At 59.0% G+C, this 57,671-nt stretch carries 47 protein-coding genes (2 of these 47 running past the window's edge); 28 read left to right on the top strand and 19 right to left on the bottom strand.

Annotated elements, in window-relative coordinates:
* The 3 genes from acnA to H8F21_RS09510 all read left to right on the top strand — a co-directional run.
* Window positions 1–1,811: the 3' portion of an aconitate hydratase AcnA gene (acnA, locus tag H8F21_RS09520; RefSeq protein WP_203584268.1), read on the top strand. Its footprint begins 931 nt before the window's first position; only the last 1,811 of its 2,742 coding nucleotides appear in the window; its start codon lies beyond the left edge, outside the window; it ends in the stop codon at window positions 1,809–1,811.
* Between the two features lie 151 nt (window positions 1,812–1,962).
* Window positions 1,963–2,739 carry a CPBP family intramembrane glutamic endopeptidase gene (locus H8F21_RS09515; RefSeq protein WP_203584267.1) on the top strand — a complete coding sequence of 259 codons (777 nt, stop codon included), beginning with the start codon at window positions 1,963–1,965 and terminating at the stop codon, window positions 2,737–2,739.
* A 93-nt stretch (window positions 2,740–2,832) separates the two neighbouring features.
* Complete coding sequence (locus H8F21_RS09510) at window positions 2,833–4,398, top strand: methyl-accepting chemotaxis protein (RefSeq protein ID WP_203476779.1); 1,566 nt, start codon at window positions 2,833–2,835, stop codon at window positions 4,396–4,398.
* A 40-nt stretch (window positions 4,399–4,438) separates the two neighbouring features.
* Here the strand turns inward: H8F21_RS09510 and H8F21_RS09505 are convergent, their stop codons facing one another.
* The 4 genes from H8F21_RS09505 to H8F21_RS09490 form a co-directional block, all read right to left on the bottom strand.
* Window positions 4,439–5,326, bottom strand: coding sequence for a pseudouridine synthase (locus tag H8F21_RS09505; protein ID WP_203476781.1), 888 nt, complete (start codon window positions 5,324–5,326; stop codon window positions 4,439–4,441).
* A gap of 50 nt (window positions 5,327–5,376) precedes the next feature.
* Window positions 5,377–5,688: a transcriptional regulator gene (locus H8F21_RS09500; protein ID WP_136475282.1), complete on the bottom strand. Its 312-nt coding sequence runs from the start codon at window positions 5,686–5,688 to the stop codon at window positions 5,377–5,379.
* Window positions 5,689–5,775: 87 nt separating this feature from the next.
* Entirely contained in the window at window positions 5,776–6,207 is a 432-nt protein-coding gene (locus H8F21_RS09495; RefSeq protein ID WP_203476783.1) for a D-Ala-D-Ala carboxypeptidase family metallohydrolase, read from the bottom strand.
* Between the two features lie 94 nt (window positions 6,208–6,301).
* The gene (locus H8F21_RS09490; RefSeq protein WP_203476785.1) at window positions 6,302–6,538 is read right to left on the bottom strand and encodes a glutaredoxin family protein; all 237 of its coding nucleotides are present in this window, start codon (window positions 6,536–6,538) and stop codon (window positions 6,302–6,304) included.
* A gap of 176 nt (window positions 6,539–6,714) precedes the next feature.
* On the opposite strand from H8F21_RS09490, the gene H8F21_RS09485 reads away from it, so the two are divergent.
* Window positions 6,715–8,673 carry a monovalent cation:proton antiporter-2 (CPA2) family protein gene (locus H8F21_RS09485; RefSeq protein ID WP_203476787.1) on the top strand — a complete coding sequence of 653 codons (1,959 nt, stop codon included), beginning with the start codon at window positions 6,715–6,717 and terminating at the stop codon, window positions 8,671–8,673.
* Here H8F21_RS09485 and H8F21_RS09480 read toward each other — a convergent pair whose 3' ends face one another.
* A complete protein-coding gene (locus H8F21_RS09480; RefSeq protein WP_203584266.1) occupies window positions 8,674–9,882 on the bottom strand; it encodes an ammonium transporter in 1,209 nt (402 codons plus the stop codon).
* A gap of 300 nt (window positions 9,883–10,182) precedes the next feature.
* On the opposite strand from H8F21_RS09480, the gene H8F21_RS09475 reads away from it, so the two are divergent.
* From H8F21_RS09475 to H8F21_RS09465, 3 genes are read left to right on the top strand one after another with little or no spacing between them, the layout of a single operon-like run.
* Window positions 10,183–10,497, top strand: a complete 315-nt coding sequence (locus H8F21_RS09475) for an ElaB/YgaM/YqjD family protein (protein WP_203476789.1) — start codon at window positions 10,183–10,185, stop codon at window positions 10,495–10,497.
* A gap of 8 nt (window positions 10,498–10,505) precedes the next feature.
* Complete coding sequence (locus H8F21_RS09470; protein ID WP_136475276.1) at window positions 10,506–10,883, top strand: phage holin family protein; 378 nt, start codon at window positions 10,506–10,508, stop codon at window positions 10,881–10,883.
* Entirely contained in the window at window positions 10,880–11,212 is a 333-nt protein-coding gene (locus tag H8F21_RS09465) for a hypothetical protein (protein WP_203476791.1), read from the top strand. Before H8F21_RS09470 ends, H8F21_RS09465 begins: the two co-directional genes overlap by 4 nt.
* Here the strand turns inward: H8F21_RS09465 and H8F21_RS29540 are convergent.
* Entirely contained in the window at window positions 11,175–11,852 is a 678-nt protein-coding gene (locus H8F21_RS29540) for a hypothetical protein (protein ID WP_236042960.1), read from the bottom strand. The genes H8F21_RS09465 and H8F21_RS29540 overlap by 38 nt on opposite strands.
* 133 nt (window positions 11,853–11,985) lie before the next feature.
* Here H8F21_RS29540 and H8F21_RS09460 point away from each other — a divergent pair, with 133 nt between their 5' ends.
* The 3 genes from H8F21_RS09460 to H8F21_RS09450 all read left to right on the top strand — a co-directional run bounded on the left by H8F21_RS09460 (window position 11,986) and on the right by H8F21_RS09450 (window position 17,910).
* A complete protein-coding gene (locus H8F21_RS09460) occupies window positions 11,986–13,317 on the top strand; it encodes a deoxyguanosinetriphosphate triphosphohydrolase (RefSeq protein WP_203476793.1) in 1,332 nt (443 codons plus the stop codon).
* A 304-nt stretch (window positions 13,318–13,621) separates the two neighbouring features.
* On the top strand, window positions 13,622–14,248 hold the full coding sequence (locus tag H8F21_RS09455; protein ID WP_203476795.1) for a response regulator transcription factor: 627 nt from the start codon (window positions 13,622–13,624) through the stop codon (window positions 14,246–14,248).
* Window positions 14,249–14,256: 8 nt separating this feature from the next.
* Window positions 14,257–17,910: a transporter substrate-binding domain-containing protein gene (locus H8F21_RS09450; protein ID WP_203584265.1), complete on the top strand. Its 3,654-nt coding sequence runs from the start codon at window positions 14,257–14,259 to the stop codon at window positions 17,908–17,910.
* 72 nt (window positions 17,911–17,982) lie between these two features.
* Here H8F21_RS09450 and metE read toward each other — a convergent pair whose 3' ends face one another.
* The gene (metE, locus tag H8F21_RS09445; RefSeq protein WP_203476799.1) at window positions 17,983–20,271 is read right to left on the bottom strand and encodes a 5-methyltetrahydropteroyltriglutamate--homocysteine S-methyltransferase; all 2,289 of its coding nucleotides are present in this window, start codon (window positions 20,269–20,271) and stop codon (window positions 17,983–17,985) included.
* A 261-nt stretch (window positions 20,272–20,532) separates the two neighbouring features.
* Here metE and H8F21_RS09440 point away from each other — a divergent pair, with 261 nt between their 5' ends.
* Window positions 20,533–20,877, top strand: coding sequence for a YggL family protein (locus H8F21_RS09440; RefSeq protein ID WP_203476801.1), 345 nt, complete (start codon window positions 20,533–20,535; stop codon window positions 20,875–20,877).
* A gap of 220 nt (window positions 20,878–21,097) precedes the next feature.
* Window positions 21,098–22,561, top strand: a complete 1,464-nt coding sequence (gene dacB / locus H8F21_RS09435) for a D-alanyl-D-alanine carboxypeptidase/D-alanyl-D-alanine endopeptidase (RefSeq protein ID WP_203476805.1) — start codon at window positions 21,098–21,100, stop codon at window positions 22,559–22,561.
* A 4-nt stretch (window positions 22,562–22,565) separates the two neighbouring features.
* Here dacB and H8F21_RS09430 read toward each other — a convergent pair whose 3' ends face one another.
* Window positions 22,566–24,962 (bottom strand): sensor domain-containing diguanylate cyclase, encoded by a 2,397-nt coding sequence (locus H8F21_RS09430; RefSeq protein ID WP_203584264.1) that lies wholly within the window; start codon window positions 24,960–24,962, stop codon window positions 22,566–22,568.
* 106 nt (window positions 24,963–25,068) lie between these two features.
* Window positions 25,069–27,270: a bifunctional 23S rRNA (guanine(2069)-N(7))-methyltransferase RlmK/23S rRNA (guanine(2445)-N(2))-methyltransferase RlmL gene (gene rlmKL, locus H8F21_RS09425; RefSeq protein WP_203476815.1), complete on the bottom strand. Its 2,202-nt coding sequence runs from the start codon at window positions 27,268–27,270 to the stop codon at window positions 25,069–25,071.
* A gap of 540 nt (window positions 27,271–27,810) precedes the next feature.
* On the opposite strand from rlmKL, the gene rmf reads away from it, so the two are divergent.
* Window positions 27,811–28,026, top strand: coding sequence for a ribosome modulation factor (gene rmf, locus H8F21_RS09420; RefSeq protein ID WP_010223328.1), 216 nt, complete (start codon window positions 27,811–27,813; stop codon window positions 28,024–28,026).
* 94 nt (window positions 28,027–28,120) lie between these two features.
* Here the strand turns inward: rmf and H8F21_RS09415 are convergent, their stop codons facing one another.
* Window positions 28,121–29,143: a quinone-dependent dihydroorotate dehydrogenase gene (locus tag H8F21_RS09415; protein WP_203476817.1), complete on the bottom strand. Its 1,023-nt coding sequence runs from the start codon at window positions 29,141–29,143 to the stop codon at window positions 28,121–28,123.
* Window positions 29,144–29,295: 152 nt separating this feature from the next.
* Between H8F21_RS09415 and H8F21_RS09410 the strand changes: the two genes are divergently transcribed.
* The 5 genes from H8F21_RS09410 (at window position 29,296) to cobA (ending at window position 34,983) form a co-directional block, all read left to right on the top strand.
* Window positions 29,296–30,510 carry a CmpA/NrtA family ABC transporter substrate-binding protein gene (locus H8F21_RS09410; RefSeq protein WP_328824451.1) on the top strand — a complete coding sequence of 405 codons (1,215 nt, stop codon included), beginning with the start codon at window positions 29,296–29,298 and terminating at the stop codon, window positions 30,508–30,510.
* A gap of 15 nt (window positions 30,511–30,525) precedes the next feature.
* Window positions 30,526–31,101, top strand: a complete 576-nt coding sequence (locus H8F21_RS09405; protein ID WP_203476819.1) for an ANTAR domain-containing response regulator — start codon at window positions 30,526–30,528, stop codon at window positions 31,099–31,101.
* A gap of 217 nt (window positions 31,102–31,318) precedes the next feature.
* On the top strand, window positions 31,319–32,530 hold the full coding sequence (locus H8F21_RS09400) for a nitrate/nitrite transporter (RefSeq protein WP_203476821.1): 1,212 nt from the start codon (window positions 31,319–31,321) through the stop codon (window positions 32,528–32,530).
* Window positions 32,531–32,539: 9 nt separating this feature from the next.
* Window positions 32,540–34,210: a bifunctional protein-serine/threonine kinase/phosphatase gene (locus tag H8F21_RS09395; RefSeq protein WP_203476823.1), complete on the top strand. Its 1,671-nt coding sequence runs from the start codon at window positions 32,540–32,542 to the stop codon at window positions 34,208–34,210.
* Window positions 34,211–34,239: 29 nt separating this feature from the next.
* Window positions 34,240–34,983, top strand: coding sequence for a uroporphyrinogen-III C-methyltransferase (gene cobA, locus H8F21_RS09390; protein ID WP_203476824.1), 744 nt, complete (start codon window positions 34,240–34,242; stop codon window positions 34,981–34,983).
* 57 nt (window positions 34,984–35,040) lie between these two features.
* Here cobA and H8F21_RS09385 read toward each other — a convergent pair whose 3' ends face one another.
* The 8 genes from H8F21_RS09385 to ppsA all read right to left on the bottom strand — a co-directional run bounded on the left by H8F21_RS09385 (window position 35,041) and on the right by ppsA (window position 43,127).
* Complete coding sequence (locus H8F21_RS09385) at window positions 35,041–36,078, bottom strand: OmpA family protein (protein ID WP_136475259.1); 1,038 nt, start codon at window positions 36,076–36,078, stop codon at window positions 35,041–35,043.
* 110 nt (window positions 36,079–36,188) lie between these two features.
* Complete coding sequence (sigX, locus tag H8F21_RS09380; RefSeq protein ID WP_036990388.1) at window positions 36,189–36,755, bottom strand: RNA polymerase sigma factor SigX; 567 nt, start codon at window positions 36,753–36,755, stop codon at window positions 36,189–36,191.
* A gap of 114 nt (window positions 36,756–36,869) precedes the next feature.
* The gene (locus H8F21_RS09375; protein WP_136475258.1) at window positions 36,870–37,694 is read right to left on the bottom strand and encodes a mechanosensitive ion channel family protein; all 825 of its coding nucleotides are present in this window, start codon (window positions 37,692–37,694) and stop codon (window positions 36,870–36,872) included.
* A gap of 2 nt (window positions 37,695–37,696) precedes the next feature.
* Window positions 37,697–37,951, bottom strand: a complete 255-nt coding sequence (locus H8F21_RS09370) for a CrfX protein (protein ID WP_371922260.1) — start codon at window positions 37,949–37,951, stop codon at window positions 37,697–37,699.
* 95 nt (window positions 37,952–38,046) lie between these two features.
* Window positions 38,047–39,042: a zinc transporter ZntB gene (locus H8F21_RS09365; protein ID WP_203476825.1), complete on the bottom strand. Its 996-nt coding sequence runs from the start codon at window positions 39,040–39,042 to the stop codon at window positions 38,047–38,049.
* A gap of 27 nt (window positions 39,043–39,069) precedes the next feature.
* Complete coding sequence (gene rraA / locus H8F21_RS09360) at window positions 39,070–39,558, bottom strand: ribonuclease E activity regulator RraA (RefSeq protein WP_203476828.1); 489 nt, start codon at window positions 39,556–39,558, stop codon at window positions 39,070–39,072.
* Between the two features lie 89 nt (window positions 39,559–39,647).
* Window positions 39,648–40,646 carry an alpha/beta fold hydrolase gene (locus H8F21_RS09355; RefSeq protein ID WP_203476829.1) on the bottom strand — a complete coding sequence of 333 codons (999 nt, stop codon included), beginning with the start codon at window positions 40,644–40,646 and terminating at the stop codon, window positions 39,648–39,650.
* A gap of 105 nt (window positions 40,647–40,751) precedes the next feature.
* Window positions 40,752–43,127 (bottom strand): phosphoenolpyruvate synthase, encoded by a 2,376-nt coding sequence (gene ppsA / locus H8F21_RS09350; RefSeq protein WP_203543100.1) that lies wholly within the window; start codon window positions 43,125–43,127, stop codon window positions 40,752–40,754.
* Window positions 43,128–43,303: 176 nt separating this feature from the next.
* Between ppsA and ppsR the strand changes: the two genes are divergently transcribed.
* Entirely contained in the window at window positions 43,304–44,122 is an 819-nt protein-coding gene (gene ppsR, locus H8F21_RS09345) for a posphoenolpyruvate synthetase regulatory kinase/phosphorylase PpsR (protein WP_136475252.1), read from the top strand.
* Between the two features lie 133 nt (window positions 44,123–44,255).
* Here the strand turns inward: ppsR and H8F21_RS09340 are convergent, their stop codons facing one another.
* Window positions 44,256–49,121 (bottom strand): NAD-glutamate dehydrogenase, encoded by a 4,866-nt coding sequence (locus H8F21_RS09340; protein ID WP_203476831.1) that lies wholly within the window; start codon window positions 49,119–49,121, stop codon window positions 44,256–44,258.
* Between the two features lie 346 nt (window positions 49,122–49,467).
* On the opposite strand from H8F21_RS09340, the gene H8F21_RS09335 reads away from it, so the two are divergent.
* The 9 genes from H8F21_RS09335 to H8F21_RS09295 all read left to right on the top strand — a co-directional run.
* Window positions 49,468–49,821, top strand: coding sequence for a hypothetical protein (locus H8F21_RS09335; protein ID WP_203476832.1), 354 nt, complete (start codon window positions 49,468–49,470; stop codon window positions 49,819–49,821).
* A 74-nt stretch (window positions 49,822–49,895) separates the two neighbouring features.
* Window positions 49,896–50,606 carry a FadR/GntR family transcriptional regulator gene (locus H8F21_RS09330; RefSeq protein WP_203476833.1) on the top strand — a complete coding sequence of 237 codons (711 nt, stop codon included), beginning with the start codon at window positions 49,896–49,898 and terminating at the stop codon, window positions 50,604–50,606.
* Window positions 50,607–50,724: 118 nt separating this feature from the next.
* On the top strand, window positions 50,725–51,918 hold the full coding sequence (gene lhgO / locus H8F21_RS09325) for an L-2-hydroxyglutarate oxidase (protein ID WP_203476835.1): 1,194 nt from the start codon (window positions 50,725–50,727) through the stop codon (window positions 51,916–51,918).
* A 57-nt stretch (window positions 51,919–51,975) separates the two neighbouring features.
* Window positions 51,976–53,304 carry an MFS transporter gene (locus tag H8F21_RS09320; protein WP_203476837.1) on the top strand — a complete coding sequence of 443 codons (1,329 nt, stop codon included), beginning with the start codon at window positions 51,976–51,978 and terminating at the stop codon, window positions 53,302–53,304.
* Window positions 53,305–53,536: 232 nt separating this feature from the next.
* Window positions 53,537–54,496, top strand: coding sequence for an AAA family ATPase (locus H8F21_RS09315; protein WP_136475246.1), 960 nt, complete (start codon window positions 53,537–53,539; stop codon window positions 54,494–54,496).
* A 4-nt stretch (window positions 54,497–54,500) separates the two neighbouring features.
* Window positions 54,501–55,445 carry a DUF58 domain-containing protein gene (locus tag H8F21_RS09310; RefSeq protein WP_203476839.1) on the top strand — a complete coding sequence of 315 codons (945 nt, stop codon included), beginning with the start codon at window positions 54,501–54,503 and terminating at the stop codon, window positions 55,443–55,445.
* Complete coding sequence (locus H8F21_RS09305; RefSeq protein ID WP_203476841.1) at window positions 55,442–55,936, top strand: DUF4381 domain-containing protein; 495 nt, start codon at window positions 55,442–55,444, stop codon at window positions 55,934–55,936. The genes H8F21_RS09310 and H8F21_RS09305 overlap by 4 nt, the downstream gene beginning before the upstream one ends.
* Complete coding sequence (locus tag H8F21_RS09300) at window positions 55,929–57,005, top strand: vWA domain-containing protein (RefSeq protein ID WP_203476843.1); 1,077 nt, start codon at window positions 55,929–55,931, stop codon at window positions 57,003–57,005. The genes H8F21_RS09305 and H8F21_RS09300 overlap by 8 nt, the downstream gene beginning before the upstream one ends.
* Window positions 57,002–57,671, top strand: partial view of a tetratricopeptide repeat protein gene (locus tag H8F21_RS09295; RefSeq protein ID WP_203476845.1) — the start only. 1,046 nt of this gene lie beyond the right edge of the window; only the first 670 of its 1,716 coding nucleotides appear in the window; the start codon lies at window positions 57,002–57,004; its stop codon lies beyond the right edge, outside the window. The genes H8F21_RS09300 and H8F21_RS09295 overlap by 4 nt, the downstream gene beginning before the upstream one ends.

Here is a 57,671-nt window from a genome sequence, read left to right as displayed (position 1 = left end):
GCGCCACCTGCGGCTTCTTCCCTGTCGACCAGGTGACACTGGACTACCTGCGCCTGTCCGGGCGGCCCAATGAAACGGTGCAACTGGTTGAGGCCTACTGCAAGGAACAAGGCCTGTGGCGCTTGCCAGGCCAAGAGCCGGCATTCACCGACACCCTGGCCCTGGACATGCATGAAGTCGAAGCCAGCCTCGCCGGCCCCAAGCGCCCTCAGGACCGGGTTGCCCTGTCGCAGGTCAGTCAGGCCTTTGACGGTTTCCTCGGCTTGCAGCTACGTGCGTCGAACAAAGAAGTCGGGCGACTGGAGAGTGAAGGCGGCGGTGGCGTAGCAGTCGGCAATGCCGACCAGGCTGGCGAAGTCAGCTATGAACATGGCGGCCAGCATCATTTGCTACGCGACGGCGCAGTGGTAATCGCCGCGATTACCTCCTGCACCAACACCTCCAACCCCAGCGTAATGATGGCCGCAGGCCTGGTGGCGAAAAAGGCGGTCGAAAAGGGCCTGCAACGCAAACCCTGGGTCAAGAGCTCGCTGGCTCCTGGCTCCAAAGTGGTGACGGACTACTACAAGGCAGCCGGCCTCACACGCTACCTGGATGAACTGGGCTTTGACCTGGTAGGTTACGGTTGCACCACGTGCATCGGGAACTCCGGCCCGCTGGACGAAGTCATCGAGAAGGCCATTACCAGCGCCGACCTCACCGTCGCCTCGGTGTTGTCGGGCAACCGCAACTTTGAGGGCCGGGTGCATCCGCTGGTGAAAACCAACTGGTTGGCCTCTCCACCACTGGTGGTGGCCTATGCCCTGGCTGGAACCGTGCGCCTGGACTTGAGCACCGAAGCGCTGGGCACCGGCAGCAACGGCCAGCCGGTGTACCTGCGCGACATCTGGCCAAGCCAACAGGAAATTGCCGAAGCCGTTGCCAAAGTCGATACCGCCATGTTTCACAAGGAGTACGCCGAAGTGTTCGCCGGCGACGCCCAGTGGCAAGCGATTGAAGTACCGCAAGCCGCAACGTATGTCTGGCAGGACGACTCAACTTACATCCAGCATCCACCATTCTTCGATGAAATCACCGGGCCTCTGCCGGTTATCGAGGACATCAGTGGCGCGCGGGTTCTGGCCCTGCTCGGCGACTCGGTCACCACCGACCACATTTCCCCTGCCGGCAATATCAAGGTCGACAGCCCGGCGGGTCGCTACCTGCGCGACAAAGGCGTCGAGCCCCGGGATTTCAACTCCTACGGCTCGCGACGCGGCAACCACGAGGTGATGATGCGTGGCACCTTCGCCAATATCCGGATCCGCAACGAGATGCTGGGCGGCGAAGAAGGCGGCAACACACTGTATGTGCCGACTGGCGAAAAAATGGCGATCTACGATGCCGCCATGCGCTACCAGGCAGACGGCACCGCGCTGGTGGTTATCGCCGGCCAGGAATATGGCACTGGCTCCAGTCGCGACTGGGCAGCCAAGGGTACCAACCTGCTGGGCATCAAGGCAGTACTGGCAGAAAGCTTCGAGCGAATCCACCGCTCGAATCTGGTGGGCATGGGCGTGCTGCCCTTACAGTTCCTCACCGGACAGACGCGCAAGAGCCTTGGCCTCGATGGCAGTGAACGCATCGATATCCTTGGCCTGAGCAATGCGCGGATCCAGCCCCATATGCACCTGGATGTGAAGATCACGCGTCAAGATGGTACTCAGGAGCAGATCAAGATGCTGTGCCGCATCGATACCCTCAACGAGGTGGAGTACTTCAAGGCAGGCGGCATCCTGCATTACGTGCTGCGGCAATTGATCGCATCCTGAAGCACCGGCCCGGCCCTTTGTGGCCGGGTCTTTTTTTGGTTACACACTGCAGATCGACAGCTTGTTGCAGGAGCGATACAACAAACAGGCGTGCCTTGATCGACACCAGAGGAGTCGAAGGCTTCACTTTTCGCCGCACAATGGAATCTACATGCCTGCCTCCCAATGGATCGGACTGGCCCTGCTGGGCCTTGGTTACGCCTACTCTCTCATTCATGGCAACCTGGGTTTACTCGCCCTGCCCACGCTGATCGCGTTGTTGTGCAATGGCTTGCTGGTCAACCGCGCGGCGCGCTGGCAACAAATAATCGGTCATGCCCTGTTCGTGCTGCTGGCACTGGGCCTGGCGTTGCACTGGCTGCCTGGATTCCAGGGCAGCAAGGTCATCGACAAAGCAGTCTGGAGCGAAGGTGCGGTGCCCTTCTCCATGTACCTGAATCTGGACAAGCCGCTTATTGGCTTTTGGTTGCTGCTAGCCTGCCCGTGGTTACTGGCAATGGGCGGCAAGCGCCTGCTGCCAAGCCTAGCCGCTACCCTACCGGCGGTAGTTGCCGCCTGCCTGGGCGGCGCCTGGTTGCTGGGGATTATTACGTGGGCACCGAAATGGCCAGAACAAGCCTGGCTGTGGATGCTCAACAATCTGCTGCTGGTCAGCCTGACCGAAGAACTGCTGTTTCGCGTTTACATCCAGGGCGGCTTGCAACGTTTGCTCAAGAACCCGTGCTTGGCACTATTTCTTGCGGCAGGCCTGTTTGCACTGGCTCATCTTGGTGCCGGCTGGCAGTGGGTGGTGCTGGCGTTCGTGGCGGGCATTGGTTATGGCCTGGCGTATCGATATGGAGGCCTGTTCGCTGCAACACTCTGCCATTTCGGCCTCAACCTCGCGCACTTCTCCGGTTTTACCTACCCAATGCTGGCAGCGTCGTGAACCAATAGTCACTTACTGACGCTTGTAAAAATACATTCAACAAACGCCCCACGTTGCCGATAACCTTCGAAAGCCTTGCGGATTGAACAGCTTATGCGTAACAACCAGCCGATAACTCAGCGCGAACGGACTTTCCCTGCTCAACAACGCTTGATCTCGACCACCAATGCCAAGGGTGTTATCACCTACTGCAACGATGCCTTCGTCGAAATCAGTGGTTTTTCCCGTGAGGAATTGATCCGCGCGCCCCATAACCTGGTGCGCCATCCAGACGTCCCGCCCGCGGTGTTCGCCCACATGTGGAACACGCTCAAGCAAGGTCTGCCATGGATGGGCATCGTCAAGAACCGCTGCAAGAATGGCGACCATTACTGGGTCAACGCCTACGTCACCCCGGTGCTCGAGAACAACCAGGTGGTCGGCTACGAGTCGGTGCGTATCAAGCCGACGGCCGAGCAGATTCGTCGCGCCGAAGCGCTTTATCAGCGTATCAATCTAGGTCGCGCGGCGATTCCACGTCGCGACCGCTGGTTGCCGGTAGTACAAGACTGGCTGCCCTTCATTCTGGTCAGCCAGGTCGGTTTCCTGATCGGCAACTGGCTCGGTCACTCTTGGGGCTTCGCCTTGGCGGCAGCACTGTCGGTGCCCTTGGGCCTGCTGGGGCTAAGCTGGCAGCAGCGCGGGCTCAAACGCCTGCTACGCCTGGCTGAGCAAGCCACATCCGACCCGCTGATCGCGCAGATGTACACTGACAGCCGTGGTGTCCAGGCGCGCCTGGAAATGGCCATGCTCAGCCAGGATGCGCGGATGAAGACTTGCCTGACGCGTCTGCAAGATACCGCAGAGCATCTCAACGAGCAGGCTCGGCAGTCCGATACCCTGGCCCACAACAGCTCCTCGGGGCTGGAGCGCCAGCGAGTGGAAACCGAACAAGTCGCCGCTGCGGTCAACCAGATGGCGGCCACCACTCAGGAAGTGGCCAATCATGTGCAGCGCACTGCCGATGCCACCCAGGAGGCCAACCGCCTGACCAGCCGTGGCCGCGATATCGCGGGTGAAACGCGCGACGCGATCCAGCGCCTGTCTTCGGCTGTTGGTGAAACCGGCCTGACCGTGACCCAATTGGCGCGCGACAGCGACGAAATTGGCGGTGTGGTCGATGTAATCAAAGGTATCGCCGACCAGACCAACCTGCTGGCCCTCAACGCTGCTATCGAAGCGGCGCGTGCAGGCGAGATGGGGCGTGGATTTGCCGTCGTGGCCGACGAAGTTCGTCAACTGGCACAACGCACCAGCGAATCGACCGGTCAGATTCACGGACTGATTGCCAAGTTGCAACAAACCGCCAGCAATGCCGTACAAACCATGGAAGCGGGTCATCGCCAAGCCGAGGAAGGTGTCGCCCGGGTGATGGAAGCGGACCAGGCGCTGGTGGGCATCAGCGAAGCGGTGGCCAACATCACGGACATGACTACGCAGATCGCTGCTGCCACCGAAGAGCAGACTGCCGTAGCCGACGAGATCAGCCGCAATATCAGCACAATCGCCGAACTGGCAGATCAAACCTCCGAGCAGGCCCAGCACTCGGCGCTGCTCAGCGAAGAATTGAACCAGACGGCGACTACTCAATACTCGCTGGTCGAGCGCTTCAACCGCTGAAAAAACGGCGCACCCGCATAGGGGTGCGCCGTTTCCCTTGCTACCAGTCGAGCGTCAGCCGACTTTCGAAATAACGTTCTTCGCCACTTAGCGGATCGTTGAATCGCAGACTTCGCGCCAGCAGCTTCAGCGGTTTGCTGTAGTCATCCTGCTCCTGCAGCACCTGCGGGTAAAAGGGGTCGTTGCAAATACTCGCCCCAAGGGCAGTCATGTGCACGCGCAACTGGTGGGTCTTGCCGGTAATCGGCGACAGCCCATAACGCCAGAGTTCGCCATTCTTCTCCAGCACCTGAGCCAGGGTTTCGCTGTTGCTCTGCCCCTCGACTTCCTGCATGCGAAAGAATGGTTCGCCACTCACCATTCGGCTCTTGTGCAGCAGTGGAAACTGCAGGTGCGCCAGTGCTGGAGCAATAGCCTGGTACTGTTTGTCGATCTGCCGATTGGGAAACAGCGATTGATAAGCAGAGCGGCTTTGCGGGTTCGCAGAAAACAGCACCAGGCCCGCGGTGTGCCGATCAATACGGTGCAGAGGCACCAGGTTGGGGTTGTCGAGGCGACGAATCAGCCGACGCAACAAGGTGTGTTCGACATACTCGCCAGTCGGTGTGACCGGTAGAAAGTGCGGCTTGTCTGCCACCACGAGATGCTCGTCGACATGCAGGATCTGCTCCTCGAACGGAATCACCTTCTCGTTGGGCACTTCGCGAAAGTAGTGGATACGCAGGCCTGGCTTGTAGGCCAACGTGGCACTGATGGGCTGGCCATGGGCATCGAGCACTCGCCCACGGGCGATACGATCCAACCACTGTTCGCGGCCGATGGCCTTGAAGTGTTCGCTAAGGCAGTCAAGCACAGTAACCCAATTGCCAGGCGGCAAGCAGACCGTACTCGCTTGATGCTGGGCCGGATCGAAAGGGGCAATGGCCATGGGAACGCTCTAGACAGATTGACCGCGCATTATCCCGCAAGCCTGGCGCCTCAGCCAGTCTGGGTTGCAGCGGCCTCGGTGAACTCCTTGAGCCAACGCAGAACATCGACCGCTTCCCAGCGACCTGGGTCATAAAGTGCATACAGCAAACCCTGATAACCGACCACGTCAAGAGCGCGATGGTAGCCGGCACGCTGGAACAACGCTTCGATCTCAGCAAAACAGGTATTGAAGTGCAGTTTGTTGAAGGGCGTCTTGCCCTCAAGCACCAGACCGTCGAGGCGCAACTCGAGCACCGCTTCGCTAACCCTGTCGATAGGCATGCGGTTAACGGTGTATTTCAGTTGTTCGACATTGACCATGGTTGGATCCTCAGGGCAAACGCCACCCCTATACTGTATTTATATACAGCATATTCAGAGTTATCGGACACGTCAATCAGACCCGACTCAGACCAGCCCCGGAAGGTAGCCAGACCCCTTACGTATCGTTAACAATTGCCGCCTTTGCAGGCCTTCGGCAAGACCAAGGTGCACCCACTGATCGAATTCAATAATCAGTTGATCGAACATCAATGGACTGTCTGCCACACGCCGCGCCAAGGTTGCAGGGCTCATGCCTGGCACGTTGATGTCTGCGGCAAGCCCCTGCATATGAGCACTTTGGGGGGCCCCGCCGATAATGCGATTCAACTCGGTGCTGCGGTAACCGCTGCTGACCAGCACTGGTTTTTTCACCAGCAGGCGTACCTGTTCGAGAAACGCGCACAATCGGCGAAGGTTGTTGAGGGTTTCGGCGCTGGGTGAATTGTCGATACTCAAGCGCACAGCGCTTTGCGATGCCGTCATTTCGGCCAGGGTGAAATGCTCGCTGAGGTTCATGATCCGCTCCTTGGTACACATAACAGCGTTCAAGGATTGTCCACCGACCCACGCAGCGGCGCACGAAAGGAAATACCCCCGCAGGGCTAGCGCTTCAGCGCAGAAACGCCACCACTTGATCGGCATCGAACGGCCAGTTCAACTCGGCACCGGTGTCACAGCGACGTAGCACCGGGATTTTCAGGCCGTATTGCTCGACCCAGAATTCATTCTCGGCGATATCAACCAGCTCGACCAACAGGCCATGCTCGACGAAAGGCATCAACAAGGCTTCTGCCACTTCACACAGGTGACAACCCAGGGTGCCGAACAGTTGGCATTCAGGAAGCATGGACAGGTACCGGCAGATGGTTGAAAGGACCACTATTCTAGGACTGCAAGCTGGAACCGTCGAGCCTCCAGCGTGGCTCCTGCAGCGCTGGCCGACTGCTGATTCAGATCAGCGCTCTCGCATGCGCTATGGTGCAGACTCAATGGTTTTCATCGTTTTTCCACATGGAGTGTTTTGTGTTTGCCAACCTGTTGATCATTCTGGCTTCGTCGCTGGTCGTCATCGCCTTCTTCCGGCGCCTGAAGCTGCCGCCTGTGCTGGGCTACCTCTGCGTTGGGCTGTTCGTCGGCCCTACGGCCCTGAACTGGGTCAATGAAAGCGAAGAATTGCCCGACCTGGCGGAAATGGGTGTGGTTTTCCTGCTGTTTTCCCTGGGTCTTGAGTTCTCCCTGTCGAAAATGCTTGCCCTGCGCAAGGTGGTATTTGGCCTGGGTAGCCTGCAGGTGGCCTGCTCGGGAATCCTGCTGGCCGGGCTGCTGTTCTTGCTCGACATGCCCGCCAACGCCGCACTGCTGCTAGGCGCGGGGCTCGCGTTGTCGTCCACGGCAATCGTCAGCAAAGAGCTGACCAGCCTGGGTGAAATTTTCAGCAGCCACGGACAAAACGCAATCGGCGTGCTGCTGTTCCAGGATGTGGTGGCGGTACTGCTGCTGACGCTGGTCCCCGTATTTGCGGGCCAAAGCGATCAAGCCTGGTACTGGGCCTTGCCGTTGACCCTGGGCAAGACCGTCGTCCTGTTTATCGGCCTGTTGCTGGCCAGCCGGTGGATACTGCCGCGCCTGTTCCATGAAGTTGCCAGCTCTCATTCGGCCGAGTTGTTCGTACTGCTGGCGCTGGTGATTGTGCTGCTGACAGCCTGGCTGACCCATTTGCTCGGGCTGTCACCGGCACTGGGGGCCTTCCTTGCCGGCATGCTGCTGGGCGAGAGCAACTACCGTCACCAGATCGAGGCGGATATTCGTCCCTTCCGCGATATACTCCTGGGGCTGTTCTTCGTCAGTATCGGCATGCTCATCGACTTGCACCTGTTCGCCACCCATGGCCTGGAGATTCTCGCCCTGACCCTGGGCCTGCTATTGGTCAAGGGTTGCGTGGTGGCGGCACTGGTGCGGGTACGTGGCAGCGATGCAGAAACGGCCTGGCGTAGCGGCCTGGCCCTGGCACAAGGCGGCGAGTTCTGTTTTGCACTCATGGCCCAGATGCAGCAAACCCATCTACTCCCCGAAGCTATCGGCAATCTGCTGCTGGCAGCTACTTTCTGCTCGATGCTGGTTACGCCCCTGCTGCTGCGTGCAGCACCAGCCATCGCCGCACGCCTGCACCGCAAGCCCAACGAAGAAATTCACCTTGAGGAAATCGAGGCACAAAGCGCCTCGATGAGCGGGCACGTGCTGATCTGCGGCTATGGCCGAGTCGGGCAATCGATCGGACGCTTCCTGCGCCGGGAAAACATTCCCTTCATTGCGCTCGACGATGACCCTGTCAGGGTCCAGGAAGCTGCTGCTGGCGAGAGTTGCGTGCATTACGGCGACTCACGTCGTGGGGACCTGCTCAGCGCTATCGGTCTTGAGCGGGCACGCCTGCTGGTAATAGCTGTAGACAAGACCGATATCGCCATGAGCGTGCTCAAAGCGGCGCGCGAGCGTCATCCTGACGTGCAGATACTGGTACGCACCCGCGATGACAGCCAGCGCGAGGAACTCAACGCTGCTGGCGCGACGGCCGTGGTGCCGGAGCTGCTCGAGTCGAGCCTGATGCTCGCCTCCCATGCACTGATCATGCTCGGACTGCCGATGGACCATGTGCAAGCGCGAATCAATGAAGTGCGCCAGTCACGCTACCGTATGCTCCAAGCGTTCTATCATGGCGCACAAACCAGCCCGGTCGACAGCGAAGGGCTGCCCAAGGCCATGATGCACGCGGTCAACCTTGGCGCCGAAGCTTACGCCTGTGGACGCCCGCTGAACGAATTGAACCTTGAACAGCTGGGCGTCGAATTGCAGGGGGTGCAACGCAATGGCGAAGAACTGGCAGTAGACGCCCAGACATGCCTGCATGCGGGTGATGCAGTGCTGCTCAGCGGCCCGCAGCCTGCGCTCTCAGCCTGTGAGGCGCGGTTGGTGTCCGGGCGCTGATCAGTCCTGGCTGGTGGCGCCGATCTTGTGGATCGACAGGTCGGCGCCGTAATACTCCTGCTCCTGGCTCAAACGCAGGCCAACCAGCAACTTGATCGTGCCATACACGACAAAGCCACCGACCAGCGCCACCAACACCCCGGCGAGGCTGCCGATCAACTGGCTGATCAGACTGACGCCGCCCAGACCACCGAGTGCTGTCTGGCCAAAAATGCCACAGGCAACCCCGCCCCACACACCGCACAAGCCGTGCAGTGGCCAGACACCCAATACATCATCGATTTTCCAGGTGTTCTGCGCTGCAATAAAGCACCAGACAAACAAGGCACCGGCAATCGCTCCGGTGGCCAGCGCCCCGACCGGATGCATCAAATCGGAACCAGCGCACACCGCTACCAGCCCGGCCAGCGGACCGTTGTGCAGAAAGCCTGGGTCGTTGCGCCCGACCAGCAACGCGGCCACGGTGCCGCCAACCATGGCCATCAACGAATTGACCGCCACCAGGCCACTGACCCCTTGCAGGGTCTGGGCACTCATGACGTTGAAGCCGAACCAGCCGACAATCAAGATCCATGAACCCAGGGCCAGAAACGGGATGTTCGAAGGGGCGAACGCCACCAGCTTGCCGTCACGGTAGCGGCCATTGCGCGCACCAAGCAGGAGCACGGCAGTCAATGCCAGCCAGCCGCCCATGGCATGCACTACCACGGAGCCGGCAAAATCATGGAAGCCGGCGCCAAAGTGCTCCGCCAGCCACCGCTGTGCACCAAAATTGCCGTTCCAGACAATGCCTTCGAAGAACGGATAAACGAAGGCGACAATCAGCGCCGTGGCGCACAGTTGCGGAGCAAAACGCGCGCGCTCGGCGATGCCTCCGGAAATGATTGCTGGAATCGCTGCGGCAAATGTCAGCAAAAAGAAGAACTTCACCAGGCTGTAACCATGCTCGTGACTGAGCACCGAGGCCGGCTGCAGGAAACTCACGCCATAGGAAATCCAGTAACCGACAAAGAAATACGCCAAGGTTGATATGGCGAAGTCACTGAGGATTTTGGACAGTGCGTTGACCTGGTTTTTATGCCGCACGGTGCCCACTTCAAGGAAGGCGAAGCCGGCGTGCATGGCCAGCACCATCACAGCGCCCAGCAGGATGAACAGCGTATTGGAGCCGTGGACTAGCGTGTCCACCGCACTTTGCAGGTTTTCCATAAAATCGGCAGGCCTTTCTAAAAAGCACCAAGACAGCGCGGAGTGACTCCTTTTTGCACCAGCCTGGATCATTGAAGCGCCTCCTCCCTGGGCAGATCCTGCTGATATCTGGAGTTTTTCCTTGGGTTTGGCGTGGATTGGGTTAAGGTTTACAGGACCGTTCAAGGCCTTCGCATGGACTAAGCGAAAGCTGCAGACCTGAGCGCAGCTTGGAACAGCAAAAGCTGTACCAGCGTTTTTCTCTGAACCTTCGCAAGTAAACGCGACTCGAAATAGCCACACACCGTTAAGGAGAGCCCCATGACCAGCAAATCGGCAAAGACTGCTCAAGACATACTGATGGCCGACTTCCAGGCTCTGGTTCGTGACACGGAAAAATTGCTTGAGCACTCCGCCACATTGGCTGGCGATCAGGCCGATGAGCTGCGCGAGCAAATTCATGAAAGCCTGCTGCGCGCTCGCGAAACCCTGCAACTTACCCAGGACTCGGTCCGTGAACGCAGCCAGGCTGCGCTGACGGCAACGGAAGACTATGTCCAGAGCAACCCATGGCAATCGATTGGTATCGCCGCCGGGGTTGGTTTCCTGATTGGTCTGTTGGCAAATCGGCGCTGAGGTTGGCTATGGAAAGTGAATCGATCAGCACCAGTGCAGCTTCAAGCAAGCGCCTGGGTGCCGCCGTACTTGGCCTGCTCCACGGCCATGTCGAGCTGTTCGGAATTGAACTGCAGGAGCAGAAAGCCCGAACCTTGAGCCTGCTGCTGTTTGCCGGTTTGGCCCTGGTGTTTGCCCTGCTGCTGCTGGTAGCCCTCTCGGGCCTGGTACTTGTGCTGCTGTGGGACACTTATCGGTTGGCCGGGGTCATTGGCCTGTGCGTGTTCTACGGCCTGGCGGCGGTGTTTTGTGGACTGCGCTTGAAAGCTGCGGTGTTCGACGAATCATCACCTTTCCACTCGACCCTCGAAGAACTTGCCAAGGACCGGGAGCGCCTACTGCCATGAGCCTGCCTGAGCTGCCGAAAACCACCGATCGACGTGAACTGCGCAAAGCGTTGATTCGTTTGCGCCTGGAAATGCACCGCCAGGAAATCCGTCACGAGTCCGGACAACTGCTCACGCCCCTCACCCGCCTGCGCGCCATGGGTGACAGCCTGCAGGGCGGACTGGGCATCAAGCATGCCCCCCTGTGGGGAATTGGCGCGGTGGTAGTGCTTGGCTTTCTTACCGGCAAAGGCGCAAAAGGCGGCGGCCTGAGCCGAATGATTCGCTTGGGTAGCAGCTTGATACCGTTGCTCAAATTGGCGATGCAGGGCGCCGCTCACAAGCGTTGAGCACCTCGCGAACCCGCCCTTCTGCGCTGCAGGTTTCAGCGTGGGGCAGTGAGGCGATCATTTGATCGAAAGCGGCTAGCGAGTACCTCGGTTCAACAGATTGCATGTCAGGCACAAGGGCGGGAAAATCAAACCGCACCCTGCCTGGCAGTGCCTTATCGAGGGCTGTGTACCAGTCCATAAGGGCGGTTTGCAGGCGCACGTGCAGTTCGAAGTTTCCTCTTCGCCGAGAGCTGTCTGCCTTGGCTCGCTCACGCGCAAGCTGAGGATCGATCCGCCCGACGATGTAACAGTCAGCAAAACCGATTCGCCCTTGCGCAACGGTTTCCCTGGTAGCTGCCAACTCCAATAGCCAATCCTGTTCACACACCTCGCCGATCTGCCAAAGGCTCCAGATATAGTGAAGCTTCAGGGGGTCGCTGTCACACAGTGCCCACCCATGAATTTCTTCCGTTGTGAGTGCCGCCTGCCAGCGCTCCACGTTCCGCTCTGCCCAGAAAGCTGCCGTTGCTACCGGCTCACGTTGACGGTCCGGCGCACTTTCGAAACGTCCATGCTCTGCAACGACATGCCCTCCTCCATGCTTCGTGCACCACGTGGTTTTTCCACTGGCACTGATACCCTCGACAACTAAAATCATCCTGCTAGCGGCTCCGCGCATTGGGTAAATCGACCATAAGCCTACAGACAAACGCCTACCGACACAGATTGACTTGCAGGCACCGCGCCGAAACTGGAAGCTACGGGCTTGCCCCTGTATCGGAGAATCGGCCTTGGACTGGCACACCCTGCTCACCCGCGAACGTCTTGGCAAGACCCTGCACAGCCCTGAAGAGCTGGGCCGCAGCCCCTTTCACAAGGATCATGACCGGATCATCTTCTCCGGCGCGTTCCGCCGCCTGGGGCGCAAGACCCAAGTACATCCGGTATCAAGCAATGATCATATCCATACCCGCCTGACGCATTCACTGGAAGTCAGTTGTGTCGGCCGCTCACTGGGCATGCGCGTTGGTGAAACCTTGCGCAACCAGCTGCCGCAATGGTGCGAGCCGAGTGACCTGGGCATGGTCGTACAATCGGCATGCCTTGCCCATGACATCGGCAACCCCCCCTTCGGCCACTCCGGCGAAGATGCTATCCGCCACTGGTTCCAGCAAGCCGCCGGACGCGGCTGGCTTGATGACATGACGAACGCCGAACGTGCTGACTTTCTCAATTTTGAAGGCAATGCCCAAGGTTTTCGCGTACTGACCCAACTGGAATACCACCAGTTCGATGGTGGCACCCGTTTGACCTACGCCACCCTCGGCACCTATCTAAAGTACCCTTGGACTGCCCGCCATGCTGATGCAATGGGCTATAAAAAGCACAAGTTCGGCTGCTACCAGAGCGAACTGCCCTTGCTTGAACAGATTGCCCGCAAGCTAGGTCTGCCGCAGATCGAGGAGCAGCGCTGGGCACGGCATCCATTGGTGTATCTGATGGAAGCCGCCGACGATATCTGCTACGCACTGATCGACCTCGAAGACGGCCTGGAGATGGAACTGCTCGATTATCCCGAGGTGGAGTCGCTGTTGCTGAGCCTGGTGGGTGATGACCTGCCAGAAACCTATCGGCAACTGGGTCCCGGCGATTCGCGCCGACGCAAGCTGGCCATTCTGCGCGGCAAAGCCATCGAGCATCTGACCAATGCCGCCGCTCGAGCCTTTGTAGAACAACAGGATGCCCTGTTGTCAGGTCAGTTACAGGGCGATCTTGTCGAACATATGCATGGCCCGGCCAAGCGCTGCGTTCTGCAAGCGAAGGACATGGCGCGCAAGAAAATCTTCCAGGACAAACGCAAGACCCTGCATGAGATCGGTGCCTATACCACGCTTGAGATTCTGCTCAATTCTTTTTGTGGCGCGGCGCTGGAACAGCATGGGGGACGCACGCCGTCATTCAAGAGCCGACGCGTACTTGACCTGCTTGGCAATAATGCTCCAAATCCTTCGGCATCCCTGCACAGTTCATTCCTGCGTATGATCGACTTCATCGCCGGAATGACAGACAGCTATGCCAGCGAAATGGCACGAGAGATGACCGGCCGCTCCAGCCCGGTTTGACCCCAAGGTGAATAAGCCTGCTGTAAACCGGACCGGTTCGCAGCAGGCTACTTTTTGCGAATTTTTCCGCAGGACAAAGACTACAAAGCGCACCACTAACTAAACAAGCCGTTCAAATCGAAACAGAAATTTACCAATAAACGTAAATAGAGCAATAACACCACACAACTCTTGTAGGCCTTTCCTGCATTAAAGGTAAGACATTTCCTATATAGCATTTACCAGCCTTTGAGTTCATGTGCGACCTGTTCTAACTGCGTTAAGGTGCCCGCCTACTCTTTGGCACCTTCATGGAAAGTTCAACATGCATTCTGTATTCATCATCGACGATCACCCGGTCATCCGCCTGGCGGTGCGCATGCTCCTGGAAAACGAAGGCTATAACGTAGTCGGAGAGTCGGACAATGGTGTAGATGCCATGCAAATGGTCCGCGAATGCCCGCCCGACCTGATTATCCTGGATATCAGCATTCCGCGGCTTGATGGACTGGAGGTGCTGTCGCGTTTCCACACCATGGCAATTCCGCTGAAAATCCTCGTCCTGACCGCACAATCGCCAGCCTTGTTCGCTGTTCGTTGTATGCATTCCGGCGCCGCCGGATATGTGTGCAAACAGGAAGACCTGAGTGAATTGCTCAGCGCTATCAAAGCCGTACTTTCGGGTTACAACTATTTCCCCAGCCAGGCAATTAACAATTTGCGAACACAGGGGGGTGAGTGCTGCGAACTGGATCTATTCAAACAGGTCAATGATCGCGAGCTCATGGTATTGCAACTGTTTGCTCAAGGCAGGAGCAACAAGGAAATTGCCCAAGGCATGTTTCTCAGTAATAAGACAGTCAGCACTTACAAAAAGCGCTTGATGCAAAAGCTCAGAGCCAAATCGCTGGTCGAACTAATTGAAATGGCCAAACGTAATGCCTTGGTTTGAGCCGGGCCATGCCTAGCCGCACACTCCTCGGTTACCTGTGTCTGCTCGTGGCCTGCCTGTGCATGGTATCGACGGCTGTTGCCGGGCCGCTACCGTCCGGGCACTACAGATTGCTCAGCCGTGGCCAGCCGTTAGTTCTGGACCTTGCACTCAATAGCGCTCAGCGCCAGTGGATCGACAGCAAAGAGCAATTGGTGCTGGGCACCTCGGCAGCGGACTACCCGCCGTTCGACATAACCGCCAGCGGTCACGACTATGAAGGCCTGACCGCCGACATTGCCGGGATCCTGGGACGCGCCATCGGCCTGAACGTTCAGGTAAAGCGTTTTGCCAGCCGCCAGGACGCAGTGCAAGCCTTGACCCGGGGAGATATAGACCTGCTCGGTAGTGCCAACGGCTTCGAGGCTGCCACCCCGGGAGTGGTACTTTCCAGGCCTTACGCAATTGATCAGCCGGTACTGGTTACCCGTGAGGACGAAACTCGCCCCCTTGATACCGGCCTGGCGGGCCTGCGCCTGAGCATGGTGTATCACTACCTGCCACTGGCTGAGGTACGAGCCAGTTATCCCAACGCCACAATCCAGACCTACCCGTCCTATCAGAATGCCCTCAATGCCGTCGCGTTCAACCAGGCCGATGTTTTTCTCGGCGATACCATTTCCACTCATTACCTGATCAAGCAAGGTCACTTGCAGAACGTCAAGATGGCCAACTTCGGCAAGCATGAACCAGTCGGCTTCAGCTTCGCTCTACAGCAAAGCAACCTCACATTGCTGCAACTGGTCAATGCAACGCTCGACCACATACCCCCCGACACCCGAGAAAACTTGTTCAAACGCTGGAGCGCAGGCAGCGATGTACTGCTGACAGACCGCAAACTCCAACTTTCACAACGTGAAGAGCGTTGGCTGAGCAACCATCCGTTGGTACGCGTGGTGGTCAATGAAACCGCAGCGCCTTTGACTTTTTTTGACAGTAGCGGGAATTTTCGCGGAATTGCCGCCGATCTTCTGGAACTGATTCGCTTGCGAACCGGCCTGCGCTTCGAGATACAACGCGCCAACGGCTTCAGCGAAATGATCGACCGCCTGAACAATGGCCAAGCCGATATCATCGCCGCGATCAGTCACAGCAAGCATCGGGAAAACACCCTGGCCATCAGCCGCCCGTATCTTGAAAATTCTTATGTGTTGATGACCCGCAAAGGCAAAGACCAACCTGCTTCACTGGAGCAACTCGCGCATAAACGTGTAGCGCTCACGCGCAACAGCGCGCTGATCGACACACTGTACGAACACATGGCCGAGGTGATACCGACCGAAAGCACGGCCTATTCGACTTCACTGCTTGCCAATGGTCACGTCGACGCAGCCATTGTGCCGCTGATCGACGCCAACTTCAGCATGGCGAGCCAGGCGGGCATGGTTATTCGCGCGTCGGTGGGTACGCTACCGGCAACGTTCTCGATGGCAACCTCGCGGCATGCCCAGGAACTCACATCCATTCTGGACAAAGCGCTGCTGAGCATTGCACCGGAGGAGTTGGGGATTATCAACAACCGTTGGCGTGGCTACAGTACCGAGAGCGACTCCTACTGGAACAAGTACCATCAACTGGTGCTGCAAGTCGTACTGGGCACAAGCCTGCTTCTGCTCCTTTCATTGGCCTGGAATGCGCGTATGCGCCGGCAGATCAAGCAACGCGAGATCGCCGAACGTGCTCTGGGCGATCAACTGGAATTCATGCGTACCCTGGTCAACGGCACTCCCCATCCCATCTATGTGCGTGACCGCGAAGGCTTGCTGCAGAGCTGCAACGACAGCTACCTGGAAGCCGTGCAGTCACAGCGCAGCAAAGTACTCGACATGCGCGTTGAAGATGGCGCATTGGGTGACAGCTGCTATGCCAGTCAGATCCAGGCCGACTATCAGCAAGTGATGCGCGAGGGAGTGCCCCTGATTGTTGACCGTCCGCTATTGCTCAACGACAAAGCAATGACCATCTATCACTGGATCCTTCCTTACCGTGATTCGCTCGGCGAGATCCAGGGCATCATTGGGGGCTGGATCGATATCAGCGAGCGCCGCCAACTGATCCAGGACCTGCGCCTGGCCAAGCAACGTGCCGATGACGCCAACCGCGCCAAAAGCACGTTTCTGGCAACCATCAGTCATGAAATCCGTACCCCCATGAACGCAATACTCGGCATGCTTGAGCTGGCGCTGGAGAAAGCGCAAGAGAATCAGTTGGACCGTCCGGCAATTGAAGTCGCTTACAGCTCGGCCAAGGACTTGCTGGCGCTGATCGGCGACATACTCGACATCGCCCGTATCGAGTCCGGGCACCTGACCCTGGCACCTGAACGCGTCAATCTTGCAGAGCTGGTCGAGTCAGTCCGGCGTGTGTTCGACGGCCTGGCACGGCAAAAGAACCTGAGTTTGATGATCCGCATATCTCCCAACGCACATACCGACGTTCGACTGGACCCGCTGCGGTTCAAGCAAATACTTTCTAATCTGCTCAGCAATGCGATCAAGTTTACCGAGCATGGGCAGATCATCATCAATCTGACCCTGGAGCTTGGCCCCGCGCCGGATATCGTCCAACTTGAGCTAACAGTCAAGGACAGCGGCATTGGCATCGGCGAACACGACCAGCAACGCGTTTTCCTACCCTTCGCCCAGGCCAACCCTGACAGTCAGTTGGCACGCAGTGGCACTGGCCTGGGCCTGGCTATCAGCCGCGACCTGTGCCGGCGCATGGGCGGTAGCCTTACATTGCACAGTGTGCTGGGCCAAGGTACCTGCGTGCACATCAGCATGCCTCTAACGCTCATGCCCCCCATGCCGAGCATGACCACACCGATCCACGAGGCCTGCGGTGAAATTGCCGCGCTGAAAATACTGGTCGTCGATGATCACCCCGCCAATCTGTTGCTGATGACTCAACAATTGAGCCATCTGGGGCTGGCGTACCGCAGCGTCGACAATGGCCTTGAGGGCTTGCATCGTTGGCGACGCGAAGCATTTGATGTGCTGGTTGTCGACTGCAACATGCCAGGCATGAATGGCTATCAATTTGCCCGAACGGTCCGTACTGAAGAAAGTGAAAGGCAATGGCCACGCTGCACCATCTTTGGCTATACCGCCAACGCCCAGCCTGAAGTCCGCCAACAGTGCCATCAGGCCGGCATGGATGACTGCCTGCTCAAACCTATCTGCCTCAAGACCCTCAGTCAGCACCTCGCCGGGATCGCGCCGTTGCCTGAACGCGAGACTGCCGATGACTGCCGATTGTTCAACCTGCATGGCCTGCACCCATTGGTGGGCGACTGTGCTGCCGACATGCAGGCATTACTGGAGCAACTTCTGGAAAGCCTGGGTCGGGATCGGACCGCGATGGAGGCGCTTGATACCAACCTGCAAGCGCATCAATTAAAAAGTGAGGCTCATCGAATTCTGGGCGCTGCACGAATCATTCAAGCCACCGTCTTGATAAACGCCTGCGAACAGCTTGAATCGCGCTGCAGCGCAGATGCATCAACCGCCACGCTCAAGTTTCACCAGCAACAGGTGATAGCCGCCATGGCCCTGGTGGAGCAGGCGCTTGAACAGCACTTGCAGCGCGGCGACTGCGCCGCTACGACGGCCAGGGCGAGCTGACAGCATCCCGCCTACAACGGCGTCGGGCTGCATCGCAGCCCAACGACTCAGTGCAGATTACCGCGACACGGATCAAGCCAACTCTTTACGCAATTGGCGAGCAGCGGTAACCATGTGTACCAGGGCGGCCTCGGTTTCTGGCCAACCACGAGTTTTCAGGCCGCAATCCGGGTTGACCCACAAACGCTCGGCAGGAATACGCTGGGCGGCCTTGCGCAGCAAGTTGGCCATTTCCGAGGCGTCCGGCACGCGTGGCGAGTGGATGTCGTAGACCCCCGGGCCGATCTCGTTCGGATAGGCGAAGGCCTCAAACGCATCCAGCAACTCCATATCTGAACGCGAAGTTTCAATGGTGATGACGTCGGCATCCATTGCAGCAATCGACTCAATGACATCGTTGAACTCGCTGTAGCACATGTGCGTGTGAATCTGTGTTTGGTCATCGACACCGGAGGCACACAAACGGAAGACCTCGGTCGCCCAGTCCAGGTAATGCTGCCAATGCGCCTGACGCAGCGGCAGCCCTTCGCGGAAAGCGGCTTCGTCGATCTGCACGATCTTGATGCCAGCCGCTTCAAGGTCGACCACTTCATCACGAATGGCCAGCGCCAGTTGTCGTGCCTGCACTTCACGAGAAACATCCTCGCGTGGGAACGACCACATCAGCATGGTCACAGGTCCGGTGAGCATGCCTTTCATGACTTTTTCAGTCAGACCTTGGGCATAACGAATCCATTCGACAGTCATGGCTTTCGGACGGCTAAGGTCGCCAAATATCACCGCAGGTTTAACGCAGCGCGAACCGTAACTCTGAACCCAGCCAAAACGGGTGAATACATAGCCGTCCAGTTGCTCGGCAAAATATTCGACCATGTCGTTTCGCTCAGCCTCACCGTGCACCAGTACGTCCAGGCCCAGGCGCTCCTGCACTTGGACAGCGTGGCGAATCTCACTGTGCATTGCTTCGATGTATTGGGCTTCGGTGAGCTTGCCTTGCTTGAACGACTGGCGTGCCAGGCGAATCGCACCGGTTTGCGGGAACGAGCCAATGGTCGTGGTCGGGAACAGGGGCAGATCCAGGCCTGCACGCTGCTTGGTGATACGGGTGGAAAACCGCGACTGACGCTGGCTGTCCTTGGCAGTGATGGCAGCGACACGCGCCTGAACGGCGGGCTTGTGAATACGCGAGGAAGCGGCACGGCCAGCTTGCACCGCACGGCTTTGCGCCAGCGCTTGCACCACTGCTGGCGCTTGCGGTTCATTTACTGCCTGGGTCAGAACGGCGACTTCTTCGCACTTCTGCACGGCGAAGGCCAGCCAGCTCTTGAGTTCGGCATCCAGCTTGTCTTCACGCCCCAGATCAACCGGGCTGTGCAGCAAGGAACAGGAAGGCGCGACCCACAAACGTGGACCCAGACGCTCATTGGCGTGTTGCAACACAGCCAGCGCTTTTTCAAGGTCACACCGCCAGACGTTACGCCCGTTGACCACTCCCAGCGACAGCACTTTATAGGCGGGCAAACGATCGAGGATGGTCGGGTACTGGTCGGGGGCACGCACCAAATCAATGTGCAAACCGTCGACCGGCAGGTTAGCCGCCAGACCCAGGTTTTCTTCCAGACCACCGAAATAAGTGGCGAGCAGCTTTTTCAGTGGGTCACGCTGGATCTGGTTGTAGGCGCGTTCGAACGCATTCTTCCATTCCTGCGGCAGGTCGAGCACCAGAATGGGCTCATCGATCTGAACCCACTCAACGCCTTGCGCTGCCAAGCGCTGGAAGATCTGCCCGTACAACGGTAGCAGGCGATCAAGCAATTCGAGTTTGTCGAACTCCGCACCTTTGGTTTTACCCAGCCACAGATAGGTCAGCGGACCGATTACCACGGGCTTGACGTTGTGGCCCAGCGCCTTGGCTTCGGCGACTTCTTCGAACAGTTGATCCCAGCCCAATTGAAACTGTTGATCGGCAGTGAACTCCGGGACCAGGTAGTGGTAGTTGGTATCAAACCACTTGGTCATTTCCTGGGCATGGGCACCGCCACAGCAACTGTCGCTGACGCCGCGCGCCATGCCGAACAGGGTTTGCAGGGTCGCTTTGCCATCGTGAGGGCGGAATCGCTGCGCAATAACACCGAACATCAACGAGTGTGTCAGTACTTGATCGTACCAAGCGAAATCGCCGACTGGCAGCAATTCGATTCCAGCCTCTTTCTGCAGTTGCCAGTGCGTCTTGCGCAGCTCAGTGCCAACTGCACGCAAGCCTGCCTCGCTCAGTTCACCTTTCCAGAAAGCCTCTTGGGCTTTCTTCAGTTCACGGTCGCGACCAATGCGCGGAAATCCCAGGGAATGGGCCAAGGCCATGGCAAAAAACTCCGATGTGTATGATGGGAGCCATTGTCGGCATTTAGCCAATAGTGAGACAAACTCATTTTATTCTCGATCATCACAAGTTTTACTAATAGTCCTGCACAGCACATTTCGCCCCCCCACGCCGCCCTGATCGCCCGCTAGACGCGAAACTGGCAACCGACATGCGCTAAATCACCAAGTGTGTGCACAAGCAGGCAGCCGGGGTCTGAAGCTGGTAAACTGCGCCCCGATATTTCTTAAGAGGATTGTTTCATGGCCACTAACCGTTCCCGCCGTCTGCGCAAAAAACTTTGTGTAGATGAGTTCCAGGAATTGGGCTTCGAGTTGAACCTGGGCTTCAAGGAAGATCTGACTGACGAAGCAATCGATGCCTTCCTCGACGCGTTCCTGACCGAAGCGATGGACGCCAACGGTCTGGATTATGTTGGTGGTGATGACTTTGGTCTGGTGTGCGCCGCCAAGCGTGGCTCGGTTACCGAAGAACAGCGTAGCGCCGTTGAAGCATGGCTCAAAGGTCGCGCTGAACTGACCAATATCGAAATCAGCCCGCTGCTGGACGCATGGTACCCAGAAAATCCGGTCAATCCGGCTGTTTGATCTTCTGGTGTAATCAGGGCCATCCATCGTGATGGCCCTTTTTTTTGTCCTCAGCACGCCAATTAGCCGCTTTACTCGCACAAAAGCCGACAAGCCACCCCTTGCCACTGCCCCATCGCCCAGCACCTTGGGGCATAATGCGCGCTATATTTTTTTACACCGGAGCCTTCATTTTTTTCTGCTCCGTTTTTTTCACCCCTCGCGCGCAGGGTTTTACTCCATGATCAAATCTTTACGCCCTCTTCTGCTCGCAGGCCTGCTTTTGCCTGTAGCACTTCCTTCCCAGGCTGCGGCCGTCAACACCACGCTCCCCGCCAAAGTGCAGCAAGCGCTGAAAACCAATAAATTGCAGGACACGGCCCTGTCGCTGGTGATGATCCCACTCAACGGCCCTGGCACACCCACCGTGTTCAACGCCGATGTCTCGGTAAACCCGGCTTCCACCATGAAACTGGTCACCACCTATGCCGCCCTGGAGTTGCTCGGACCCACTCACCAATGGAAAACCGAGTTCTATAGCGACGGCCCACTGCGCAACGGTGTCCTGCAGGGTAATCTCTACTTAAAAGGTGGTGGTGACCCGAAACTGAACATGGAAAAACTCTGGTTGCTGATGCGCGACCTCCGCGCCAATGGCGTACAGACTATCAGCGGCGACTTAGTGCTCGACCGCAGCCATTTCGTCCAGCCAGTACTTCCCCAGTTCAATGACGACGGTGGCGACGAAAACAAGCCGTTCCTGGTCAAGCCTGATTCATTGCTGATCAACCTCAAGGCCCTGCGTTTTGTGGCCCGCAATGACGGCGGCAAGGTGCTGGTGTCGGTTGAGCCACCCATCGCTAACATCCGCATCGACAATCAGATCAAGGCAGTCAACAGCAAGCAATGCTCCGGCAATGTCCGCTACAACCCGGTGACTCAGGCTGACGGCGTCACTGTCGTGGTCAGTGGCCAGTTGGGTGATGGTTGCAACTCGCAAACCTACTTGTCGCTGCTCGACCACCCTACCTACGCGGCAGGTGCAGTGCGCGCCATCTGGAGTGAGCTGGGTGGCACCATCCAAGGCCGCGACCGCATCGACAATGTGCCCAAGAGCGCACGCTTGCTGGCCCGCGCCTTCTCGCCAGACCTCGTCGAGATCATCCGCGATATCAACAAGTACAGTAACAACACCATGGCTCAACAGCTGTTCCTGAGCCTGGGCGCACAATTTCGTACCGATGCCGACGGCGATGACGCCCGTGCAGCACAGCGTGTAGTACGCCAGTGGTTGGCGAAGAAAGGCATCACCGCTCCGCACCTGATCATGGAAAATGGCTCGGGCTTGTCCCGCGCTGAGCGCGTCAGCACCCGAGAAATGGCTGCCCTGCTGCAGGCGGCCTGGAAAAGCCCTTATGCCGCCGAGTTCATCAGTTCCATGCCACTGGTTGGCATGGATGGCACCATGCGCAAGCGCCTCAAACGCACCGCCATGACCGGCGAAGCCCACATCAAGACCGGCACCCTGAATACCGTACGCGCTATTGCAGGCTTCAGCCGCGACAGTAACGGCAATACCTGGGCAGTGGCAGCGATCCTCAACGATCCAAAGCCCTGGGGTGCCTCAGCGGTACTCGACCAGGTCCTGCTGGACCTGTATCGCCAACCAAAGCTGGTCAACAGCACTGCCGCTGTAGCGCCCTGATAGCTTAGGGCAGTTCTGCTTCGACGCGATCGCGGCCAGCCAGCTTGGCCGCGTAAACGCCAGAGTCAGCGCGCAGCAACAAGGCGTCGGCGCCCTCACCCGGGCGCCAGCCGGCAACGCCAAAACTGGCAGTAACCTGCCCGACGCCCTCTACCGGTACGCTACGTACGCCCTGCCACAGTTCCACGGCCAGTGAGTACGCCTGGTCGACATTACTGCCTGGGCATAACACCATGAATTCTTCGCCACCCAAACGACAGAACACATCAGTACGGCGCAAGCGCTGACTGATGCGCTGGCACAGACTGCGCAGCACATGGTCGCCCACGGCGTGGCCGAACTGATCGTTGATCCGTTTGAAATGGTCGATATCCAGCATGATTACTGCCAGTTCCAGCTGATCGCGTTGGGCGCGCTCCAACTCCGACTTCAATCGCTCCTGGAAATAGCGACGGTTGTGGATACCTGTCAGTGAGTCCGTCACCGACAAGGCCCGCAGCTCTTCCTCGACACGCTTCAAATCGGATATATCGGTCAAATAGCCGTGCCAGAGTGTGCTGCCGTCGGCCTCCGGCTCCGGCGTGGCTTCTCCCCTGACCCAGCGCTGGCCCGCGATTGGCAACAACACCCGGTACTCTTCCCGCCACGGGGTCAACTGTTCGGCAGAACTGCGGATCGAGGTACGCACTCGCAACAGGTCGTCCGGGTGAATGCGCTCGAACACCGCCGTAGCATCCTGGCGCAACAATTGAGGATCGATCTCGTAGATATCCCGCAGGCCTTCACTGGCATAACTGAAGCAGGAACTGCCATCGGCGCGCAGACGAAACTGATAAATACCCCCAGGCACTTCGGCACTGAGCTTGTCCAGCAAACGATCGCGCGCTGCCAAAGCTTCGTGCACGCGCTTGCGTTCAGTCACATCGATGCAGATTGCCAAGTGGCCAACCCACAATCCCTGCTCATCGAGCACCGCTGTCACCAGCATATTGGCCAGCAATTGGCTGCCGTCCTTGCGCACCAGCGACCACTCTCCGGCCTCGCGACCACTTTCCGGAACGGTCTGCGCGAACATGGCCTGGGCGGGCGTAATCTCACGCCCATAGCGCTGGCTTAGATCACGGGCCCGTTGCTGCAATTCCTGAGGTGACACCAGCCCTTCAAGGGAGAGATTGCCGAGTGCTTCACTGCTGCTGTAACCGAGCATGCGCTCGGCACCAGCATTGAAGGTGGTGACAACGCCACGCAAGTTGGTGGCGATGATCGCAACTTGCGTCGCGGCGTTGAGCACGCTGCTCAGTTGGTTATGGGTGTCACGCAAAGATTGCTCACTGACGCGCAGCTCACCGGTGCGTTGCTCCACCAGGGTCAGGGCGCGTTGGCGCTGGCTGAACAGACTGAACAGCAAGGCGCTGAGCATCACGCTGAGCAACCCACCCAGAAACACTACAGCGGTGACGGCCGAAGACCGGTTGGCCTGCATGAACGCCAGACTGGGATGGATATCAAGCTGGTAGTCGTGATCGGCCAAGTGCAACAGATAGCTGGCCGCAAGCGACGATGAAGTGCCCGGGTTGTCGGACTGGAACAGCACCTCTTGGCGGCCATCGGGCCCGGTGAGGTCGCGAATCCGCACCACCAGATTGTCCTGGGCCGCGCTCGGCAGCCCCTCGGCCATCAACTGGCGCATGCTGATCACCGCCATGACATAGCCCTTGGGCACCGGACCAGGATCAACTGGCGCGAACACCGGCGTCACCATCAGCACCCCACGCGCATAGTCGGGCTCTACGTCGGTAAGGTTCAACGGCGCCGATACAGCCAGGGTGCCAGGCTTGGAGGCGCGCTGCAGCGTATCCTCTCGCAAGGCCTGCGACAGCAGGTCCAGGCCGAAGGGCTGGCGCGCCGGGCCTAAGGCCTGGGTAAACAGCACCGGGTAGTACAGTGGGCGCTGAGGCGATACTTGCAACTCACCCTCGTCGGTCAGTTGCTGAATTGAATACGGACGACCTAGCGTCTCGCTTGCCCGTCGTTCGAATTCATCACGAGCCGCCCCCGGTACGCGAGGCGCCCAGGAATAGGCCTGGGTGCGATGCAACAAGGGGTGTGCATAACCATTGAATTCGTCGACGGTAATTTCGGTGGCATAGACAAAGAATCGGCGCAGGCCATCAAGGCGCTGCACCTGATCCTCGAAGCGCTCTTCGATACGACTGTAGCGCTCGCTGGCCAGCAATTGGAAGCGTTGCCGCAGCTGCTGCTGGTACAACTCGTAAGTTGCCAGCGCCAGCAAAGCGGTCAACAGACCGCCAGCCACCAATGCCACGAGGGCAACGAGCCAGGCGGATACTTCTTCGCTGACAAAGCCGAGCATCTTTGGACGAACGCCATGCATCGACATAATAGATAACACTCATAACGCCAGCATGCAGCGTTTCCCAGGCCCTACCTCAGTTATAGCCATTCGCCACTAATGAAGCAATCCAGGGCCAGGGAGAAGTTTGCACTTAGCGCGCTTGAATGCGCCACGCTCGGTGAATCTTGCTGTTGCGAGCAAAATCGGGGTCCAGCGTCTGTGCGGTGATTTCCTCAACCGCATAGCGTTCGCCCAGATGTTCGTCGAGCTGGAACTTGCGGAAGTTATTGGAGAAATACAACACGCCAGCGGGTGCCAGCCTGGCCACCGCCAGGTCGAGCAACTCGACATGGTCACGCTGGATATCGAACACTCCTTCCATGCGCTTGGAGTTGGAGAAGGTCGGTGGGTCGATGAAGATAAGGTCGTATTCGTCACGGCATGCTTGCAGCCAAGCCATCACATCACCTTGTTCCAGACGGTTCTTGTCAGAGAAACCATTGAGCGACAGGTTGCGCCGTGCCCAATCCAGATAGGTGCGCGACAGGTCCACGCTGGTAGTGCTGCGGGCACCGCCCTTGGCCGCATGCACGGTAGCGGTAGCGGTGTAGCAGAACAGGTTGAGGAAACGTTTGCCTGCAGCTTCACGCTGGATACGCATGCGCATCGGACGGTGATCGAGGAACAGCCCGGTATCCAGGTAATCCGTCAGGTTGACCAGCAACTTGACGCCACCTTCGTTGACCTCCAGGAACTGACCCTGGGTGCTCTGGCGCTCGTACTGGCGCGTGCCACTCTGCCGCTCGCGACGCTTGACCACCACTCGGCTCTGGTCGATGCCCAGCGCCAGGGGAATTGCCGCCAGCGCATCGAACAGTCGGGCCTGGGCCTTTTCCGGGTCGATTGAACGAGGGGCCGCGTACTCCTGGACGTGGACCCAGTCCTGGTACAGATCGATAGCCAGCGCGTACTCAGGCATGTCGGCGTCATACAAGCGGTAGCAACTGATCTGCTCGCGCTTGGCCCACTTGCCCAGTTGCTTGAGGTTTTTCTGCAGGCGGTTGGCAAACATCTGCCCGCCTTCGCTCAGGCGCGCCGGTTCGCTGGCGACTGCCGCAGGTGAACGCAAATCCTCATTACCCTGGGCATCGCGCTCAGGTTGACGACGCTCACCGGTCACGAACTGATCAGGCTGGACCTTGATCAAGAGCAACTTACACGGCAGCGCACCGTTCCAGAACGCGTACTGTTTGTGACTGCGAATACCCATGCGCTTGCCAAGGTCCGGGGCGCCGGTAAACACCGCAGCCTCCCAGTTCAAGCAGGACTGACGCAGGCGCTCGCCCAGGTTCTGGTAGAGATACAGCAGGCTCGCTTCATCGCCCAAGCGCTCACCGTAAGGCGGGTTGCAAATGACCAAGCCCTTTTGGTTCTGGTCTGGACGCGGCTCGAAACTGCCCACTTCGCCCTGATAAATTTTCACCCAGTCGCTAAGCCCGGCGCGTTCAACGTTGTTGCGACCCGGCTGGATCAAGCGTGGATCGGCCTCATAGCCACGAATCCACAATGGCGGACGCGCAAGGCCGGCCTGGGCTCGCGCCTGCGCTTCATCATGCAACTTGCGCCACAGCGCAGGCACATGGCCAAGCCAGGCACTGAAGCCCCAGCGTTCACGCTTGAGGTTGGGGGCAATGTCGGCAGCAATCATCGCGGCTTCAACCAGGAACGTACCGACACCACACATAGGGTCGGCCAGCGCCCCGCCTTCAGCGGCAATGCGCGGCCAGCCCGCACGAATCAATACGGCAGCCGCCAGGTTTTCTTTCAGCGGCGCGGCGCCTTGCTGCAGGCGATAGCCACGTTGGTGCAGACTGTGGCCGGACAAGTCCAGGGACAAGATCGCCTCGCCACGGTCCAGACGCAGGTGTACACGCAGGTCGGGGTTGAGCTTGTCGACCGACGGACGCTCGCCATCGCGGGTACGCAACTTGTCGACAATCGCATCCTTGACCTTCAGCGCACCGAAGTGCGTGTTATCGATACCCGAGCCATGACCACTGAACTCTACCGCCAACGAACCATTGGCTTCCAGATGATCCTGCCATTCGACGTCGTGCACACCATCGTACAGATCGTCGGCATTCTTCATGTTGAAGCGCTTGAGCACCAGCAGCACACGGTTGCCTAAGCGCGACCAAAGGCATAGCCGGTAGGCCGTTTCCATGTCGGCCGAGCCGCGAATGGCCGAGGTGTGTTCGCGCACCTCTTCAAGGCCCAGACCGCGTGCTTCTTCGGCAAGCAGTCCTTCAAGACCTTTGGGGCAGGTTAGGTAGAGTTCGAAACGGTCCGACATGAGGTATCCAGTGCTTTGAGCAATAAAGTGGAGGGCAAGCGCATCGCCCTTCCGATGTTTAATCAAACGCCTTTCCAGCGAGCGTTCGAATGGCACGCAACGTGTGCCGGGCCGCCTGGGCAATCATGCTTTTGCCGGAGCAGAAAGCCTTTGAGTGCCAGGCAGAATGAAAATTTCACGACTGTCAGGGTGAAATATGACCCTTCGTCGTATTGACTGCCTTGTTACAAATTATCACTCAGCCATGGCCAAGTGACTTCAATTCTTATCAAACCCTGATCATAGCGGGCTTTGCGTTGAATCCCGCTCTGAAGCATTTATTTACTTATCCTTTCACCCTATGAAAGGTTACGCCCTTATGACAAAACGATCATTCACACTGTGTCGCGCATTGGTTAGAACTCATCTCAGGTTGTCACCGCAACGGGGCAACACCTTCGCTCGCGACGCCGGCAGCGAGCGCAAAACCGGCAGAACGATTCTGCCCGGCCTCCTAGAGGCCGACGCGACATTACAGTCAACAAGTGAGGGCAACACCCTATGAGAAGACTTAAGCGTGATCCGTTGGAAAGAGCATTTTCACGTGGCTACCAATATGGGGTCACCGGCAAATCCCGCGAGCTTTGCCCCTTTACTCTACCGTCTGTACGCCAGGCATGGATCAATGGCTGGCGCGAAGGACGCGGCGACAATTGGGACGGTATGACCGGCACTGCGGGTATTCATAGACTCAACGAACTTCACGCCGTTGGCTAAACGAGGAACTGAATTCATTTACCATGCGCGCCCCATCCGGGCGGCGGGCTAAGGCCCAGGGGCCCCTTCATGGGGCCCTTTTTATGCCTGCGACCTAGCGCGGCAAAGCAGCGATGGCATCTACCGCTTCGCGAATAAGTGCCGGTCCCTTGTAGATAAATCCCGAATAGATTTGTACCAGGCTGGCACCGGCAGCGATTTTTTGCGCCGCGTGCTTGCCCTCGGTAATTCCGCCCGCGGCGATGATCGGCAGCTTGCCACCCAGTTCAGCAGAAAGCACCTTGACGATATGCGTGCTCTTCTCCAGCACCGGCGCACCCGACAGGCCGCCCGCCTCGTCGCCATAAGGAAGGCCTTCGACACCCTCGCGACCGAGCGTGGTGTTGGTGGCGATTACCGCATCCATACCCGACTCGATCAGTGCTGCAGCCACCTGGGCGGTTTCTTCGTCGCTCATGTCTGGCGCAATCTTGATTGCCAGCGGCACACGCTTGCCACGCTCACCGGCCAGCTGCTCACGGCGCTGGGCCAACGCCTCAAGCAACTGCTTGAGCGAATCGCCGAACTGCAGGCTGCGCAGACCCGGCGTATTCGGAGAGCTGACGTTGACGGTGATGTAGCTGGCGTGATCGTAGACCTTACCCAGACAGATCAGGTAGTCGTCCACCGCGCGCTCGACCGGGGTATCGAAGTTCTTGCCGATGTTGATACCCAACACGCCACGGTACTTCGCCGCTTGCACGCGATTGATCAAATGGTCGACGCCCAGGTTGTTGAAACCCATGCGATTGATGATCGCCTCGGCTTGCGGTAAGCGAAACAGTCGGGGCTTGGGGTTGCCGGGCTGAGGACGGGGCGTGACGGTGCCGATCTCGACAAAACCGAAACCCAGTTGGGCAAACCCGTCGATGGCCGCACCGTTCTTGTCCAGGCCTGCGGCCAGACCCACCGGGTTGGCGAACTCCAGGCCCATGACTGTAACCGGCAATGAAGCCGGGGCCTTGGTCAGCAGCCCGTTCAGGCCCAGGCGGCCACCGGCGCCGATCAGGTCCAGGGACAGGTCATGGGAAGTCTCCGGAGAGAGCTTGAACAACAGCTGGCGGGCCAGGGTATACATGGGCGGGTTTAGCTCGACGTGAGTGAGGGGGGCGATTATATAGGTGGCGTCGCTCGGGGGACAGCGCGGCCTTGGCATATGCGTTGCTTTATTGACCTTACACACCGGCCACGAAAGCGGCACGGCCTGACCTTCGATACAGGCGTGACACTGTGAATAACGAAATCACCCCAACTCCCCTGGCCTGGGTCAATGGCAGCGATGCGCCAGAAAAGCACAGCCTGAACATCGGTTTCATGGCCCTGAGCGACTGTGCATCGGTGGTGGTTGCGGCGACCCAAGGCTTCGCCCAGCCCTATGGCCTGAGCCTGAACCTCAAGCGCCAAAGCTCCTGGGCCGGATTACGCGACAGGCTGGTCAGTGGTGAGCTGGACGCGGCCCACAGTCTCTATGGGCTGATCTATGCCGTACACCTGGGCATCGGCGGTACCAGCGCTACTGACATGGCAGTGCTGATGGGATTGAATCAGAACGCCCAGGGCATCAATCTGTCGGCAGGTCTGCAGCGCGGGGGCGTGACCCGTCCAGAGGCGCTGGAGCGCTTTGTGCACCAAAGCAGAACAAAACTCACCTTTGCCCAGACATTTCCCACTGGCACTCACGCCATGTGGCTGTATTACTGGCTCGCCAGCCAAGGCATTCACCCCTTGAGTGACGTCAACAGTGTGGTGGTGCCACCGGTGCAGATGCTTGCTCACCTACGCGCCGGGCGCATCGACGGCTTTTGTGTCGGCGAACCGTGGGCGGCCGACGCCGTCGCGCAGGGCCAGGGCTTCACGATGGCTACCAGCCAATCGATATGGCCGGATCACCCCGAGAAAGTCCTGGGCTGCACGCGCGCGTTCGTCGAGCAGTACCCCAATACTGCCAGGGCACTGGTCAAGTCGATTCTGGCCGCCAGCCGTTTCATCGAACAGAGTTCGGAAAACCGCCGCAGCACAGCGCAATTGCTCAGCGGCGTGGCCTACCTGAACACGTCTGTAAACAACATTGAGCCACGTATGCTCGGCGACTATCACGACGGCCTCGGCAATCACTGGCACGACCCCCATGCCTTGCGCGTGTACGACCAGGGTCGAGCCAACTTGCCGTACTTGTCCGACGGCATGTGGTTCATGACCCAGTTTCGTCGCTGGGGACTTCTGCGCGAAGACCCCGATTACCTTGCCGTAGCTCGCCAGGTGCAGCAATTGGCGCTGTACCGCGATGCGGCCACGGCCATTGGCGTGCCTTGCAGTGAACAGAATATGCGTCGCAGCCAGTTTAATGATGGTACCTATTGGGATGGCAGCGATCCGGCAAGCTATGCCCGCAGTTTTTCCCTTCACGCGCTGGCTGAAAAGCCTGCTGCCCTCGCCCATCGCTGACAAGGGGACGCCACCATGCTGCGAATCCTGTTGATCGACGATACCGCGAAACAAGTTGGACGCTTGAAAACTGCCTTGGTCGAAGCGGGTTTCGAGGTAATTGAAGAGTCCGGGCTGACCATCGATCTGCCAGCACGCGTCGAAACGGTGCGACCCGACGTCGTGCTGATCGATACTGAATCACCGGGGCGTGACGTCATGGAGCAAGTGATCCTGGTCAGCAGGGACCGTCCGCGGCCCATCGTCATGTTTACCGACGAGCATGACCCAACCGTGATGCGACAAGCGATCCAGGCGGGCGTCAGCGCTTACATCGTCGAAGGCATTCATGCGGCCCGGCTGCAGCCAATCCTGGATGTGGCCATGGCTCGATTCGAGAGCGACCAGGCGCTCAAAGCGCAGTTGCAGGCGCGTGACCAGCAGTTGGCCGAGCGCAAACGCATCGAATTGGCCAAGGGTTTGTTAATGAAGATGAAGGACTGCAACGAAGAGCAGGCCTACACCCTGATGCGCCGTCAGGCCATGAGCAAGCAGCAGAAGTTGATTCAAGTAGCTGAACAAATTATCGCAATGAGCGATTTGCTTGGTTGAACCCTGGGCAAGGTCGGGCTAGTCCCGCGGCCGGCCACAGCATGCAACACTCTGGCCCAGTTTTTGCTGGATCAAACACAAAGGTAGCCAACGGCGGTTGCCCCTCCACGACAAAGACGTCGCATCCTCCTCGCAGCAGCGGGTCGGGAGGCGACGTCTTTTTCGTTTCTGCCCGCTGAGGGCGCGACCTGCAGTGCAACGTTCAACGAGGTGTTCGATGAATACAAGTTTCTGGAAGTCCGGGCATATCCCCACACTGTTCGCCGCCTTTTTATACTTCGACCTCAGCTTCATGGTCTGGTACCTGCTCGGCCCCATGGCAGTGCAAATAGCCACCGATCTGCAATTGACCACACAGCAGCGCGGCCTTATGGTCGCCACCCCGATCTTGGCAGGTGCGATCCTGCGCTTTGTCATGGGCATCCTGGTCGATCGACTGTCGCCAAAGACCGCTGGCCTGATTGGCCAGGTCATCGTCATCGTCGCCCTGTTCTGCGCCTGGAAGCTGGGGGTCGATAGCTACGAACAGGCTTTGTTGCTGGGCGTATTTCTTGGCGTCGCTGGCGCCTCCTTCGCTGTCTCACTGCCGCTGGCTTCGCAATGGTACCCAGCCCAACACCAAGGCAAAGCCATGGGTATTGCCGGTGCTGGCAACTCCGGCACGGTGTTCGCGGCCCTGTTGGCGCCAGTGCTGGCAGCCAGCTTCGGCTGGAATAACGTCTTCGGCTTTGCCGTGATTCCGCTGGTCATGACCCTGGTGCTGTTTGCGCTGCTGGCACGCAACGCCCCACAACGGCCCAAGCCTAAAGCCATGAACGATTACCTAAAAGCCTTGGGTGACCGTGACAGTTGGTGGTTCATGTTTTTCTACAGTGTCACCTTTGGCGGTTTCATCGGCCTGGCCAGCGCACTGCCTGGATACTTCAACGACCAATATGGCCTGAGCCCAGTCACTGCCGGCTATTACACCGCTGCCTGTGTATTTGCCGGCAGCCTGATGCGTCCCTTGGGCGGCGCCCTGGCCGATCGCTTTGGTGGTATTCGCACCCTGCTGGCGATGTACACGGTGGCAGCTGTGTGCATCGCCGCAGTAGGCTTCAACCTGCCCAGCTCAGTCGCAGCACTGGCGTTGTTTGTCAGTGCCATGCTCGGCCTGGGTGCAGGCAATGGCGCCGTGTTCCAGCTGGTACCTCAACGTTTTCGTCAGGAAATAGGGGTAATGACCGGCCTGATCGGTATGGCCGGTGGTATCGGCGGCTTCCTGCTGGCTGCCGGCCTGGGCGCGATCAAACAGCACAGCGGCGATTACCAACTGGGGCTCTGGCTGTTCGCCAGCCTCGGGGTGCTGGCCTGGTTCGGCCTGCATGGCGTCAAGCAGCGTTGGCGCACCACCTGGGGCTCGGCCGCAGTCACTGCGGCGCGGGTCTGAGCCATCGCCATGAGCCTGCAATTGAGCTTCGCCCAAGCCAGCGCGACCGGACCTCGGGATGAGAACCAGGATGCCCTGCGCCTGGTCACGCCGAATCCGGAGCTGGCAGCCAGCAAGGGTTATCTGTTCGCTTTGGCCGACGGCGTCAGCCAATGTGCCGATGGTGGCCTGGCTGCGCGCACAAGCCTGCAGGCACTGGCCCTGGACTATTACGCCACGCCACCGACCTGGGGCGTAGCCCAGGCGCTGGATCGCCTGCTGCTGGCGCAGAATCGCTGGCTGCGAGCCAATGGGGCTGGCCAGCCATTGCTGACCACCCTCAGCGCCCTGGTGCTCAGAGGCCGCAGGTTCACCCTGGCCCATGTCGGCGACTGCCGGATCTATCGCTGGGCGGCCGGCCAGTTGCAACGCATCAGCGAGGATCACGTCTGGGATCAACCGGGCATGCAACATGTACTCAAACGCGCTATGGGCCTCGATCAGCACTTGCAGGTCGACTACCTTGAGGGCGAGCTGCAGGCGGGTGAGTGTTTCGTTCTGCTCAGCGACGGTGTTTGGGCCAGCCTCAGCGAGTCACAGATCAGGGCAGTGTTGCGCGAACAGATTGATCTGCAGGACGCCGCCCAGACCCTGGTCACCTCGGCGCACCTCAGCGGCAGCCAGGATAACGCCAGCGCGTTGCTGGTGCGCGTCGACCAATTGGGCGCGAGCACGCTCGGCGATTCGTTGGCGCAGTTGCAACAATGGCCATTACCAACAGCCTTGCGCAGCGGCCAATCGATTGATGGCTGGACAATCGAGCAAGCACTCGGAGAGAGCCGTCAGTCCCTGCTGTACCGGGTGCGCGACAAGCAGCAGGAGGCGTGGCTGTTGAAAACCCTGCCCGCGCATCGCAAGGATGAGCCCGGAGCCTTGCAAAGCCTGCTGCTTGAAGAGTGGTTTCTGCGCCGCGTAGCCGGGCGTTACTTTCCTGAAGTACACCCTGCCAGTCAACGGCAGCACCTGTACTACCTGATGCGCGAATACCCTGGGCAAACCCTGGCTCAACTTTTCGATCACGCAGGGCCCCTGCCCCTTGCCCAATGGCACACATTGGCCCAGCAACTGCTCCAGGCAGTGGGCCTGCTACACCGACGCAACATCCTGCACAGGGACATCAAGCCAGAGAACCTGCATATCGGCAACGACGGTCAACTGCGCTTGCTGGATTTTGGCCTCGCCTTCTGCCCCGGCCTGTCCGAAGACCGTGCCCACGAGCTGCCTGGCACCCCGTCATTCATCGCCCCGGAGGCTTTCGACGCCGAGCCTCCCAGTACGCGGCAAGACCTCTACAGCGTAGGCGTAACACTGTTCTACCTGCTCACGGGCCATTACCCCTATGGAGAAATCGAGGCATTTCAACGTCCGCGCTTTGCTCAGCCAACCAGCGCTGCCCGCTATCGCCCGGACGTGCCCGAATGGCTGGAACACAACTTGAATCAAGCGCTGGCAGCCGACCCGCAACAACGTTTCGAGACTGCCGAACAATGGTTATTACTGCTCGAACAAGGCGAACGCCAACACTTGAGCGTACGCCCACGACCGCTGCTGGAGCGCGAGCCACTTAAGGTCTGGCGCGGCCTGGCACTGCTTTCGCTGATGCTCAATCTGATACTGCTGATCTGCCTGCTAAAAGGCTGAAAGCGCCACTTGCCGATGAGGAAAACCTGATGAAAGCAAAAGTCTGGCTGATTGGTGCGGGCCCTGGTGACCCGGAGCTGTTAACCCTGAAGGCGGTTCGCGCCTTGAGCGAAGCCGAAGTGGTACTGATTGACGACCTGGTCAACCCGTTAATCCTCGAACATTGCCCCAATGCGCGGGTGATTGCCGTTGGCAAACGCGGCGGATGTCGCTCCACACCTCAGGATTTCATTCAACGCCTGATGCTGCGATACGCACGTCAGGGCCGCTGTGTGGCGCGGCTCAAGGGCGGAGATCCGTGCATCTTTGGCCGTGGCGGTGAGGAAGCGGCCTGGCTACAAGCCCACGGTATCGAAGCTGAATTGGTCAATGGCATTACAGCCGGCCTTGCAGGGGCAACCCAATGCGGAATTTCCCTGACCCTGCGCGGTGTAAGCCGTGGCGTAACCCTGGTAACTGCACACACTCAGGACGACAGCCCGCTTAACTGGTCGGCACTGGCCCAGGGCGGCACCACCCTGGTGGTGTACATGGGTGTCAACAAGCTTGAGGAGGTCCGCCATGGTCTGTTGGCTGGCGGCCTTGCGGGAGAGACACCGATTGCAATGATCGAGAACGCATCGCTGCCACAGCAACGCGAACAACGCAGTACGCTCATGCAACTGTGCGAAGACGCTGCACAGTTCAAACTGCGCAGCCCGGCCATCCTGGTTATCGGCGACGTGGCCGCCCAAGCCGCATCCAGCAGCGCGCTGTTACAAATCCCGGCCTGAATCGCGGACAAAGAAAAGCCCGGCCTAAGCCGGGCTTTTCTGTGAAGCGCTTACCAATTACTTGGCTTGGGCTTCTACTTGTGCTTCTACGCGACGGTTAACAGCGCGACCAGCGTCGGTGGCGTTGTCAGCAACCGGACGGGTTTCACCGTAGCCAACCGACTCAACACGGCTCGATTCTACGCCGTATTCGTTGGTCAGAACCTGCTTAACGGCGTTTGCACGACGCTCAGACAGCTTCTGGTTGTAAGCGTCAGGACCGACGGAGTCAGTGTGACCTTCAACAGTGGTGGTGGTCTGTGGGTACTGCTTCATGAAGTCAGCCAGGTTTTTGATATCGCCGTAGCTGTTTTGCTTCACAACCGACTTGTCGAAGTCGAACTTGACGTCCAGCTCAACACGTACGACTTCGGCAACAGCCGGGCAGCCGTCAGCGTCAACGGTAACGTTGGCTGGGGTGTCAGGGCACTTGTCAACGTTGTCGCAAACGCCGTCGTTGTCGCTGTCGGAGCATACTTCAGCAACTGGAGCAGGAGCTGGAGCAACTTTACCGCCGCTACCACCGAAGTTCAGACCCAGACCTACGGTCGGTGCCCACTCGGTGTTGCCGTTGTCGATGTTGTACTGAGCTTCAACGCCAGCACGGGCGAAGAACATATCAGTGATGTACCACTTGGCACCGGCGCCCAGGTTGGCGAAGGTGGAGTGGTCGCGACCGTTGTTGGTAGCCTGACCCAGGCTCTCGTGCGCGAAACCAGCGGAAACGTACGGACGCACTGCGTCACCTACGGTACCCAGGTGGTAGGTAGCGTCGAGCTTGGCCTTGGAACCTTTGATGTCTTTGTTGAAGACTTCACCACGAACGTTGTGAGTCTCGTTGTAGCCCAGGTCCAGGGACAGGTCGTCGGTCAGGAAGTAACCGAGACGAACACCAGGGTTGGTGCCGTCGTTTTTGAAATTGCGCTCGCTATCGTAGTACTGCTTGGTAACGTTACCTTCGATTTCAACCGCGCCTTGGCCTTGTGCCAGAGCGCCGAGCGAAGTTACGGCTACAAGAGAACCAATGGCCAAGCCCAAGGTGTTTTTCAATTTCATCCGTTAAATCCCCATCTGGTGATAGTTAAGCAGTCCCACCACAATCCGGGGGACAACTCGACGACAAGTCTAGCAGAACTTGCCGGTACGTTAGAGATATTTGCGCGCCACTAAGTTTCAGCAAGACCCGCAAATTTCTCACGTAGCTTGTCTAGCGCACGCTTGTACCGCATTTTCGTTGCGCTAAGGCCCATATGCATGATATCGGCGATCTCTTGAAATTCCAGCTCTGCGACAAATCGTAGCACCAGAATTTCACGGTCAATTGGATTCACATGCACTAGCCACTTATCTAACCCACCCTTCTCTTCGGGCTTTGGCGCTTTCTCTTCCGAGGCCTCCTCAAGTGGATCAAGACTCAAGGCATCCATCAGACGACGCTTGCGCCGCTCCTTTCGATACTGGGTGATGCATTCGTTATAGGTGATGCTGTAGAGCCATGTCTTGAACTTCGATTTACCCTCGAAGTTCTTCAGGCCATAGAGCACCTTGAGCATCACCTCCTGACAGACATCGTCAGCATCCCTATCGTTCCCCAAATAACGTGCACACACGTTAAAAAGAGTTCGCTGATAGCGCCGCATGAGTTCTTCATACGCGCGAGTAACATGGAAAAGCTCCTCATGCGAACGCGCCACCAACTCCTCATCAGTGAGCTCGCGGGGGTCGTAACGCATGGGCAGCGAGTGAACTTTATTCAAAACGAATCTGGCCGACAGTCAGGTCAATGTCGCCGCTTACCCCTGCCTGGGGTAATTTCGCGGCGGCATACATTAGCAGGATTTGCCCGGTTAGCGGCTATTGACTCGCTGCTCCAGGAGAATCCGGTTGGACAACGAAATCAGCTCGCCGTCATCGGTCAGCAGGGTCGTCTTGACCGTGCCGATCTCCTCGATTTGCCCTTCGACCTCTCCAACCTGCACGTGTTGGCCCACCTGGTAAAGCTCTCGTACGTAAATTCCAGCCAGAATCTGCCCGGCAATTTCGCGGCTGCCAAGGCCCATCGCCAACGCAACGGCCAGACCAACGGTAATCAATCCAATGACAATTACGTGGTTGAGCAGGTCGGTTTTGACCTCAAGCTGGCTGATTGCCACTGAAATACTGATGATGATGACCAGGCCTTGGGCGATACGCCCAACACCTGCGGCGTAATCCAGACCAATGCCTTCTGCAGCACCGCGCACCAAACCATTGACCAGTTGTGCCAACAACACGCCCGCCAGCAGCACCAGCGCAGCGCCGAATACCTTAGGCAGGTACAACGCCAGCATATCCAGTGTTGCCGAAACGCGCTCAAGCCCCAGCGACTCGGCGGCCGAGACGAGGAAAATCAACAGCACGAACCAGTAGACGATCTTGCCGATCAAGGTCGAAATCGGCACCTGGATGCCAACCCGTTCAAGCATTTTGGTCAAACCGGTACCGCCCATCAGGCGATCCAGCCCCAACTTGGCCAACAGTTTGGACAGCAAGGTGTCGAGCAACTTGGCCACGACAAAGCCCAGCAGTACTACAACCAGAGCACCAAACAGATTAGGGATGAAGTTCGCCACTTTGGTCCACAACGCGGTCATCGCGGCGAGCAAGCTCTGGGTCCAGAGATTAAGTTCCATATTCAGTCGGCCTTATCAGCTTTACGAGCGGTAGCGTTACGGCGGACCGGCGCAACATGCGCCGAACCATTGTTGACGGCGATCATCAGTGCCTGGCTCCAGCGGCCAAGCAAGCTGAACAGATCACCCGCACCAACCTGGCGGTTGGCGGTTTTTAGGACGCGCCCAAGGCAGGCATCGTCGTCACGGTCATTACCGGACGGTGAGGCCTTGAGCAGGTCTCGCAGGGATTCTTCAAACGGATCGTGCATGGGCACCTCGCGCAATATCAGTCAAAGACGAGGACGCTTGCGCATGGGTCACATGAACGCTGCAGGCAGTTTGTGACTGGATGTTCACTACATTCATCGACTCACACCCAGCGCAGGCGGCGGAACAGCCACCATTGCCCTAGCGCCAGGCCCAGCACCAACAGGCTGGCAAAGAGGAAACCATACGGGCTTTGCGACCCTGGAATACCACCGACGTTGATACCCAGCAGGCCGGTGACGAAACTCATGGGCAGGAAAATGCAGGTAATGATGCCGAACCGGTACATGGTTCGGTTCATTCGTTCAGCACGACGGCGGTCTTCGCTTTCCAGCACCAGCGCTGCCCGTTCGCGGGTCAGCTCCAACTCTTCGAGGTAACGAATCAGGCTGTTGTTCAACTCGTTCCAGTAGTCGGCGTCGTCTTCAGCGAACCAACTCCACTTGTTGCGCGCAAGCTGCGCATACAGCTCACGCTGCGGCGCAAGAAAGCGTCGCAGGCCAGCAGCGCGACGACGAATCTGCTGCAAAGAGCCCTGTTCGGGTGCATAACGGGCGTCGGCCTCGAGCTTTTCTTCTTCCAGATCGACCACTTCAGACAAGTCGCTGACCAGTGCCTGGACCTTCTCCGTCAGCAACTGCGCCATGCTCAACAGCAGTTCGGAGGCAGTTTTCGGACCGCGGCCGTCGGCCAGTTGCTGCAACAGCTCGTCACTGGCGCGCAGCGGCCGCAGGCGCAGCGAGATGACTCGTTGCGCCTGGGCGAAAATACGCACCGAGACCATGTCTTCTGGTTCTGCCCCCGGATTAAGATTGACGCCGCGCAGAAACAGCAACATCTGTTCTTCAGGCAGGGCCAGCAGCCGCGGACGGGTGTTCTCTTCAAGGAGCAAATCGCAGGCAAACTCACTCAGACCGCTGTCATGCCGCAGCCAGGTACGGGTTTGCGGATGACTACGGTCCCAGTGCAGCCAGAGGCTCTGCTCGGGCTGCAACTGCAGGTCGTTGAGTTCGGTTCGAGCTATCGAACGCGCACCGCCCTTGCCATCGAGCACCAGGGCATGAACCAGCCCCCACTGCGCGTTTTCTTCCTCGAACATTACTGCTCCACTTAGCGGTTCAAGCGTTTATTCCGGCATTTTCAACGGGCTTGGCGACACGATAACGCCATTGTTGTCAGCGTAGATGTACTCGCCCGGACGGAACGTTACGCCGGCAAAGCTCACCACAACGTTAAGATCACCAATGCCGCGCTTGTCGGTTTTCATCGGGTGGCTGGCCAGAGCCTGCACACCGACATCGGTCTGGGCAATGACGTCCACGTCACGAATGCAACCATAGATCACCATACCTTCCCAGCCGTTCTTTGCCGCCTTTTCCGCGAGCATGTCGCCCAGCAGCGCCCGACGCAGCGATCCACCGCCGTCTACGACCAGCACCTTGCCCTTGCCATCCAGGTCAACCTGCTCTTTGACCAGAGAGTTGTCCTCGAAGCATTTGATGGTAACGATTTGTCCACCAAAGGAGTCACGACCACCGAAGTTGCTGAACATCGGCTCCAGCACCTGTACCAGTTCCGGATAGGCGTCGCACAAATCGGGCGTTAGATAATGCATGGGTAACTCCTGTCGGTTGCCAAGACAATGGATGTAGATGTCACAGTGTCATTGATGAGACGAGGTGCAGCGATGCGGCTTTAGTCATCTTAACGATAACCAGGCGCAGGCGAAACGCTTGGTGCGGCTTCTTCGAGCACGGGCGACAGCGGATTGTGCAGCCAGCGCTGAACCAGCGGCCAGACCTGCACCTGGGCCGGCTTGCTGACCAGCATATCGACGTGACCAAAATTGTCGAAGCCTTCCTCGCGTCCCAAACGAACAAACTGCTTGTGTTCGCCACCCACCTGCTCAAACAACTTGCGGCACGCCCACACCGGGTCCTGATGATCACCGGCAGCGGCGACAGCCAGCGTAGGCACATCTATCTGGGCAAGTCCGGCCCACCAGTCATTGTCTTTCTCGCCAAAGCGCCCGAACAGACCAAACCAACGCATGCTTTCCAGCGCCAGTCCAATAGGCTCGTCCTCCGGCCCGCGCTTGAGCCTCGAACCGGAAATTTGCGCAAAGCGCTTGAGCAACAGACGCCCGCCCCACTCCACTGGCGGAAATTTCAACGGCCAGTAGGTACGGCTGACCTGCGTACCAAAAAACGCGGCACTGGCCACCTGTTCGGCCCCCAGGTACTTGCCACCCAGAGCAGCAGCCAGAGTAGTGCCACCCAATGAGTGGCCAACCCAGTGCGCAGCACGACCGCACTGCTCATAGACAAAGGCAGCGATTGCTGGCAAGTCATAGCGGGCATAGTCGGCGACGCGATTATGGCGATAGTTGCGATTGCGCAGCGACAGGCCATGACCGCGCATTTCCGGAATCCAGACATCGAAACCGGCGCGCGCCAAATAGGCGCCCAGGCCGACGCCTCGCGGCGAATACCAGAATCGTCGGTTGGAAAAACTGCCATGCAGCAGAATGACTGGCACACCACGTAACTCGGGCTGATCCGCCAGTCCAAGACGGGTGACCGCCAGCTCAACGGTGCGATCGGGGCTGTTACCGGCTTTGATCCGGTAGACATCTTCGCTCAGATCACCCCGTCGCTCGGCACTGAGCAAGGCCACGGGAAAAAGAGTACTGCTGCTTTGCATAGGTTTCTTGCACGAAAAAGGGCGGGAACCATCACTGGAACACGCCCTGGAATACGGTCGAAACCTTCACCGGCCACCGCCAAGTGAAGGTTTCGGTTCAGCACATCAGTTCGCTGCCTGACCTTCAGCCAGGAAGAACCAGGTCTCAAGTACCGAGTCCGGGTTGAGCGAAACGCTTTCAATGCCCTGTTCCATCAGCCACTTGGCCAGATCCGGATGGTCGGATGGGCCCTGGCCGCAAATACCAATGTACTTGCCAGCCTTGTTGCAAGCCTGAATGGCGTTGGCCAGCAACTTCTTCACCGCAGGATTACGCTCGTCGAACAGGTGAGCGATGATGCCTGAGTCACGGTCCAGGCCCAGGGTCAGCTGAGTCAGGTCGTTGGAGCCGATGGAGAAACCGTCGAAGTATTCAAGGAACTCTTCGGCGAGAATGGCGTTGGACGGCAGCTCGCACATCATGATCACGCGCAAGCCGTTGTCGCCGCGGGCCAGGCCGTTTTCAGCAAGCAGGTCGACGACCTGGCTGGCTTCGCCCAGGGTACGTACGAACGGCACCATGATCTCAACGTTGGTCAGGCCCATTTCGTTGCGCACGCGCTTGAGTGCACGGCACTCGAGTTCGAAGCAGTCACGGAAGGTTTCGCTGATGTAGCGCGAGGCACCACGGAAGCCCAGCATCGGGTTTTCTTCTTCCGGCTCGTAGAGTTTACCGCCGATCAGGTTGGCGTATTCGTTGGACTTGAAGTCCGACAGACGCACGATGACCTTCTTCGGCCAGAACGCTGCAGCCAGGGTGCTGATGCCCTCGACCAGTTTCTCGACATAGAAGCCAACTGGATCGTTGTAACCGGCGATGCGCTTGTCGACGCTTTCCTTCAACTCTGGCGGCAAGCCGGCATAGTTCAGCAGCGCCTTGGGGTGCACGCCGATCATGCGGTTGATGATGAACTCCAGGCGCGCCAGGCCAACACCGGCGTTTGGCAGCTGGGCAAAATCGAACGCGCGGTCCGGGTTGCCGACGTTCATCATGATCTTGAATGGCAGATCAGGCATGGCATCGACGGAGTTCTTGCGAACATCGAAGCCCAGTTCACCCTCGAAGATGAAACCGGTGTCGCCTTCGGCGCAGGATACGGTTACGCCCTGGCCTTCCTGCAGCAGTTGGGTGGCATTACCGCAACCCACTACAGCCGGAATACCCAGTTCACGCGCGATGATCGCGGCATGGCAGGTACGGCCGCCACGGTTGGTAACGATGGCGCTGGCGCGCTTCATCACCGGTTCCCAGTCCGGATCGGTCATGTCCGAGACCAGCACGTCGCCCGGCTGGACCTTGTCCATTTCCGAGACGTCCTTGATGATGCGGACCTTGCCGGCGCCGATACGCTGGCCAATGGCACGACCTTCAACCAGGACGGTGCCGGTCTCCTTGAGCAGGTAGCGCTCCATGACGTTGGCCTGGGCGCGGCTCTTCACGGTTTCAGGACGTGCCTGAACGATGTACAGCTTGCCGTCATCACCGTCTTTGGCCCACTCGATGTCCATCGGACACTTGTAGTGCTTCTCGATGATCATTGCCTGCTTGGCCAGTTCGCTGACTTCAGCGTCGCTCAGGCAGAAACGGGTACGGTCGGCCTTGTCGACATCAACGGTCTTGACCGAGCGGCCAGCCTTGGCTTCTTCGCCATAGACCATCTTGATTGCCTTGCTGCCCAGGTTACGGCGCAGGATAGCGGGACGGCCAGCCTCCAGTGTGCCCTTGTGGACATAGAATTCATCCGGGTTTACCGCGCCTTGCACCACGGTTTCGCCCAGGCCATAAGCACCCGTGATGAAGACCACATCACGGAAGCCCGACTCGGTGTCGAGGGTGAACATCACCCCGGCAGTTCCGGTTTCCGAACGTACCATGCGCTGCACACCCGCCGACAGGGCTACCAGCTTGTGATCGAAGCCCTGGTGAACACGGTAGGAAATGGCGCGGTCGTTGAACAGAGAAGCAAATACTTCCTTGGCAGCGCGGATGACGTTCTCGACGCCTCGGATGTTCAGGAACGTTTCCTGTTGGCCGGCGAACGAGGCGTCTGGCAAGTCTTCGGCGGTAGCCGAGGAACGTACGGCGACAGCCATGTTCGGGTTGCCCTGGGACATCTGGGCAAACGCGCTGCGAATTTCTTCGTTCAGACGCTCGGGAAACTCGGCTTCCATGATCCACTGGCGGATCTGGGCACCGGTTCTGGCCAGGGCGTTGACGTCATCGACGTCCAGCGCGTCGAGCGCGGCGTGAATCTGTGCATTGAGCCCACTCTGCTCGAGAAAATCACGGTACGCCTGAGCCGTAGTGGCAAAGCCGCCGGGGACCGATACACCGGCGCCCGCGAGGTTACTGATCATCTCGCCGAGGGATGCGTTCTTGCCCCCCACGTGCTCCACATCATGGACGCCGAGCTTATCGAGGGAAACTACGTACTCTACCAAGGTGATCTCTCCACTAACTGTGTTGGAAAAGCTCAGGTCGCCCGCCTGCCTACTCTGGCTTGACTGGGCGCTTGTGGCCTGGACCTGGAAAATAAGTGAGAATGCCGAACGCGATGTTCGGTAAACCGAACCTATCATATCCAAGAATCGTCATCAGCTTAAGGCCCAAGGCGCAAATGAAACGATCTGCTTTCTTTATCTCCGATGGCACCGGCATTACTGCCGAGACGCTGGGACAGAGTCTTCTCGCGCAATTCGATACCATTCCGTTCAATAAATTCACACGCCCGTACATCGACAGCGTGGAAAAAGCGCGAGTGATGGTACAACAAATCAACAGCGCCGCAGAGAAGGATGGTGTTCGTCCGATCATCTTCGACACGATCGTCAATCAGGATATTCGCGAGGTCCTGGCGACCTCAAACGGCTTCATGATCGATATTTTCTCGACCTTCCTGGCCCCGCTGGAGCAGGAACTGACAGCGCATTCTTCCTACTCGGTGGGCAAGTCGCACTCTATTGGCGGCAACTCCAACTACATGGAGCGCATCGAGGCGGTCAACTTCGCGCTGGACAACGACGATGGCGCCCGCACGCATTACTACGACAAGGCTGATTTGATCCTGGTAGGGGTTTCGCGCTGCGGCAAGACACCTACCTGCCTGTACATGGCCATGCAATTTGGCATCCGTGCGGCCAACTATCCGTTGACCGAGGACGACATGGAGCGCCTGCAACTGCCCCAGGCCTTGAAAAACCATCAGCACAAGCTGTTCGGCCTGACCATCGACCCGGACCGCTTGACCGCCATTCGTCACGAGCGCAAGCCCAACAGTCGCTACGCCAGCTTCGCCCAGTGCGAATTCGAGGTGCGTGAGGTGGAGAATCTGTTCCGTCGCGAGAATATTCCGAATATCAACTCCACGCATTTTTCGGTGGAAGAGATTGCGGCGAAGATTCTGGTCGAGAAAGGTGTAGAGCGGCGGTTCAAGTAAGGGTAGCGCACGTGGCGATGGGCATATCCATTTGATGCCGTGGCGCTACGGCCCCCCCCAAAAAAAAATCGCAAAACCATCAAACAAAAAAAAGCCCCGACAAATGCCGGGGCTTCTTCATTTCAGCGCAACGTCAGGAAGGCACTACCGCCGCCTGCCCGCTCATGGCCAGATCCACCAGTTCGCGGTTCGCCACCGCGTACATGGCGTAATCAGTCCCCGTCGCAGCCCGCAACTCGTCAAGCATGGCACGCCAGCGATTGACCATCACACGGTGCTGATCCAGCCACAGATTGACCCGCGCATCCATCTCTTGCGGCGCATCAGCCATCTGCAACACCGAAATGGTGATCGCCCGCTGCTGCAGATCGATATCATCGCGGAACGCCTCGCGAGCCAGGGCCTGCCAGTTGTTTTCCACCGCCAGGTTGCTGATTTCCTGCAAGTACCAGGTCAGATCCAGCGCGCTGCCAACCGCAAAGAACGCCTTGGCCACTTCCGCCGGATCCTGACCGGTAACATCGGACGCCTCGATAATCGGCAGCAACGTGTACAGGTGCGTAGTACCGGCAACCATCCGCGCCAGCAATTCCGGCACACCCGCATCGACGAAGCCCTGGTAACGGGTCATCCAACGCTCACGGGTCGGCCCTTCGAGCAACTCATCAAGCTTAAGACCCAAAGCTGCGATGTTCGGCCCAAAGTGCGCTACGTCGCGCCCAGCGTCCTGCTCGTTGCGACGGCTACGCAAGAACCAACGGGTAGCCCGACGCCCAAGACGCATCAGTTCGTCCATCAGGGTCAACTGGATTTCAGCCGGCACCTGATAGTCCAGCGCCTCGATCTGACGGAACCAGTGCGGGAGGTGGAAGATATCTCGCACAATCACGTAAGCACCCGCGACATTCGCCGGGCTCATGCCGGTGGACTCTTTCAGACGCTGGACGAAGGTGATACCCATGTTGTTGACCAGATCGTTGGCAATCTGGGTGCTGACGATTTCACGCTTCAGACGATGACGACGCATAGCCTCGGCGAATTTGCTCACCAACGACGGCGGGAACGCGGTTTCCATGTCGCGGGTCAGGTAATCGTCATCCGGCACCAAGGACTTGAGCAGCGCTTCCTTGAGGTCGATCTTGCTGTAGGAGATCAGTACCGACAGCTCGGCACGGGTCAGGCCCTGATTGGCCGCCAGACGCTCAGCCAGTTGCTCCTCGGTTGGCAGGAACTCGATGGCACGATCCAGCTTGCCACGACTTTCCAGATCAGCCATCAGGCGCTTGTATTCGGCAATTCGCTCACGGGCACGACGAGCAGCCAGGGACAACGCCTGCGTCTGCTTGTAGTTGTTACCCAGCACCAGACCCGCCACTTCGTCGGTCATGCTGCCGAGCAACTGGTTACGCTGCTTCTCGGTCATATCGCCGGCCTGCACAACCTCGTTGAGCAGAATCTTGATATTGACCTCGTGGTCGGAGCAGTCCACACCACCGGCGTTGTCGATGAAGTCGGTGTTGGTGGCGCCACCATTGAGACCGAACTCGACACGACCCAATTGAGTCATGCCCAGGTTGCCGCCCTCGCCCACTACCTTGCAGCGCAGCTCGTTGCCATCGACCCGCAGGGCGTCGTTGGCCTTGTCGCCGACGTCGGCGTGGCTTTCTTCACTGGACTTGACGTAGGTACCGATACCGCCGTTCCAGAGCAGGTCTACCGGTGCCTTGAGCAAGGCATTGAGCAGCTCGGTCGGGGTCAGTTTGTCGGCATCGATGGCGAAACGCTCTTTCATTTGCGGGGTGATCGCAATGCTTTTCGCACTACGCGGGAAGATCCCGCCGCCCTCGGACATGATGCTGGTGTCGTAGTCGCTCCAGGCTGAACGCGGCAGATCGAATAGACGTTTGCGCTCGGCAAAGCTGCTGGCCGGCTCAGGGTTCGGGTCGATAAAGATGTGCAGGTGGTTGAATGCGGCCACCAACTGCAGCTTCTCGGACATCAGCAAGCCGTTGCCGAACACGTCACCGGCCATGTCGCCGACACCTACCACAGTGATCGGATCTTCCTGGACGTTAATACCGCGCTCACGGAAGTGGCGCTGCACGCCTACCCAGGCACCACGGGCGGTGATACCCATTTTCTTGTGGTCGTAACCTGCAGAACCACCGGAGGCGAATGCATCGCCAAGCCAGAAGCCGTAATCGATGGCAATGCCGTTGGCGATATCGGAGAAGGTCGCGGTGCCTTTGTCGGCAGCCACTACCAGGTAAGGATCGTCATCGTCGTGACGTACAACGTTGACCGGCGGAATCAGTGCGCCGTCCTTGAGGTTGTCAGTGATATCCAGCAAGCCGGAAATGAAGATCCGGTAGCAGGCGATACCTTCAGCCTGAATGTCGTCGCGACTGCCACCCAGTGGCAGACGACGTGGTAGGAAGCCGCCTTTGGCGCCGACCGGTACGATGACCGAGTTCTTCACCTGCTGGGCTTTTACCAGGCCCAGCACTTCGGTGCGGAAGTCTTCCTCTCGGTCCGACCAGCGCAGACCACCACGGGCCACGTTGCCAAAGCGCAGGTGCACACCTTCCACGCGTGGTGAGTAGACAAAAATTTCGAACTTGGGTACCGGCTTGGGCAGTTCCGGGATCAGCTTGGGGTTGAACTTGAAGCTGAAGTACGACTTGTTCTGGCCATGGGCGTCCGTCTGGTAGAAGTTGGTACGCAGGGTGGCCTTGATCAGGTCCAGGTAGCGACGCAGGATGCGGTCTTCGTTGAGCACCTGCACATCATCCAGTGCCGACAGAATGGCCTGTTCCAGACGTTGTTGCTTGTCGTCGAGGTCGTCGCCACTCAGCTTGCGAGCCAGATAGAAGCGGGTCTTGAACAGCCGAGTCAACTCGCGCGCGATGTCGGTGTGGTTGTTCAGGGTGCTGGCGATGTACCCGAGGTCAAAGCCCAGGCGGATCTGCTTGAGGTAGCGGGCATAAGCACGCAGTAGTGCCACATCGCGCCATGGCAGGCCGGCGGTCAGCACCAGGCGGTTGAAGGCGTCGTTTTCGGCATCGCCCTGGACGATATGGACAAAGGCGTCCTGCAGGGTGTCGTTGAGCTGCTGGATATCCAGATCCAGGCCTTCGCTGTAGGTGAAGGCAAAATCGTGAATCCAGAACTCGCGACCATTGGCATGGCGCAGGTGATACGGGAACTCGCCAAGCACGCGCAAGCCGAGGTTTTCCAGGATCGGCAGCACGTCCGACAGCGCCAGGGGCGTATCGGCGTGGTACAGCTTGCAGTGCAACTGGCGCTCACCGAGCTGGGTCAGGGGCTGGTAGAAGCTCATCACCAGCGGTTTGCGTTCGGACAGGTTCAGCAGGTGCTGCATGTCGACCACAGCCGAATGCGCAGCGAAACGCTCGCGATAACCGGCCGGGAAACCTTTCGGGAAGTCAGCCAGGACGTTGGTGCCCTGGGCTTCACCGAAGCTTTCGACGGTCAGGCTGGCATAGTCGTCCTGCCACGAACGGCAGGCCTGGATCACTTCGTTTTCCAGCTGCTGCGGGTCGATGTCGATACGGTTTTTCGGATCAACGCGCAAGATCAGTTGCACCCGCGCCAGCACCGACTCGGAGAAGAAGGTCCAGAACTCGCAATCGCTGGCTTTCAAGCGATCCATCAATACTTGCTGGATCTTCTGCCGCACTTCAGTGGAGTAGATGTCCCGCGGTACGTAGGCCAGGCAGTAGCAGAAACGGCCGTACGGATCCTTGCGCAGGAACACGCGAATCTTGTTGCGTTCCTGGATTTGCACGATCGACATCACAGTGGTGAACATCTCATCCACCGGCGTCTGGAACAGATCGTCGCGCGGCAACACTTCCAGCACCTGAGCCAGTTCCTTGCCCAGGTGAGCCTTTGGATCGAACCCGGAGCGGCGCTCCACTTCGGCCACCTTGCCACGGATATACGGGATCGAACGCACGCTCTCGCCGTACACCGAAGAGGTGTACAGGCCCATGAAGCGGCATTCCTTGATGACTTTGCCGTCGGCGTCCAGTTGGCGGATCGAAACGTAGTCGGGGTAAGCCGGACGGTGTACGCGGCTTGGGTAGGCAGCCTTGGCAAAGGACAGCAGCAGTGGTTCGTTGAGATAGTTGACCGCGTAATCTTCGATGCGCAGGTCTTCGGCGGTGAGGCCGGCGCGCAACAAGCGGGTCAGGCCCAGGAACGACTGCTCGTCATAGACCAGTTGACCGCCCTGGGCGTCAGCGCGGACGACGAACTCTTCATAACCGAGGAAGGTAAAGTGATTGCCCAGCAGCCACTCCAGGAAGTCCTTGACCTCGGCCTTCTCAGCCTGGGCCGGGGCGTATGCCGTCTGCTCGACCAGCGCCAGCAAATCGCGCAGCTTGGCCTTCATGGGCTCGAAATCGGCAACAGCTACACGCACCTCGGCCAGTACCTGTTCCAGCTCGCGAGTCAAAACATTGAGTTCCGCGGCATTGGCACAGCGGTCGATTTCCAGATACATCAGCGATTCTTGCGAGACGCCTTCACCATGAGTGCCCTTGGGAAGAATTTCCAGCAACTCGCCCTTGGCCCCGCGACGGGTGCTCAGGACAGTGGTTTGCAGGGTATGGATGCTATAGCCGCGGCGGTTGAGCTCGGTGCGTACCGAGTCGACCAAAAAAGGCAGGTCATGGTGCAGGACTTCGACCGCTGTGTGGGTCGACTGCCAACCGTGACGCTCGTAGTCAGGGTTATAAACGTGAACCTGCGGCTGGGTAGCGTCGAAGCGCTCAATGATACGCCAGGCAGAAAGGGTGCAACCGGCCAGGTCCGACATGCGACGCTGGGTGAGCTCGTCAAGAGAGATGATGCCGAAGAACTGTTCGGCGAACAACGCCACTTGTGGCAGTGCCTGTTCGCTGATGTGCTGCGCCAGGGCCGCTTTCAGTTGATGCTGGAAGTCGGCTTTGCTGGCTGCGGTGAAAAACGCCATCTGTGGTACTCCGCTGGGCTTGTTTTTGAGTGAAGCGTCGCGCACGTCCGCCATCTACGGATCAACGATAGCCAACCCGTAGCAGGAAGACGGTAAAACCATAAGAACAGGCGCAAAACGCGACTCATTGGTCACATTTACCAATTCCGCGGATGGGCATCTGCAAAAACGACTGCTTCAACGAGCTGTGTCTTTACGGGTGACCATCGACAGCGCAGCTTAACGAGTGCTCGCCCGCCCCTGCTTGCAGCGCTGCGACATATTCGGTCATTGAGGTGCAACTGCACGTTTATACACAGGCCGAAGGCTGTCAGAATCGTGTACCAACTTATTGATCGAGCCGCCCATGCAACTGACCACCGCCCTGCTCTTCGCCACCCCCTGCGATGATGAGGAAGACAACATGGCCACCCTGTGCTGCCACAGTGACAAGGGCCAGATGTTCCTCATGACCCGCTACCCGGACGAAGACACGGTGGACATCACACTGGACGACGAGCCCTGCACCATCGATGGCCTGAAGGTCACACTCAGTGCCAAGCGCCTGCTGATCGAAGTGGCCCCGGGCGATGCCGATGTCTTTAATGGTGATGACCATCTGGAAATCAGTCTGAGCAGCGACGGTACTGACTTTGCCGAGGTTGAAGAAACCCTGCAGAACATTCTCAATGGCACCGGTACTTACGTCAGCGAGCTGTAACAGCGACCACGGTTTCTTGACAAGAAACCGTCTCGAAGGCATTGTCTGACAACCTGATTAATGAGCAATACCTCATGCTTGAGCTTCAGCGCCCCGATACGCTGGTCGAACGCGTTGTCGGCGCCATCCGTGCAGAGATCGATTCCGGGCGCCTGGCGGCCGAATCGCGCCTGCCCACCGAACAGCAACTGGCCGAGCAACTGAACGTCAGTCGCTCGGTGGTGCGCGAAGCAGTGGCCCAGCTCAAGGCCGATGGAGTATTGATCGCCCGCCGGGGCCTGGGGTCATACATCTCGCAAACTCCGACCGGTACCGTTTTCCGCTTCCCTTGCGCCCTGGGCCGCAGCCCGGACCTGGTGCAGATGTTCGAAGTACGCTTGTGGATCGAGACCCAGGCCGCCTCGGTTGCGGCCCAGCGCCGTGATGCTGTCGACCTCACGCGCATGAACAAGGCCCTGCAGGAAATGCTGGATAAACGCAGCGACTTTGCTGCAGCGGCTGCCGCCGACGTCGAGTTTCACCGCGCCATCGCCGAAGCCAGCAAAAATGATTACTTCGTGGCATTCCACGACTTTCTTCGTGGCCAGCTCGCAGCCGCCCGCAAGACCGCCTGGGAAAACTCGGCCGCGCATTCGGTGGGGGGGTCGGCCGATGCCAACCGCGAACACCAGGCGTTATATCAAGCCATTGCCGATGGCGACCGTGCCACCGCAGCCGCGTGTGCCGAGGCTCACCTACGCGCTTCGGCCAAACGTCTGAAGCTGGAACTGCCAAGCATTAACTGAAATTTGCAACGTGCCGTAGATAACCGGCGCTGGCTTACAGCGCCTTTTGTTTGACCTACTTAGTCTGACAACCTGATAAGCAGACTCTCTGATAAGAACAAGCCAAGCTGACACCTGCATGATTTACGACTATTGCATCATCGGCGGCGGCATCGTTGGCCTCGCCACCGCCATGGCGCTACTCGAACGCCAGCCCGGCGCTTCCCTGCTGATCCTGGAAAAGGAAGCCAGCCTTGCCAGGCACCAGACCGGTCACAACAGCGGCGTTATCCATGCTGGCATCTACTATGCACCGGGCAGCCTCAAGGCAGACTTGTGCAAGCGTGGCGCCGAGGCCACCAAGGCGTTCTGCACCGAGCACAAGATCAAGTTCGATGTCTGCGGCAAACTGCTGGTGGCCTCCACGCCGCTGGAAGTGCAGCGCATGCAGGCCCTGTACGAGCGTTCACAGCAGAACGGCCTGAAGGTCGAGCGCCTGGACGCTGCCGAGCTACAACGACGCGAACCGAACATTGTCGGTCTGGGCGGACTGTTCCTCGACGCCACCGGCATCGTTGACTACAAGCAGGTGTGCCAGGCCATGGCTGGGGTAATCCAGGCCGCGGGGGGCGAAATCCATCTGTCGACAACCGTGCGCGCCATTGTCGAAGACACTGACAGCGTTACCATCAGCAGCGACGACAAAGCGTGGCGCACGCGTCAGTTGGTGGCCTGCGCCGGCCTGCAGTCGGATCGCCTGGCGGCGCTGGCCGGGGTCAAGATCGATCATCAGATCATTCCGTTTCGCGGCGAATACTTCCGTTTGCCAGCCAGCAAGAACAACATCGTCAATCATTTGATCTACCCGATTCCCGATCCGGAGCTGCCGTTCCTCGGCGTACACCTGACCCGCATGATCGACGGTAGCGTCACCGTGGGTCCCAACGCGGTATTGGGCCTGGGCCGAGAGAACTACAACAAGTTCTCGATCAACTGGCGCGACGTCGCCGAGTACGCACGCTTCCCCGGTTTCTGGAAAACCATCTGGGCCAACCTCGGCTCCGGCACTACCGAGATGAAAAACTCCCTGTTCAAGGGCGGCTACCTTGAGCAATGCCGCAAATATTGCCCCTCCCTCAACATCGAAGACCTGCTCCCCTATGAGGCCGGCATCCGCGCCCAGGCAGTTATGCGCGACGGCACCCTGGTCCATGACTTTCTCTTCGCCGAGACGCCTCGCATGGTGCATGTCTGCAATGCCCCCTCGCCTGCCGCCACCTCGGCGATCCCGATCGGCCAGATGATCGCCGAGAGGATCTTCAAAAATCGCTGAAACCCGCTTTAGAACCCTCTTTAGAACATAACTACAAAGACAAAAAGGAACTCGCTGATGTCGGTACATGAGGCAGCTGCGGCTGCGACAGAAACCCCGGAACAGAACAAAAAGCGCCTGCGCAAGGTGGCCGCTGCCACTATCTTCGGCTCAATGCTTGAGTGGTACGACTTCTACTTGTACGCCACCATGGCGGCGATTGTCTTCTCGAAGGTTTTCTTCGATCCGAGCAACCCGGCCATGGCCTCGCTGCTGGCTTTTTCCACTTTTGCCATCGGTTTTATCGCCCGGCCTTTCGGCGGCATCCTGTTCGGTTACCTGGGTGACCGTTTCGGACGCAAGCAGGTGCTGGTTATCACCTTCTGCCTGATGGGCGTGTGCACCATGTTGATCGGCTTGATCCCAAGCTATGCCTCCATCGGCATCTGGGCCCCGATCATTCTGGTCCTGGTGCGTATTATCCAGGGCCTGGGCGCAGGCGCCGAGCTTTCCGCCGCGGCGGTCACCTCCTACGAGCACGCCAGTGAAGGCAAGCGCGGAAGCCAGGGTGCCTGGCCGGCCCTGGGCCTGAACCTGGGTTTGTTGCTGTCGTCGCTGACGGTGTACGTGCTGACCATGAACGGCAACGACTTCCTGCTCTCCGGCGGCTGGCGCATCCCGTTCATCTGCAGCATCGTACTGGTCGCCGTAGGCCTGTGGGTTCGCCGCAGCATTCCGGAAACCCCGGACTTCAAAGAGCTGGACAAAAGCAAGGACAAAGTCCAGGTATCACCGCTCAAGCTGCTGTTCAAAAATGACCTCAAGGGCTTGGCGGTGGTGTTCTTCGTCGCCATTGGCTACAACGCCCTGAGCTACATTTTCAAAACCTTCTCGCTCGCTTACCTGACCCAGTACAAGGGTGTCGAAGCCCATGTCACTTCGCTTTCGGTCACTATTGCCAGCCTCGTGGCTATTGTCGCTGTGCCGTGTTTCGGCTGGCTGTGCGACAAGTGGAGCAGCAAAACCGTATTGATGCTCGGCGGGGCGCTTTCGATGCTGTTCGCCTACCCGTTCCTGGCCCTGCTCAATACCGGTGAACCGATGATGATCTACCTGGCTATCGCGATCGGTACCGGCATTCTTGCGCCGATGATGTTTGCGCCTCAGGGCTCGTTCCTCAGCCGCCAGTTCCCCACCCAGACCCGCTCCTCGGGCTTCGGCACCGGTCGCGAGATTGGCACCGCAGTGGCCGGTGGCCTGGCGCCACTTGGTGGCCTGGCGCTGGTGGCCAGCTCCGCCACGCACTCTACCGATGGTGTAGCGGTGATCCTGGCTGTAGCTGCGGTACTGGTAGTGGTATTCGCCTTCTGTGACCAGGGCCGCAAGCACTCCAGCTTCAAGAACTGAGCAATACCCCTGTGGATATCTCCGCGGCGGACCGCAATGCAGATTCAGCCTTTTTTGACTGCGCTGTGGTCCTTCGCGGAGAAATCCGCTCGCGCAGGCCCGACAAGACCTGGTTTTGCACAAATTTACGCGACGCCGTTAGTCGCCAGGGCCCCGGATGGATTAAAGTATCAGCCCCCGCCCGGGCGCTTTATTGCGACACGCCCTGGCTTTTGTCCAGGAACCTTCAACGATGGAACACCGTGAGGCGCTGATCGCGCTGCGCACCTTTCTTTCTACCCAGATCCTTGGCCAGGAAAAACTCGTCGAGCGCCTGCTCATCGTGCTGTTAGCCGACGGCCACATGCTCGTCGAAGGTGCTCCTGGCTTGGCCAAGACCAAGGCCATCAAGGAATTGGCAGAAGGCGTTGAAGCCCAGTTCCACCGTATCCAGTTCACCCCCGACCTGCTCCCGGCGGACATCACCGGTACCGAGATCTATCGCCCGGAAACCGGTAGCTTCGTCTTTCAGCAAGGTCCGATCTTCCATAACCTGGTACTGGCAGACGAAATCAACCGCGCGCCAGCCAAGGTCCAGTCGGCGTTGCTCGAAGCCATGGCCGAACGCCAGGTCAGTGTTGGCCGCAGCACCTACGAGTTATCGCCGTTGTTTCTGGTAATGGCCACGCAAAACCCCATCGAGCAAGAAGGCACCTACCCGCTGCCTGAAGCCCAGCTCGACCGTTTCCTCATGCATGTGAAAATCGGTTTCCCGGATGCCTCCGTGGAACGCCGGATTCTCCAGCAGGCTCGCGGCGAAGCGCTCAATGGCGAAACCAAGCCAGAGCGACGGGTCAGCCAACAGGCGATTTTTGCAGCACGCAAGGAAATTCTCGGCCTGTATATGGCCGATGCGGTAGAGGAATACCTGGTGCAACTGGTCATGGCCACGCGTACCCCGGGCAAGTTCGACCTGGAACTGGCTGACTGGATTGCCTATGGCGCCAGCCCGCGCGGCTCCATAGCCCTGGATCGCTGCGCGCGTGCGCATGCCTGGCTGGCTGGTCGCGATTTCGTCAGCCCTGAAGACATTCAGGCAGTGCTGTTCGATGTCTTGCGTCACCGCATCATTCTTTCCTTCGAGGCCGAGGCCGCTGGAATCGATCAAGACCGAGTGATCCAGCGAATCCTCGACGTCGTAGCTGTCGCCTGATCCCATGCCCGAACATTTGTTGGCCGCGCCCGGAATCCGTGTCAGCCTCGCAGAGCTGATCGAGATGCGTCATCGTGTGCGTGAGGTGCAACTGTTTTCACGCCCTGGCCAGCGCAGCCCGCTGGTGGGCCTGCACCACTCCAAACTGCGTGGGCGCGGTGTCGATTTCGACCAGGTACGGGTCTATCAAGCCGGCGATGACGTGCGCAATATCGACTGGCGGGTGACCGCACGTACCCAGGAGCCCCACACCAAGCTCTTTCACGAAGAACGCGAACGGCCGATTTTCATTCTTGTCGAGCAAAGCCAGCGGCTGTTCTTCGGTTCGGGGCTGATGTTCAAATCGGTGCTCGCCGCCCAGGCGGCCGCCCTGATTGGCTGGGCCGCTCTGGGCCACAACGATCGCATCGGCGGCCTGGTGTTCGGTGACAACGAGCATTACGAGATCAAGCCGCGGCGCAGCAAGCAAAGCTTGTTGCAACTGCTCAACCGCCTGGCTCGGGTCAACCAATCCCTGCACACCGAAGCCCAACCCCAGGCCGACAGCCTCGGCTTGGCCCTGCGTCGCGCTCGGGAAGTCCTGCGCCCAGGCAGCCTGGCCATTATCATCTGCGACGAGCGAGCCTTGAGCCCGGCGGTGGAGCAGCAATTGAGCCTGCTGTCGCGTCACTGTGACTTGCTCCTGCTGCCGCTATCGGACCCCCTCGACCACGCCCTGCCCGCCGCCGGACTACTGCGTTTCGCCCAGCACGGCGCACAACTGGAACTCGACACCCTCGACCCGACCCTGCGTCGCAGCTACCGTCAACAGAGCGAAGCACGTATCGAGCGCTGGGAGTTGCTGGCGCAAAAACTGCGGGTGGTGCTGATGCCGTTAAGCACACAAAGCGAAATGATCGAGCAATTGCGCGAGTACCTCAACGCGCAACGACCGGGGAAAGGCCAGTGAACCCACTGGACCAACTGCAGCCACTGATTGCCCCGCCTCCCATTGGCTGGTGGCCGTTGGCGCCTGGCTGGTGGGTACTGCTGGCATTGCTGCCGCTGCTGGGTTGGGGCATGTGGCGGCTGCGCCACTGGCGTCCAGGCAAAAAAACCATGGCCCGTGCAGAAATGCCCCTGGACCCGATCCGCATCGAAGCACTGGCTGAGCTTGCGCGCCTACCCAAACCCTATGACGGACAACCGGCCGGCGCCTGGTTGCAGCAAATCAACGCCCTGCTCAAACGCCTGTGCCGCAACCACTACCCCGGCAGCCACAGCCACACCCTCAACGGCCGCCAGTGGCTGGCGTTCCTGGACAACCGCTGCCCGGCGGCGGGTCTGACCCGCTGGATGGTGTTGGTCGAGGGGGCGTACAAGCCTGAATGCAAACTTGATGACAAGGCCATCGCCGGGCTCAATCAAGCCGTCGAAACCTGGATTCGCAAACATGTTTGAACTGGCCTGGCCGTGGGTTTTCGTCCTCCTGCCGCTGCCTTGGCTGGCGCGCTTGCTGCTGCCGGCCGCCGACAGCGGCGAGCCGGTGCTCAAGGTCAGCTTCCTCAACGAGCTGGAAGGCCTGGCCGGTCGCCGCGCCCGCTTGAACCTTCCAACCTGGCGCCAACAGGCCCCGTTTGTGCTGGTATGGCTACTGTTGCTGTTGGCCGCAGCCCGCCCGCAATGGCTGGGCGAGCCGTTGCCGGTATCGGCCAGCGGGCGCGACCTGCTGGTGGCGGTGGATGTTTCCGGTTCCATGGACTTTCCGGACATGCAGTGGCAGGACGAAGAAGTCAGCCGCCTGACGCTGGTAAAGGCCTTGCTCGGCGACTTTCTCGAAGCTCGCCAGGGCGACCGCGTCGGCTTGATCCTGTTCGGCAGCCAAGCCTACCTGCAAGCGCCACTGACATTCGACAGACGCACCGTACGCACCTTCCTCGATGAAGCACAGGTCGGCATCGCCGGCAAAAACACCGCCATTGGCGATGCCATTGGTCTTGCGCTCAAGCGCCTGCGACAACGCCCGGCACAGAGTCGCGTACTGGTGCTGATCACCGACGGGGCCAATAACGGTGGGCAGATCCATCCGCTGACGGCTGCGCGCCTGGCTGCCCAGGAAAACGTGAAAATCTACACCATCGGCATTGGTGCCGATCCGGAAGAAACCGGTACCGCCGGTTTACTCGGGATCAACCCAAGCCTGGACCTGGATGAAGCCTCGCTCAAGGAAATTGCCAACCTTACCGGGGGCAGCTACTTCCGTGCCCATGACGGCGAGGAGTTGCTGGCCATTGACGAAGCCCTGGACCAGCTTGAACCCGTCGCCCAGCAGCCGACCCAGGCGCGCACGGCCCACGCCCTGTACAGTTGGCCGCTGGCCCTGGCGCTATTGCTCAGCGTACTGCTGGTAATCCAGGAACAATGGCCGGACAACAGGTTGCATCGTCTGCTGCGCCGGCCGAATTTTCTGGTCCCGCATCCGCAGTGGCGTGAACGACTGGCGCGCCTGCGCCTGAGGAGACGCCGATGATCGAGCTTTGGCCGCAATGGCTGCGTCCTGCCTGGCTGATTGTCCTGCCGCTGCTCGCCTGGTTGCTGTTCAAGCTCTGGCACCGGCAAAAGCGCGCTGGGCGCTGGCAGATGATCCTGCCCCCGAGCTTCCACGCGGTGCTCCTGGGCGGCGGCAACGGCCGCGACAGCAAGTTGCCCTGGATAGCCCTGGGACTGGCCTGGTTGATCACGGTACTGGCGCTGGTCGGTCCCAGTTGGCAACGCCTGGAAGAAACCCGCCAGCGTCCGGCCGACCCGCTGGTGATCCTGCTCGAACTGACGCCGCAAATGCTCGCCGAAGACGTTGCACCCAACCGCCTGGAGCAGGCCCGACGCAAAATCCTCGATCTGCTGGAGCATCGCCGCGACAGCCAGACGGCAATCATTGTCTATGCCGGTAGCGCTCATACCCTGGTTCCGCTGTCGGACGACCTTGCTACCAGCCGCAACTTGCTCGAAGCCCTTACCCCCTCGATCATGCCCCAACCCGGCCAGCGTGCGGACCTTGCTGTACGCAAGGGTCTCGCCCTGCTGGCGCAAGCCGGCCTCGGCCAGGGACGCCTGTTGCTGGTAGGCTCATCCTTGAGCCCACAGGAGCGTGAGGGCATCAACCAGGCCCTCGGGCGCCAGGGCCCCAGCCTGCTGA

The sequence above is a fragment of the Pseudomonas arcuscaelestis genome, from assembly GCF_016881005.1.
Classification (GTDB): domain Bacteria; phylum Pseudomonadota; class Gammaproteobacteria; order Pseudomonadales; family Pseudomonadaceae; genus Aquipseudomonas; species Aquipseudomonas arcuscaelestis.
Note: the sequence above shows the minus strand (reverse complement) of the source record. Positions and strands in the feature narration are given on the sequence as shown.

Coding starts and splice junctions, on each gene's coding strand:
- H8F21_RS09510 (WP_203476779.1), top strand. CDS start 2,833: ATGCGTAACAACCAGCCGATAACTCAGCGCGAACGGACTTTCCCTGCT.
- cobA (WP_203476824.1), top strand. CDS start 34,240: ATGAAAGCAAAAGTCTGGCTGATTGGTGCGGGCCCTGGTGACCCGGAG.
- H8F21_RS09500 (WP_136475282.1), bottom strand. CDS start 5,688: ATGGTCAATGTCGAACAACTGAAATACACCGTTAACCGCATGCCTATC.
- H8F21_RS09470 (WP_136475276.1), top strand. CDS start 10,506: ATGGAAAGTGAATCGATCAGCACCAGTGCAGCTTCAAGCAAGCGCCTG.
- H8F21_RS29540 (WP_236042960.1), bottom strand. CDS start 11,852: ATGATTTTAGTTGTCGAGGGTATCAGTGCCAGTGGAAAAACCACGTGG.
- H8F21_RS09375 (WP_136475258.1), bottom strand. CDS start 37,694: ATGGAACTTAATCTCTGGACCCAGAGCTTGCTCGCCGCGATGACCGCG.
- ppsR (WP_136475252.1), top strand. CDS start 43,304: ATGAAACGATCTGCTTTCTTTATCTCCGATGGCACCGGCATTACTGCC.
- H8F21_RS09480 (WP_203584266.1), bottom strand. CDS start 9,882: ATGGAAAACCTGCAAAGTGCGGTGGACACGCTAGTCCACGGCTCCAAT.
- H8F21_RS09515 (WP_203584267.1), top strand. CDS start 1,963: ATGCCTGCCTCCCAATGGATCGGACTGGCCCTGCTGGGCCTTGGTTAC.
- H8F21_RS09505 (WP_203476781.1), bottom strand. CDS start 5,326: ATGGCCATTGCCCCTTTCGATCCGGCCCAGCATCAAGCGAGTACGGTC.
- dacB (WP_203476805.1), top strand. CDS start 21,098: ATGATCAAATCTTTACGCCCTCTTCTGCTCGCAGGCCTGCTTTTGCCT.
- sigX (WP_036990388.1), bottom strand. CDS start 36,755: ATGCGTTACGACCCCCGCGAGCTCACTGATGAGGAGTTGGTGGCGCGT.
- lhgO (WP_203476835.1), top strand. CDS start 50,725: ATGATTTACGACTATTGCATCATCGGCGGCGGCATCGTTGGCCTCGCC.
- H8F21_RS09490 (WP_203476785.1), bottom strand. CDS start 6,538: ATGCTTCCTGAATGCCAACTGTTCGGCACCCTGGGTTGTCACCTGTGT.
- rraA (WP_203476828.1), bottom strand. CDS start 39,558: ATGCATTATCTAACGCCCGATTTGTGCGACGCCTATCCGGAACTGGTA.
- H8F21_RS09465 (WP_203476791.1), top strand. CDS start 10,880: ATGAGCCTGCCTGAGCTGCCGAAAACCACCGATCGACGTGAACTGCGC.
- H8F21_RS09365 (WP_203476825.1), bottom strand. CDS start 39,042: ATGTTCGAGGAAGAAAACGCGCAGTGGGGGCTGGTTCATGCCCTGGTG.
- H8F21_RS09440 (WP_203476801.1), top strand. CDS start 20,533: ATGGCCACTAACCGTTCCCGCCGTCTGCGCAAAAAACTTTGTGTAGAT.
- rlmKL (WP_203476815.1), bottom strand. CDS start 27,270: ATGTCGGACCGTTTCGAACTCTACCTAACCTGCCCCAAAGGTCTTGAA.
- H8F21_RS09395 (WP_203476823.1), top strand. CDS start 32,540: ATGAGCCTGCAATTGAGCTTCGCCCAAGCCAGCGCGACCGGACCTCGG.
- H8F21_RS09315 (WP_136475246.1), top strand. CDS start 53,537: ATGGAACACCGTGAGGCGCTGATCGCGCTGCGCACCTTTCTTTCTACC.
- H8F21_RS09335 (WP_203476832.1), top strand. CDS start 49,468: ATGCAACTGACCACCGCCCTGCTCTTCGCCACCCCCTGCGATGATGAG.
- H8F21_RS09385 (WP_136475259.1), bottom strand. CDS start 36,078: ATGAAATTGAAAAACACCTTGGGCTTGGCCATTGGTTCTCTTGTAGCC.
- H8F21_RS09450 (WP_203584265.1), top strand. CDS start 14,257: ATGCCTAGCCGCACACTCCTCGGTTACCTGTGTCTGCTCGTGGCCTGC.
- H8F21_RS09405 (WP_203476819.1), top strand. CDS start 30,526: ATGCTGCGAATCCTGTTGATCGACGATACCGCGAAACAAGTTGGACGC.
- H8F21_RS09495 (WP_203476783.1), bottom strand. CDS start 6,207: ATGAACCTCAGCGAGCATTTCACCCTGGCCGAAATGACGGCATCGCAA.
- H8F21_RS09430 (WP_203584264.1), bottom strand. CDS start 24,962: ATGTCGATGCATGGCGTTCGTCCAAAGATGCTCGGCTTTGTCAGCGAA.
- H8F21_RS09340 (WP_203476831.1), bottom strand. CDS start 49,121: ATGGCGTTTTTCACCGCAGCCAGCAAAGCCGACTTCCAGCATCAACTG.
- H8F21_RS09455 (WP_203476795.1), top strand. CDS start 13,622: ATGCATTCTGTATTCATCATCGACGATCACCCGGTCATCCGCCTGGCG.
- H8F21_RS09400 (WP_203476821.1), top strand. CDS start 31,319: ATGAATACAAGTTTCTGGAAGTCCGGGCATATCCCCACACTGTTCGCC.
- H8F21_RS09475 (WP_203476789.1), top strand. CDS start 10,183: ATGACCAGCAAATCGGCAAAGACTGCTCAAGACATACTGATGGCCGAC.
- H8F21_RS09300 (WP_203476843.1), top strand. CDS start 55,929: ATGTTTGAACTGGCCTGGCCGTGGGTTTTCGTCCTCCTGCCGCTGCCT.
- H8F21_RS09330 (WP_203476833.1), top strand. CDS start 49,896: ATGCTTGAGCTTCAGCGCCCCGATACGCTGGTCGAACGCGTTGTCGGC.
- H8F21_RS09415 (WP_203476817.1), bottom strand. CDS start 29,143: ATGTATACCCTGGCCCGCCAGCTGTTGTTCAAGCTCTCTCCGGAGACT.
- metE (WP_203476799.1), bottom strand. CDS start 20,271: ATGGCCTTGGCCCATTCCCTGGGATTTCCGCGCATTGGTCGCGACCGT.
- rmf (WP_010223328.1), top strand. CDS start 27,811: ATGAGAAGACTTAAGCGTGATCCGTTGGAAAGAGCATTTTCACGTGGC.
- H8F21_RS09355 (WP_203476829.1), bottom strand. CDS start 40,646: ATGCAAAGCAGCAGTACTCTTTTTCCCGTGGCCTTGCTCAGTGCCGAG.
- H8F21_RS09320 (WP_203476837.1), top strand. CDS start 51,976: ATGTCGGTACATGAGGCAGCTGCGGCTGCGACAGAAACCCCGGAACAG.
- H8F21_RS09310 (WP_203476839.1), top strand. CDS start 54,501: ATGCCCGAACATTTGTTGGCCGCGCCCGGAATCCGTGTCAGCCTCGCA.